The sequence below is a fragment of the Ensifer sp. 22460 genome (assembly GCF_052044935.1).
GTDB lineage: Bacteria > Pseudomonadota > Alphaproteobacteria > Rhizobiales > Rhizobiaceae > Ensifer.
This window is the reverse complement of sequence record NZ_JBQENZ010000004.1, coordinates 113,333-167,043: the sequence shown is the minus strand read 5'-3', so window position 1 is coordinate 167,043 and position 53,711 is coordinate 113,333. Positions and strand designations below refer to the sequence as shown.

At 61.1% G+C, this 53,711-nt stretch carries 63 protein-coding genes and 1 tRNA gene (2 of these 64 running past the window's edge); 31 read left to right on the top strand and 33 right to left on the bottom strand.

What is annotated here, in order from left to right; genetic code table 11:
* The 6 genes from ldtR to ACTJKM_RS06690 all read left to right on the top strand — a co-directional run.
* On the top strand, positions 1–495 hold the 3' portion of the coding sequence (gene ldtR, locus ACTJKM_RS06715; protein ID WP_058320190.1) for a transcriptional regulator LdtR. It extends 18 nt beyond the left edge of the window; only the last 495 of its 513 coding nucleotides appear in the window; its start codon lies off the left edge, out of view; the stop codon is at positions 493–495.
* 577 nt (positions 496–1,072) lie between these two features.
* Positions 1,073–2,398 carry a L,D-transpeptidase family protein gene (locus ACTJKM_RS06710; protein WP_058320189.1) on the top strand — a complete coding sequence of 442 codons (1,326 nt, stop codon included), beginning with the start codon at positions 1,073–1,075 and terminating at the stop codon, positions 2,396–2,398.
* A 183-nt stretch (positions 2,399–2,581) separates the two neighbouring features.
* Positions 2,582–3,877 carry a serine hydroxymethyltransferase gene (gene glyA, locus ACTJKM_RS06705; RefSeq protein WP_440660073.1) on the top strand — a complete coding sequence of 432 codons (1,296 nt, stop codon included), beginning with the start codon at positions 2,582–2,584 and terminating at the stop codon, positions 3,875–3,877.
* 10 nt (positions 3,878–3,887) lie between these two features.
* Complete coding sequence (gene nrdR, locus ACTJKM_RS06700) at positions 3,888–4,361, top strand: transcriptional regulator NrdR (protein WP_034803756.1); 474 nt, start codon at positions 3,888–3,890, stop codon at positions 4,359–4,361.
* 19 nt (positions 4,362–4,380) lie between these two features.
* Positions 4,381–5,490 carry a bifunctional diaminohydroxyphosphoribosylaminopyrimidine deaminase/5-amino-6-(5-phosphoribosylamino)uracil reductase RibD gene (ribD, locus tag ACTJKM_RS06695; protein WP_058329387.1) on the top strand — a complete coding sequence of 370 codons (1,110 nt, stop codon included), beginning with the start codon at positions 4,381–4,383 and terminating at the stop codon, positions 5,488–5,490.
* Positions 5,490–6,110, top strand: coding sequence for a riboflavin synthase (locus tag ACTJKM_RS06690; RefSeq protein ID WP_058320186.1), 621 nt, complete (start codon positions 5,490–5,492; stop codon positions 6,108–6,110). The genes ribD and ACTJKM_RS06690 overlap by 1 nt, the downstream gene beginning before the upstream one ends.
* A 92-nt stretch (positions 6,111–6,202) precedes the next feature.
* Here the strand turns inward: ACTJKM_RS06690 and ACTJKM_RS06685 are convergent, their stop codons facing one another.
* From ACTJKM_RS06685 to ACTJKM_RS06670, 4 genes are all read right to left on the bottom strand, one after another.
* Entirely contained in the window at positions 6,203–6,553 is a 351-nt protein-coding gene (locus ACTJKM_RS06685) for a hypothetical protein (RefSeq protein WP_058320185.1), read from the bottom strand.
* A gap of 285 nt (positions 6,554–6,838) precedes the next feature.
* Complete coding sequence (locus tag ACTJKM_RS06680; RefSeq protein ID WP_058329467.1) at positions 6,839–7,405, bottom strand: GNAT family N-acetyltransferase; 567 nt, start codon at positions 7,403–7,405, stop codon at positions 6,839–6,841.
* A 25-nt stretch (positions 7,406–7,430) separates the two neighbouring features.
* On the bottom strand, positions 7,431–7,931 hold the full coding sequence (locus tag ACTJKM_RS06675) for a cupin domain-containing protein (protein ID WP_058329386.1): 501 nt from the start codon (positions 7,929–7,931) through the stop codon (positions 7,431–7,433).
* Positions 7,932–8,107: 176 nt separating this feature from the next.
* Complete coding sequence (locus ACTJKM_RS06670) at positions 8,108–8,308, bottom strand: hypothetical protein (RefSeq protein ID WP_058329385.1); 201 nt, start codon at positions 8,306–8,308, stop codon at positions 8,108–8,110.
* 248 nt (positions 8,309–8,556) lie between these two features.
* Between ACTJKM_RS06670 and ribH the strand changes: the two genes are divergently transcribed.
* The 4 genes from ribH (at position 8,557) to ACTJKM_RS06650 (ending at position 13,063) form a co-directional block, all read left to right on the top strand.
* On the top strand, positions 8,557–9,018 hold the full coding sequence (gene ribH, locus ACTJKM_RS06665; protein WP_034803742.1) for a 6,7-dimethyl-8-ribityllumazine synthase: 462 nt from the start codon (positions 8,557–8,559) through the stop codon (positions 9,016–9,018).
* Positions 9,015–9,497, top strand: a complete 483-nt coding sequence (gene nusB, locus ACTJKM_RS06660) for a transcription antitermination factor NusB (protein WP_058329384.1) — start codon at positions 9,015–9,017, stop codon at positions 9,495–9,497. The genes ribH and nusB overlap by 4 nt, the downstream gene beginning before the upstream one ends.
* A gap of 5 nt (positions 9,498–9,502) precedes the next feature.
* Positions 9,503–10,732 (top strand): MFS transporter, encoded by a 1,230-nt coding sequence (locus ACTJKM_RS06655; protein ID WP_058329383.1) that lies wholly within the window; start codon positions 9,503–9,505, stop codon positions 10,730–10,732.
* A gap of 195 nt (positions 10,733–10,927) precedes the next feature.
* Complete coding sequence (locus tag ACTJKM_RS06650) at positions 10,928–13,063, top strand: sodium-translocating pyrophosphatase (protein ID WP_058329382.1); 2,136 nt, start codon at positions 10,928–10,930, stop codon at positions 13,061–13,063.
* 69 nt (positions 13,064–13,132) lie between these two features.
* Here the strand turns inward: ACTJKM_RS06650 and ACTJKM_RS06645 are convergent, their stop codons facing one another.
* Complete coding sequence (locus tag ACTJKM_RS06645) at positions 13,133–13,642, bottom strand: outer membrane protein assembly factor BamE (RefSeq protein ID WP_057252891.1); 510 nt, start codon at positions 13,640–13,642, stop codon at positions 13,133–13,135.
* 138 nt (positions 13,643–13,780) lie between these two features.
* Between ACTJKM_RS06645 and ACTJKM_RS06640 the strand changes: the two genes are divergently transcribed.
* The 6 genes from ACTJKM_RS06640 to ACTJKM_RS06615 all read left to right on the top strand — a co-directional run bounded on the left by ACTJKM_RS06640 (position 13,781) and on the right by ACTJKM_RS06615 (position 18,319).
* Positions 13,781–14,320: a ubiquinol-cytochrome C chaperone family protein gene (locus ACTJKM_RS06640; protein WP_058329381.1), complete on the top strand. Its 540-nt coding sequence runs from the start codon at positions 13,781–13,783 to the stop codon at positions 14,318–14,320.
* Between the two features lie 104 nt (positions 14,321–14,424).
* The gene (locus ACTJKM_RS06635; protein ID WP_057252561.1) at positions 14,425–14,976 is read left to right on the top strand and encodes a YceD family protein; all 552 of its coding nucleotides are present in this window, start codon (positions 14,425–14,427) and stop codon (positions 14,974–14,976) included.
* 201 nt (positions 14,977–15,177) lie between these two features.
* The gene (gene plsX / locus ACTJKM_RS06630; RefSeq protein ID WP_058320505.1) at positions 15,178–16,236 is read left to right on the top strand and encodes a phosphate acyltransferase PlsX; all 1,059 of its coding nucleotides are present in this window, start codon (positions 15,178–15,180) and stop codon (positions 16,234–16,236) included.
* Between the two features lie 4 nt (positions 16,237–16,240).
* A complete protein-coding gene (locus tag ACTJKM_RS06625) occupies positions 16,241–17,212 on the top strand; it encodes a beta-ketoacyl-ACP synthase III (RefSeq protein WP_057252559.1) in 972 nt (323 codons plus the stop codon).
* A gap of 92 nt (positions 17,213–17,304) precedes the next feature.
* The gene (locus ACTJKM_RS06620; RefSeq protein WP_057252557.1) at positions 17,305–17,643 is read left to right on the top strand and encodes an integration host factor subunit alpha; all 339 of its coding nucleotides are present in this window, start codon (positions 17,305–17,307) and stop codon (positions 17,641–17,643) included.
* Positions 17,644–17,782: 139 nt separating this feature from the next.
* The gene (locus ACTJKM_RS06615) at positions 17,783–18,319 is read left to right on the top strand and encodes a MerR family transcriptional regulator (RefSeq protein WP_057252555.1); all 537 of its coding nucleotides are present in this window, start codon (positions 17,783–17,785) and stop codon (positions 18,317–18,319) included.
* 302 nt (positions 18,320–18,621) lie between these two features.
* Here ACTJKM_RS06615 and ACTJKM_RS06610 read toward each other — a convergent pair whose 3' ends face one another.
* Complete coding sequence (locus ACTJKM_RS06610; protein WP_093232207.1) at positions 18,622–18,786, bottom strand: hypothetical protein; 165 nt, start codon at positions 18,784–18,786, stop codon at positions 18,622–18,624.
* A 308-nt stretch (positions 18,787–19,094) separates the two neighbouring features.
* On the opposite strand from ACTJKM_RS06610, the gene ACTJKM_RS06605 reads away from it, so the two are divergent.
* From ACTJKM_RS06605 to ACTJKM_RS06590, 4 genes are all read left to right on the top strand, one after another.
* Positions 19,095–19,171 (top strand) — tRNA-Pro (locus ACTJKM_RS06605).
* A 106-nt stretch (positions 19,172–19,277) separates the two neighbouring features.
* A complete protein-coding gene (locus ACTJKM_RS06600; RefSeq protein ID WP_440660069.1) occupies positions 19,278–19,814 on the top strand; it encodes a DUF6456 domain-containing protein in 537 nt (178 codons plus the stop codon).
* 297 nt (positions 19,815–20,111) lie between these two features.
* The gene (locus ACTJKM_RS06595) at positions 20,112–20,690 is read left to right on the top strand and encodes a DUF6932 family protein (RefSeq protein ID WP_440660068.1); all 579 of its coding nucleotides are present in this window, start codon (positions 20,112–20,114) and stop codon (positions 20,688–20,690) included.
* Positions 20,690–21,655, top strand: coding sequence for a hypothetical protein (locus tag ACTJKM_RS06590; protein ID WP_440660067.1), 966 nt, complete (start codon positions 20,690–20,692; stop codon positions 21,653–21,655). Before ACTJKM_RS06595 ends, ACTJKM_RS06590 begins: the two co-directional genes overlap by 1 nt.
* 68 nt (positions 21,656–21,723) lie before the next feature.
* On the opposite strand, the gene ACTJKM_RS06585 is transcribed toward ACTJKM_RS06590, so the two are convergent.
* Both ACTJKM_RS06585 and ACTJKM_RS06580 read right to left on the bottom strand, forming a co-directional pair.
* Positions 21,724–22,248 carry a hypothetical protein gene (locus tag ACTJKM_RS06585; protein WP_440660065.1) on the bottom strand — a complete coding sequence of 175 codons (525 nt, stop codon included), beginning with the start codon at positions 22,246–22,248 and terminating at the stop codon, positions 21,724–21,726.
* 332 nt (positions 22,249–22,580) lie between these two features.
* A complete protein-coding gene (locus ACTJKM_RS06580) occupies positions 22,581–22,829 on the bottom strand; it encodes a hypothetical protein (RefSeq protein WP_440660064.1) in 249 nt (82 codons plus the stop codon).
* Between the two features lie 361 nt (positions 22,830–23,190).
* Between ACTJKM_RS06580 and ACTJKM_RS06575 the strand changes: the two genes are divergently transcribed.
* Both ACTJKM_RS06575 and ACTJKM_RS06570 read left to right on the top strand, forming a co-directional pair.
* Complete coding sequence (locus ACTJKM_RS06575; RefSeq protein WP_440660063.1) at positions 23,191–23,619, top strand: hypothetical protein; 429 nt, start codon at positions 23,191–23,193, stop codon at positions 23,617–23,619.
* Between the two features lie 30 nt (positions 23,620–23,649).
* Complete coding sequence (locus ACTJKM_RS06570; RefSeq protein WP_440660061.1) at positions 23,650–24,012, top strand: hypothetical protein; 363 nt, start codon at positions 23,650–23,652, stop codon at positions 24,010–24,012.
* 38 nt (positions 24,013–24,050) lie between these two features.
* Here the strand turns inward: ACTJKM_RS06570 and ACTJKM_RS06565 are convergent, their stop codons facing one another.
* The 14 genes from ACTJKM_RS06565 to ACTJKM_RS06500 form a co-directional block, all read right to left on the bottom strand.
* A complete protein-coding gene (locus tag ACTJKM_RS06565) occupies positions 24,051–24,257 on the bottom strand; it encodes a hypothetical protein (RefSeq protein WP_440660059.1) in 207 nt (68 codons plus the stop codon).
* Complete coding sequence (locus tag ACTJKM_RS06560) at positions 24,254–24,457, bottom strand: hypothetical protein (RefSeq protein ID WP_440660058.1); 204 nt, start codon at positions 24,455–24,457, stop codon at positions 24,254–24,256. Before ACTJKM_RS06560 ends, ACTJKM_RS06565 begins: the two co-directional genes overlap by 4 nt.
* 17 nt (positions 24,458–24,474) lie before the next feature.
* Complete coding sequence (locus ACTJKM_RS06555; RefSeq protein ID WP_440660056.1) at positions 24,475–25,500, bottom strand: phage major capsid family protein; 1,026 nt, start codon at positions 25,498–25,500, stop codon at positions 24,475–24,477.
* An 89-nt stretch (positions 25,501–25,589) separates the two neighbouring features.
* A complete protein-coding gene (locus ACTJKM_RS06550; protein ID WP_440660055.1) occupies positions 25,590–25,946 on the bottom strand; it encodes a hypothetical protein in 357 nt (118 codons plus the stop codon).
* Positions 25,943–26,500, bottom strand: a complete 558-nt coding sequence (locus tag ACTJKM_RS06545) for a DUF3102 domain-containing protein (protein WP_440660053.1) — start codon at positions 26,498–26,500, stop codon at positions 25,943–25,945. The genes ACTJKM_RS06550 and ACTJKM_RS06545 overlap by 4 nt, the downstream gene beginning before the upstream one ends.
* 64 nt (positions 26,501–26,564) lie before the next feature.
* The gene (locus ACTJKM_RS06540) at positions 26,565–27,827 is read right to left on the bottom strand and encodes a DUF3631 domain-containing protein (protein ID WP_440660051.1); all 1,263 of its coding nucleotides are present in this window, start codon (positions 27,825–27,827) and stop codon (positions 26,565–26,567) included.
* Complete coding sequence (locus tag ACTJKM_RS06535) at positions 27,824–28,294, bottom strand: hypothetical protein (RefSeq protein WP_440660050.1); 471 nt, start codon at positions 28,292–28,294, stop codon at positions 27,824–27,826. Before ACTJKM_RS06535 ends, ACTJKM_RS06540 begins: the two co-directional genes overlap by 4 nt.
* 170 nt (positions 28,295–28,464) lie before the next feature.
* Positions 28,465–28,782: a helix-turn-helix transcriptional regulator gene (locus ACTJKM_RS06530; protein WP_440660049.1), complete on the bottom strand. Its 318-nt coding sequence runs from the start codon at positions 28,780–28,782 to the stop codon at positions 28,465–28,467.
* A 246-nt stretch (positions 28,783–29,028) separates the two neighbouring features.
* Complete coding sequence (locus ACTJKM_RS06525) at positions 29,029–30,534, bottom strand: tyrosine-type recombinase/integrase (RefSeq protein WP_440660047.1); 1,506 nt, start codon at positions 30,532–30,534, stop codon at positions 29,029–29,031.
* A gap of 130 nt (positions 30,535–30,664) precedes the next feature.
* Complete coding sequence (locus ACTJKM_RS06520) at positions 30,665–31,858, bottom strand: glycosyltransferase family 4 protein (RefSeq protein WP_058321521.1); 1,194 nt, start codon at positions 31,856–31,858, stop codon at positions 30,665–30,667.
* A 2-nt stretch (positions 31,859–31,860) separates the two neighbouring features.
* Entirely contained in the window at positions 31,861–33,105 is a 1,245-nt protein-coding gene (locus ACTJKM_RS06515; protein WP_058329380.1) for an O-antigen ligase family protein, read from the bottom strand.
* The gene (locus ACTJKM_RS06510; protein WP_440660099.1) at positions 33,102–34,475 is read right to left on the bottom strand and encodes an undecaprenyl-phosphate glucose phosphotransferase; all 1,374 of its coding nucleotides are present in this window, start codon (positions 34,473–34,475) and stop codon (positions 33,102–33,104) included. Before ACTJKM_RS06510 ends, ACTJKM_RS06515 begins: the two co-directional genes overlap by 4 nt.
* A 248-nt stretch (positions 34,476–34,723) precedes the next feature.
* The gene (locus tag ACTJKM_RS06505) at positions 34,724–35,896 is read right to left on the bottom strand and encodes a glycosyltransferase family 4 protein (protein WP_057252401.1); all 1,173 of its coding nucleotides are present in this window, start codon (positions 35,894–35,896) and stop codon (positions 34,724–34,726) included.
* A gap of 5 nt (positions 35,897–35,901) precedes the next feature.
* Positions 35,902–36,477, bottom strand: a complete 576-nt coding sequence (locus tag ACTJKM_RS06500; protein WP_057252881.1) for a polysaccharide biosynthesis/export family protein — start codon at positions 36,475–36,477, stop codon at positions 35,902–35,904.
* 204 nt (positions 36,478–36,681) lie between these two features.
* Here ACTJKM_RS06500 and ACTJKM_RS06495 point away from each other — a divergent pair, with 204 nt between their 5' ends.
* On the top strand, positions 36,682–38,871 hold the full coding sequence (locus ACTJKM_RS06495; protein ID WP_058329378.1) for a GumC family protein: 2,190 nt from the start codon (positions 36,682–36,684) through the stop codon (positions 38,869–38,871).
* A 55-nt stretch (positions 38,872–38,926) separates the two neighbouring features.
* Here ACTJKM_RS06495 and ACTJKM_RS06490 read toward each other — a convergent pair whose 3' ends face one another.
* From ACTJKM_RS06490 to ACTJKM_RS06480, 3 genes are all read right to left on the bottom strand, one after another.
* A complete protein-coding gene (locus ACTJKM_RS06490; protein WP_058329466.1) occupies positions 38,927–40,171 on the bottom strand; it encodes a GNAT family N-acetyltransferase in 1,245 nt (414 codons plus the stop codon).
* Between the two features lie 153 nt (positions 40,172–40,324).
* Positions 40,325–41,065: a metallophosphoesterase family protein gene (locus ACTJKM_RS06485; RefSeq protein WP_058329377.1), complete on the bottom strand. Its 741-nt coding sequence runs from the start codon at positions 41,063–41,065 to the stop codon at positions 40,325–40,327.
* A gap of 33 nt (positions 41,066–41,098) precedes the next feature.
* Complete coding sequence (locus tag ACTJKM_RS06480; protein WP_057252395.1) at positions 41,099–41,311, bottom strand: DUF2842 domain-containing protein; 213 nt, start codon at positions 41,309–41,311, stop codon at positions 41,099–41,101.
* Between the two features lie 174 nt (positions 41,312–41,485).
* On the opposite strand from ACTJKM_RS06480, the gene ACTJKM_RS06475 reads away from it, so the two are divergent.
* On the top strand, positions 41,486–42,589 hold the full coding sequence (locus tag ACTJKM_RS06475; RefSeq protein ID WP_058329376.1) for a COX15/CtaA family protein: 1,104 nt from the start codon (positions 41,486–41,488) through the stop codon (positions 42,587–42,589).
* A gap of 77 nt (positions 42,590–42,666) precedes the next feature.
* Here ACTJKM_RS06475 and argC read toward each other — a convergent pair whose 3' ends face one another.
* From argC to ACTJKM_RS06460, 3 genes are all read right to left on the bottom strand, one after another.
* The gene (gene argC / locus ACTJKM_RS06470) at positions 42,667–43,599 is read right to left on the bottom strand and encodes an N-acetyl-gamma-glutamyl-phosphate reductase (protein ID WP_058329375.1); all 933 of its coding nucleotides are present in this window, start codon (positions 43,597–43,599) and stop codon (positions 42,667–42,669) included.
* A 151-nt stretch (positions 43,600–43,750) separates the two neighbouring features.
* Positions 43,751–44,713 (bottom strand): agmatinase, encoded by a 963-nt coding sequence (gene speB, locus ACTJKM_RS06465; RefSeq protein ID WP_057252389.1) that lies wholly within the window; start codon positions 44,711–44,713, stop codon positions 43,751–43,753.
* Between the two features lie 127 nt (positions 44,714–44,840).
* Complete coding sequence (locus ACTJKM_RS06460) at positions 44,841–45,632, bottom strand: phenylalanine 4-monooxygenase (RefSeq protein ID WP_058329374.1); 792 nt, start codon at positions 45,630–45,632, stop codon at positions 44,841–44,843.
* Positions 45,633–45,747: 115 nt separating this feature from the next.
* On the opposite strand from ACTJKM_RS06460, the gene ACTJKM_RS06455 reads away from it, so the two are divergent.
* Complete coding sequence (locus ACTJKM_RS06455; protein ID WP_057252385.1) at positions 45,748–46,221, top strand: Lrp/AsnC family transcriptional regulator; 474 nt, start codon at positions 45,748–45,750, stop codon at positions 46,219–46,221.
* A gap of 30 nt (positions 46,222–46,251) precedes the next feature.
* On the opposite strand, the gene ACTJKM_RS06450 is transcribed toward ACTJKM_RS06455, so the two are convergent.
* The 4 genes from ACTJKM_RS06450 to ACTJKM_RS06435 all read right to left on the bottom strand — a co-directional run bounded on the left by ACTJKM_RS06450 (position 46,252) and on the right by ACTJKM_RS06435 (position 48,287).
* Positions 46,252–46,590 (bottom strand): antibiotic biosynthesis monooxygenase family protein, encoded by a 339-nt coding sequence (locus ACTJKM_RS06450; RefSeq protein ID WP_058329465.1) that lies wholly within the window; start codon positions 46,588–46,590, stop codon positions 46,252–46,254.
* A gap of 105 nt (positions 46,591–46,695) precedes the next feature.
* Positions 46,696–47,163 carry a 30S ribosomal protein S9 gene (gene rpsI / locus ACTJKM_RS06445; RefSeq protein ID WP_057252381.1) on the bottom strand — a complete coding sequence of 156 codons (468 nt, stop codon included), beginning with the start codon at positions 47,161–47,163 and terminating at the stop codon, positions 46,696–46,698.
* A 2-nt stretch (positions 47,164–47,165) separates the two neighbouring features.
* Positions 47,166–47,630, bottom strand: a complete 465-nt coding sequence (rplM, locus tag ACTJKM_RS06440; RefSeq protein WP_058329373.1) for a 50S ribosomal protein L13 — start codon at positions 47,628–47,630, stop codon at positions 47,166–47,168.
* A 225-nt stretch (positions 47,631–47,855) separates the two neighbouring features.
* The gene (locus ACTJKM_RS06435; protein ID WP_058321511.1) at positions 47,856–48,287 is read right to left on the bottom strand and encodes a PaaI family thioesterase; all 432 of its coding nucleotides are present in this window, start codon (positions 48,285–48,287) and stop codon (positions 47,856–47,858) included.
* Between the two features lie 168 nt (positions 48,288–48,455).
* Between ACTJKM_RS06435 and ACTJKM_RS06430 the strand changes: the two genes are divergently transcribed.
* Positions 48,456–49,277 (top strand): enoyl-CoA hydratase, encoded by an 822-nt coding sequence (locus ACTJKM_RS06430; RefSeq protein ID WP_057252375.1) that lies wholly within the window; start codon positions 48,456–48,458, stop codon positions 49,275–49,277.
* Positions 49,278–49,289: 12 nt separating this feature from the next.
* On the opposite strand, the gene ACTJKM_RS06425 is transcribed toward ACTJKM_RS06430, so the two are convergent.
* Positions 49,290–50,126, bottom strand: a complete 837-nt coding sequence (locus ACTJKM_RS06425) for a DMT family transporter (protein WP_057252374.1) — start codon at positions 50,124–50,126, stop codon at positions 49,290–49,292.
* Positions 50,127–50,305: 179 nt separating this feature from the next.
* Here ACTJKM_RS06425 and ACTJKM_RS06420 point away from each other — a divergent pair, with 179 nt between their 5' ends.
* The 5 genes from ACTJKM_RS06420 to ACTJKM_RS06400 all read left to right on the top strand — a co-directional run.
* Positions 50,306–50,734: a CoA-binding protein gene (locus ACTJKM_RS06420; RefSeq protein ID WP_058329372.1), complete on the top strand. Its 429-nt coding sequence runs from the start codon at positions 50,306–50,308 to the stop codon at positions 50,732–50,734.
* Positions 50,735–50,930: 196 nt separating this feature from the next.
* Positions 50,931–52,214, top strand: a complete 1,284-nt coding sequence (locus ACTJKM_RS06415; protein ID WP_058329371.1) for an O-acetylhomoserine aminocarboxypropyltransferase — start codon at positions 50,931–50,933, stop codon at positions 52,212–52,214.
* A 38-nt stretch (positions 52,215–52,252) separates the two neighbouring features.
* Positions 52,253–52,648: a hypothetical protein gene (locus tag ACTJKM_RS06410; protein ID WP_058321537.1), complete on the top strand. Its 396-nt coding sequence runs from the start codon at positions 52,253–52,255 to the stop codon at positions 52,646–52,648.
* 110 nt (positions 52,649–52,758) lie between these two features.
* Positions 52,759–53,163 (top strand): FixH family protein, encoded by a 405-nt coding sequence (locus ACTJKM_RS06405; RefSeq protein WP_058329370.1) that lies wholly within the window; start codon positions 52,759–52,761, stop codon positions 53,161–53,163.
* Positions 53,160–53,711, top strand: the beginning of a protein-coding gene (locus tag ACTJKM_RS06400; protein WP_058329369.1) for an efflux RND transporter periplasmic adaptor subunit. 879 nt of this gene lie beyond the right edge of the window; 552 of the gene's 1,431 nt are visible here — the first part of the coding sequence; its start codon is at positions 53,160–53,162; its stop codon lies off the right edge, out of view. Before ACTJKM_RS06405 ends, ACTJKM_RS06400 begins: the two co-directional genes overlap by 4 nt.

The following is a 53,711-nucleotide window of genomic DNA, read 5'->3' as shown; positions in this document are numbered from 1 at the left end:
CCGCAGGCGGCTCAGCCCCGAGACCCTCAGGAAGAAACCATCCGCGGTCTCTACATGGAATCCCTCCACCTCGTCGAGCGTCTGCATCGCCGTCTGCTCGACGTCATCAAGGACGAGTTCGACCGCGATGGCCGCAGCGACGTCAACGCCGTCCAGGCCCTGTTGCTGTTCAACATCGGCAACTCGGAACTGACCGCCGGCGAACTTCGCTCCCGCGGTTACTACCTGGGCTCGAATGTCTCCTACAACGTCAAGAAGCTCGTCGACCTCGGCCTGATCAACCATCAGCGCTCCCGCGTCGATCGTCGCTCGGTTCGTATCAGCCTGACGGAAGACGGCCAGGAAATCGCCGAAACCGTCGCCAAGCTCTACGAGCGCCACATCGGCTCGATCCAGAAGGTCGGCGGTATCGGTTCGGACGAGTTCACCCAGATGAACAAGCTCCTGCAGCGCCTCGATCGCTTCTGGAACGACTCGATCATGTACCGCCTGTAATCCAGGCCCTGCATAACTTTGTCCTTAGATCGAAGCGATCTAAGGACAAAGTTATGCAGAAACTCAATGTGGTNAGACGCGCGGCGCTGTAGAACCTCCAGTTCAAGGGTCGGGCGCAATCCCTGCGTGTCCGACCTTTGCCATTTGCCGGCTCCTCATCCTGTTGCGGAAAAGCCGCACCACTTCTGCGCGCCATTCCTGCGTTCGGACGGCTTTCCAAACGGAAAATATTAGAAAATCAAAATGTTGCCGTCTGCAGCTCGTCCGCCGGCTTGTCCGCTACGGCGAAAAGCAAAAGGCGTGCCATGTCGCCGTTCAACCTGTCCGAGACACGAATTGGCCATATTGCTGTGACAGCGACGACGACATGCGGTAGGTGCGGCCACGTGTTTTCTTGAGCGTGGATTCGTTTCGCGTTTCGCCTGCCGGATGAGGGTCCTCACTCGCGGTGTCGTGAAATCTTGTGAGGGCAGGGTGGCTCGTTGGTTGACCTTTGTTAACCACGATCGTGTTAGGGCTCCGGCAACGTGCGTGTCAGCGCATAGGGCGCGTGCCAACGCATTGGGATGGTAGGAATATGTCGAAAAAGAATGGAATTGATGCATTCTCGCGCCGCGCCTTTCTGCGCTCGGTAGCAACCTTCGGCGCCGTGGCAGTCGCCGGCGCGGCAAGCGCACAGGACGCCCTGAACGAGATCATCAATTCGCCACGCCGCGGCTCCTGGGACGACCAGTACGACGCCAAGGCATCGCGCACCGCGACGACGGTCGTTTCGAACACGCCGGTCTTCGGCCCGGAAACGATCGCCCACGTGCAGCAGGCAATCTTCGACTACCAGAACATCGTTTCGCAAGGCGGCTGGCCGATGGTCCAGACCAGCGTCAAGCTCGAGCTCGGCGTCACGGATCCGTCGGTGCAGCAGCTTCGCCAGCGCCTGATGGTCTCCGGTGACCTGCCGCAGTCGGCAGGCGTCTCCTCGTCCTTCGATTCCTACGTCGAAGGCGCGGTCAAGCGCTTCCAGGCTCGCCATGGCCTCCCGGCTGATGGCGTCATCGGCGAATACACGCTGAAGGCGATCAACGTCGACGCCAACACCCGCCTCGGCCAGCTCCAGACCAACCTCGTTCGCCTGCAGTCGATGTCCGGCGATCTTGGCCGCCGCTACGTGATGGTCAACATTCCGGCCGCCTATATCGAAGCGGTCGAGAACGGCCGCGTGGCGCTGCGCCATACGGCGATCGTCGGCAAGATCGACCGCCAGTCGCCGATCCTCAACTCGAAGATCTACGAGGTCATCCTCAACCCCTATTGGACCGCGCCGCGCTCGATCATCCAGAAGGATATCATGCCGCTGATGCGCAAGGACCCGACCTATCTCGCACGCAACTCGATCCGTCTGTTCGACGGCAGTGGCGGCGAAGTGTCGCCGGAAACGGTCGATTGGAACGCCGAGAAGGCGCCGAACCTGATGTTCCGCCAGGACCCGGGCAAGATCAACGCGATGTCGTCGACGAAGATCAACTTCCACAACGAGCATCAGGTCTACATGCACGATACCCCGCAGCAGGGTCTGTTCAACAAGCTGATGCGTTTCGAGTCTTCCGGCTGCGTTCGCGTGCAGAACGTGCGCGATCTTTCGACCTGGTTGCTGAAGGATACGCCCGGCTGGTCGCGCCAGCAGATCGAGGCGACCATCAAGACCGGCGTCAACACGCCGATCACGCTCGCCGAGGAAGTGCCCGTGTTCTTCACCTACATCACGGCCTGGTCCGCAAAGGATGGCGTGGTGCAGTTCCGCGATGATATCTACCAGCGCGACGGTGCCACCGAGCTGGCGCTGCAGTCGCCCTATGGCGTCGAGCAGTCGCCCGGCTCGGTCGATCAGGACGCGCTGCCGCAATAAGCGAATTTGCGACACGAGATCGACAAGCCGCGCTTCCCCTGGAAGCGCGGCTTTTTCATGCGCCAGCGCTCGCGATATTTCGGCGCGGCAGATGGGGGAAATGGCGCAATCCGCACAGCAGATATTGCTCTTGCCGTGCGAGGAAGCTAAAGAACTGCCACCCTTGAGAGGAGCCTCGCGCCGATGCTTGAACAATCCAATGACGCCTTCTTCACCCGCTCTCTGGCCGACAGCGATCCGGACATCTTCGGTGCGATCGAGAAGGAGCTGGGTCGTCAGCGCCACGAGATCGAGCTGATCGCCTCCGAGAACATCGTTTCCCGCGCCGTGCTCGAAGCCCAGGGCTCGATCATGACCAACAAATATGCCGAGGGTTACCCGGGCAAGCGCTACTATGGCGGCTGCCAGTTCGTCGATATCGCCGAAGAACTGGCGATCGAACGCGCCAAGAAGCTCTTCGGCGTCAACTTCGCCAACGTTCAGCCGAACTCCGGTTCGCAGATGAACCAGGCCGTGTTCCTGGCGCTCTTGCAGCCGGGCGACACCTTCATGGGCCTCGACCTCAACTCGGGCGGTCACCTGACGCACGGTTCGCCGGTCAACATGTCCGGCAAGTGGTTCAACGTCGTCTCCTACGGCGTACGTGAAGACGATCACCTGCTCGACATGGACAACGTTGCCGAGCAGGCGCGCAAGCACAAGCCGAAACTGATCATTGCTGGTGGCACTGCCTATTCGCGCATCTGGGACTGGAAGCGCTTCCGCGAAATCGCCGACGAAGTCGGCGCCTGGCTGATGGTTGACATGGCGCACATCGCCGGTCTCGTTGCCGGTGGCCAGCATCCGTCGCCGTTCCCGCATTGCCACGTCGCCACCACGACGACGCACAAGTCGCTGCGCGGCCCGCGCGGCGGCATGGTTCTGACCAACGACGAAGATGTCGCCAAGAAGATCAACTCGGCCGTCTTCCCGGGTCTCCAGGGCGGCCCGCTGATGCACGTCATCGCCGCCAAGTCTGTTGCTCTCGGCGAAGCGCTGCATCCGTCGTTCAAGGACTATGCGGCCCAGATCGTCAAGAACGCCCGCACGCTCGCAGAAACGCTGAAGGCCAACGGCCTCGACATCGTCTCCGGCGGCACGGACAACCACCTGATGCTCGTCGACCTGCGCAAGAAGAACGCAACCGGCAAGCGCGCGGAAGCCGCCCTCGGCCGTGCGTTCATCACCTGCAACAAGAACGGCATCCCGTTCGACCCTGAAAAGCCGTTCGTCACCTCGGGCGTCCGTCTCGGCACGCCGGCCGGTACCACCCGCGGCTTCAAGGAAGCCGAGTTCAAGGAAATCGGCGAGTTGATCGTCGAGGTCCTCGACGGCCTGAAGGTCGCCAACTCCGACGAAGGCAATGCCGCCGTCGAAGCCGGCGTTCGCGAAAAGGTCCTCAAGCTGACCGACCGCTTCCCGATGTACGGCTACATGTGATCGGTCGCTCATGCGCTGCCCCTATTGCGGTTCTGAAGACAGTCAGGTGAAGGATTCCCGTCCTGCAGAGGACGGGAACGCCATTCGCCGCCGCCGGATTTGTCCGGATTGCGGAGGTCGTTTCACCACCTTCGAACGGGTGCAGTTGCGTGAACTGATGATCATCAAGAAGACCGGTCGGAAGGTTCCTTTCGACCGGGATAAACTTTTGCGGTCGTTCGAGATCGCGCTCAGGAAGCGCCCGGTCGATCGCGACCGCATCGAGCGGGCGGTCTCCGGCATCGTTCGGCGCCTCGAAAGCTCCGGCGAGACCGAGATCCCCTCGGAGGAAATCGGCCTGCAGGTGCTCGAGGCCCTGAAGAGCCTCGATGACGTTGCCTTCGTGCGCTACGCTTCGGTCTATCGCGATTTCTCGCATGCCGAGGATTTCGAGAAGGTCATCACCGAGATCAGCGCCAAGATCGCGCGCGATCCGGGCGAATAGGCGAAAGCTGGATAGAGCCATGGCAGGACCCACCCGTGAAGACGAGAGGTTCATGGCCGCGGCGCTGAGGCTGGCCCGCCATCATCTCGGACAGACTTCCACCAATCCCTCCGTCGCCTGCCTGATAGTCAAGGAAGGCGTCATCGTCGGCCGCGCCGTGACGGCGCGAAGCGGTCGTCCGCATGCGGAAACCCAGGCGCTGGCAGAGGCCGGAGAGACGGCGAGGGGCGCGACCGCCTATGTGACGCTGGAGCCCTGCTCGCATCACGGCAAGACGCCGCCTTGCGCCGACGCCCTTGTCGCATCCGGCGTTGCCCGCGTGGTGATCTCGATCCTCGATCCGGATGAGCGTGTCGCCGGGCGCGGCGTCGTGCGCCTGCGCGATGCCGGCATCATCGTCGATATCGGCGTTCTCGCTGAAGAGGGGCAGCACGCACTCGAAGCCTATCTCATGCGCCAGGTAAGCCGGCGGCCCTATGTGATTCTCAAGCTTGCTGTTTCCGCCGACGGCATGATCGGCCGTAAGGGGGCAGGGCAGGTCCGCATCACCGGTCCCATCTCCCGGGGGCAGGTGCAAATGCTGAGAGCCGAGACGGACGCGATCCTCGTCGGGATCGGCACGGCGACGGCCGACGACCCGGAATTGACCGTGCGGCTACCCGGGCTCGAAAATCGCTCGCCGCTGCGCATCGTCCTCGACCGCCGGCTCGACCTGCCGCTTTCCTCGAAACTGGTGCGAACGGCGCGGGATGTTCCGGTGATCGTGGTCTCCAGTGACGGATCCGGCGGTCCGGACGCGGATGTCGATGACGGCCGGGCCGCACGCAAGGCGGGCCTGGAGGCCGCCGGCGTTGAGGTGCTCGAAGCCGGTTCGATTGCGGACCTTCTGACGGCCCTCGCCTCGCGCGGTATCTCCTCGCTGATGGTCGAAGGTGGAGCGGTCGCGGCGCGCGCCTTTCTCGATGCGGACCTCGTCGACCGTATCCAGCTTTACACCGGGCCGGGGACGATTGGCGAAAACGGCATTGCATCCCCATTTGACCGTAAGTCCGTGCCGACCGGCTTCACGCGTGTCGCCGAAGCGCGCTACGGAGAGGATCTGTTCGAGGAATACGAAAGAGAAAACTGATGTTCACAGGCATTGTTACCGACATCGGCACCGTCGATGCCGTCACCCCGCTCAAGGAAGGCATCAAGCTGCGTGTTGCCACGAGCTATGATCCGAAGACCATCGACATGGGCGCCTCCATCGCCCATTCCGGTGTGTGTCTGACGGTGACCGCCTTGCCTGAAGCCGGCAGCAACGAGCGCTGGTTCGAGGTCGAGGCCTGGGAAGAAGCGCTGCGGCTGACGACGATTGCGGGCTGGACAAAGGGCACGCGGATCAACCTCGAGCGGTCGCTGAAGATTGGCGACGAGCTCGGCGGCCACTTGGTCTCCGGTCATATCGATGACAAGGCGGAAATCCTCTCGGTGGAGTCGGAGGGCGACGCGGTGCGCTTTCGCCTTCGGGCACCGGAACATCTGGCGCGGTTTGTCGCACCGAAGGGCTCCGTCGCGCTCGACGGTACGTCGTTGACGGTCAACAAGGTCGATGGCGCCGAATTCGACGTGCTGCTCATCCGCCATTCGCTGGAGGTCACCACCTGGGGCGACCGCAAGGCTGGTGATTTCGTCAACTTTGAAGTCGACACCATGGCCCGTTACGCGGCGCGCCTGGCCGAGTTCCCGGCGCCGAAGCCGGCATGAGCGAAGTCTGAGATTCTTTGCCGAATATATCTCAAAAAAAGCAAACCGCCCCCGATTGGGGGCGGTGGCGTTTTGAGAGGGCGATTGGCGGCTCAGCGTAGATAGAAGGTCAGGCTGCCATCGGCCGCCTGTTCAGCGCCCGCGATGTTGTTCATCTCGACGTTCTGGCCCTTCAGCTTGGCTGCAAGCGGCTTGTTGGCGTTGACCGCTGCGTGGAGGGACGAGAGTTGTTGCGGCGTGGCTTCGTCGATCCACAGGCGCGTCTGGCTCGATTCCTTGAGCGTGTTGACGTCAACGACGGTGAACTGGTCGCCCTTGAATTCGCGAACCGTGTGGTCGATCTCGGCCGGCCAGTTCATCGCGGCGCCTGCCGCGTAGGAAACGCCGCCGAAGGACAGGGCGGAGAGGGCAGCGATGACGGAAAGCTTGGCTATGCGGTTCATGGTCATGCTCCTTTGTTTGCTTGCGACATCGCGACTGCCGGGCTCCTACCCGAACGGGTGACCCTTATGGGCCTCGGAGACCGGTCACCATCTCGTGCCGCAGCGGCCAGCAAACGTCGATTGCGGGTGGCGTCACCCGCATTGAGACGTGCTGGACGGCTTCGACTGATTGGGGCGGCGTTTCCTCGGCTTGGGGCGGGGGCGCGTCGTGCCAACGCCTAGAAAGCTGGCCCGGAATCTGGCCGTTTCCGTGGCGTAAAGGTCTGGAAAACAATTAAAAATTGTTCATGTTTCGGCGTGCGCACGCAACTTGTGCGTCGTCGTTGCCTTCTGGTGGCGCTCGAACATGATCACGTGGTTGCCATGGTAGGTCGTCCGCCAGAATTCCTTGAAGCCATGCTTCTCCGCAACCCGGATTGAGGCACGGTTGCCGACATCGATGATGCAGGTTTTGCGGAGCGTGGGAAACTGGTGATCGGCCCATTTCAGCGCCGCACTGACCGCTTCTGTCGCAAGCCCCTGGCCATGGGCCTTTGGTGAAAGCGCCCATCCGGTCTCCATCGTGCCTTCAAGCGAGGGCGTGATGGCGCGGTGTACATCGTGAAACCCGGCCTCGCCGAGAAAGGCACCTGTTTCCCGATCCTGAATGGCAAAGAAGCCAAAGCCGAAATAGTGCCACATGCCGACCTGGCGCAGGAAACGGGTCCAGGATTGTTCGCGCGTAAACGGCACCCCGCCGACATAGCGGATCACCTCGGCATCGCCGAACAGCCCTGCGTAGGAGGGGAAGTCGTCACGGCGATAGGGGCGCAGGATGAGGCGGTCTGTCTCGATGATAGGCACGCTATGCATGTTCGATCCTATGTTGTGGGTAAACTCAGGCGCCGGGCTCACCGTCCCAATAGTCGACAGTGTCTTCCAGTCTGCCAATGAAGCGGAATCGCCTCTGGCCATCAGCACTGCGCGTCTTGGCGAGGAACTTGCCCGAGTCCGGGTACTCGCAGATCTCGGTGGCCGCCATGGTCGAAATGGACAAGTATTTGAGCGCCACGCTGCCAGTGTTCATCAGGTGATGCGCCGTTTCCGGCCCGCCTGCAGGCGCGCCAAGAATGTCGCCCGGTCCAACCGCATAGCGCTCGTTGCCGAAGCGATACGTGCCTTCGCCTTCGAGGATGATGAAAAGCTCCTCCTCGACGTGGTGATTGTGGAACGGGCAGCCGGACTTGCCCGGCGGCACTTCACCGTAGCCAATACCGAGATCCTTAAGGCCCAGCAACGCGCCGAAGGAAGCGTCGCTCGATTCGAACCCTTCGCCTTTCGTCCAATGGTCGAGATTGAGGGTCTTCGGATTGACGATCGGTTTTCGCGTTTCCGTCATGTCTATCTCCCTGACGCCGTGCATTTCGCAATAAGCATCCACGGTCCGTTCCTATCCGTGTCGCGCGATCGAGGGAACGTCAACCGACAAGCGTCGAAATTGATAAACGTTACGTTGCTTATGCCTCGATTTTGCAATCCTATGACGGTAGCCGCGGCGGCGGAGCGCGCTGTGCCTCAGCACGGACCGCGTCGCGTCGCCCGGGAGGCCGATCGTGTCGAGTAGAGCGAGGCGGGCATCTCGTAGCCGAAATCCGGTGCGGTCCGCATCATGGCGTCGCGGGCAAGCGCCTCGGTGTCGAAAAGCAGCCCGTTCATATCGAAGAGGACCGCTTGAGGGGCGCGGGGGAGGCGGATCGTTGACGGGGTCGCAAGCATGCGGATGCCTCGTTCAATTCCTGTCTGGTACCTGAACTTGCTGTTCCGCGTGGCAAACCGCAAGCAACCATGCGATTGTGTTCGAAGCCCGAACGGCAAGGATAGCCCTTCGGGCTTGGTCTTCTGGCGCCGTCCGGCGCGGCAAAAGGCCATTTGCGGCGGAATTTGCTTGCCATTCGGCGCCGGGCATGGTTTGACCGCCGCCTGCCGGTCGCAACCGGCGACGAACTCTCAAAGACAGGTGATCCATGGCAGAGACCACGGCAGCCCACATTCTGATTGTGGAAGCGCGTTTCTATGACGATATGGCCGATGCATTGCTCGACGGCGCCAAACATGCGCTGGACGCAGCCGGGGCCACCTATGATATCGTGACGGTTCCGGGCGCGCTCGAAATCCCGCCGGCGATCGCCATGGCACTCGACGGTGCCGACGAAGGCGGTACGGAATATGACGGCTTCGTCGCGCTCGGCATGGTCATTCGCGGCGAGACCTATCATTTCGATATCGTCGCGAACGAATCTTCGCGGGCCATCATGGATCTCGCCGTGAGCGAAAGCCTCGCCATCGGCAACGGCATCCTGACGGTCGAGAATGACGATCAGGCCTGGGCACGCGCCCGCCGTTCGGAAGGTGACAAGGGTGGCTTTGCTGCGCGTGCGGCGCTCACCATGATTGAATTGAAGAAGAAACTGGGCACGGAAAAGTGACGAAGACACCCTCGGATCAGCCACTGAAGCAGGTCAACCAGCGCGGCGCAGCGCGCCTTGCCGCGGTGCAGGCGCTCTATCAGATGGACATTGGCGGCACCGGCGTGCTCGAAGTGGTTGCCGAGTACGAAGCCCATCGCCTCGGCCAGGACGTCGACGGCGACACCTATCTGAAGGCTGACGCCTCCTGGTTCCGCTCGATCGTCGCCGGCGTCGTGCGCGACCAGCGCAAGCTCGATCCGTTGATCGGTTCGGCGCTTCAGGACGACTGGGCACTGTCGCGGCTCGATTCTACCGTGCGCGCCATCCTGCGTGCCGGCACCTTCGAAATGCTGGAACGCAAGGACGTGCCGGTTCCGGTGATCGTCACCGAGTATGTCGAGATCGCCAAGGCCTTCTTCGAGGATGACGAGCCGAAGCTGGTCAATGCCGTTCTCGATCGTATTGCCAAGCAGGTTCGTAGCGAGTCCAGGAAGTAGAGTTTATGGTTGCGGTTGCTGCGGATGACATGGGGGCCACCCTTCGCGAAGCGCGCCGCAACGTTTTCCATCTGACTGCCGCGCAGGCCATTCTCGGCGTCGTCGGACCGATCTGCTTCTCCATCGGCGGTGTCGCCGGCTACCAGTTGCTGGCGGAAGACAAGTCGCTGGCAACAGCACCTCTCACCGCCTTCAACGTCGGCATGGCGCTTGGCGTCGTGCTGGTCGCGATGCTCTCGCGCCTGATCGGCCGCCGGTTTGCCTTCATGACCGGGACCGGTATCGCTGCCGCAGGCGCGGCGCTCGCCGCCGTCGCGCTCTTCCGGGAAAGCTTCTGGCTCTTCGCCTTTGCTCTCGCGATGCTCGGCTCGTCGAACGGTTTCACCCAAAAGCTGCGTTTCGCCGCCGCCGATGCTTCCCCGTCGTTCTACAAACCCAAGGCGATCTCGCTGATCCTTGGCGGCGGTATCGTTTCGGCCGTGCTCGGTCCCCAGATCGTCATCTTTGCCGGCGACCTGTTCGCGCCCGTCGCCTTTGCCGGCGCCTTCGTCGTGCTGCTGCCGATCTGTCTGCTTGCTGCGTTCTTTTTCGCACCCCTGCGGCTGCCCGAACCGGGTGCGATGGTCAAAGATCACCACCATGAGGCCGCGCGTCCTCTCGGCGCGATCGTACGCAGCCAGCGCTTCGCCACCGGCATGGTCTGCGGCATCTCCAGCTATGCGCTGATGACCTTCATGATGACCGGTGCTCCCGTCGAGATGGTGGTGGGCTGCGGGTTTTCGACCGAGCTCGCGACGCTCGGCATCCAGTGGCATGTGCTGGCGATGTTCGCCCCGAGCTTCTTCACCGGCTGGCTGATCAGCCGCTTCGGCGCCGAGCGTATCGTCGGCTGCGGCCTGCTTCTCCTGATGGCCTGTGCGACTGTGGCGCATATGGGTATCGAACTCTGGAACTTCTGGGGTGCGCTGGTGCTGCTCGGCCTCGGCTGGAATTTCGGCTTCATCGGCTCGACGGCGATCGTCGCCAGCAGCTACCGTCCGCAGGAAGCCGACAAGGTCCAGGCTTTCCACGACATCATCCTCTTCACCACCGTGGCGCTTTCGTCCTTTGCCTCGGGCAAAGTGCTGTCTGCCTATGGATGGGACATGCTGAACGCGGTCGTGTGGCCAGTCACCATCGTCTGCCTGGTACTTCTGCTGCTCCTGAAGCGCACACCGCGGAAGGCCGCCGCCTAACTCCATTCTCCCGACATTCAAAGTCGCCGGAGCGCCTTCTCACTGGCGTTTTCCGGGGCTTGACGATCTCCCGTTGCAACCGCACTCTGGCCGCGCCGTGGGGGGTGCTGCTTGAGGAGGTGGCGCGTGATTCGCGGTTTTGAGGGGCCCGTGGCCGGGAGTGAGTCCGCGGGTTGTAACGGAGGGTAATGCGAAATGACCATTTTATTGGGCGTTATCGCATGCGGGTTGCTCGCGGTGGTTTATGCCATCTGGGCAACACAGTCGGTGATGGCCGCCGACCAGGGGAACGCCCGCATGCAAGAAATCGCAGGCTACATTCGTGAAGGGGCGCAGGCCTATCTCACGCGTCAGTACAAGACCATTGCCATCGTCGGTGTTGTCGTTTTCATCGCCGCTTGGGTTCTTCTTTCTTCCGCCGCCGCTTTCGGCTTTCTGGTCGGTGCGATCCTTTCGGGCGCTGCGGGCTTCATCGGCATGCATGTTTCTGTTCGGGCAAACGTCCGCACTGCCCAGGCGGCTTCCGTCAGCCTTGCCTCCGGCCTCGACATCGCTTTCAAGTCAGGCGCGATTACCGGCCTTCTCGTAGCGGGCCTGGCGCTTCTCGGCGTCTCCGTCTACTACGTCGTCCTCACGGCCGGCCTCGGGCATGAGCCCGCCTCGCGCGAAGTCATCGACGCGCTGGTCGCGCTCGGTTTCGGCGCTTCTCTGATTTCCATCTTCGCCCGTCTCGGCGGCGGCATCTTCACCAAGGGTGCCGACGTTGGCGGCGATCTCGTCGGCAAGGTGGAGGCCGGCATTCCGGAAGACGATCCGCGCAATCCGGCAACGATTGCCGATAACGTCGGCGACAATGTCGGCGATTGCGCCGGCATGGCGGCCGACCTGTTCGAGACCTACGCCGTCTCGGTCGTCGCGACCATGGTGCTGGCGGCGATCTTCTTCGCCGGCACGCCGCTGCTCGCGACGGTCATGGTCTATCCGCTGGCCATCTGCGCAGCCTGCATCATCACTTCGATCATCGGCACCTTCTTCGTCAAGCTCGGTACCAACAATTCGATCATGGGCGCTCTCTACAGGGGTCTGATCGTCACCGGCGTGTTGTCGATCCTCGGTCTCGGCGCAGCCACGTCCTTTACGATCGGATGGGGCACCATTGGTACGGTTGACGGCAAGGACATCACCGGCTGGAATCTGTTTTTCTGTGGCATTCTCGGCCTGGTCGTGACGGCCCTGATCGTGGTGATCACGGAATATTATACCGGCACCAACAAACGGCCGGTGAACTCGATCGCCCAGGCTTCGGTCACCGGCCATGGCACCAACGTGATCCAGGGGCTTGCCGTCTCGCTGGAATCGACGGCCCTGCCGGCGATCGTCATCGTTGGCGGCATCATCTTCACCTACCAACTCGCCGGCCTCTTCGGGACCGGCATCGCCGTCACCGCCATGCTCGGCCTTGCCGGTATGATTGTGGCACTCGATGCCTTCGGTCCGGTGACGGATAATGCCGGCGGCATCGCGGAAATGTCGCATCTGCCGCCGGAAGTGCGCAAATCCACCGATGCGCTCGATGCTGTCGGCAACACGACCAAGGCCGTCACCAAGGGTTACGCGATCGGTTCGGCCGGTCTCGGCGCGCTGGTGCTCTTCGCGGCCTATTCGAACGACCTCCGCTACTTTGCGGCGAATGGTGACAAGTACCCGTACTTTGCCGATGTGGGCCAGATCTCCTTCGATCTCTCCAACCCCTACGTTGTGGCAGGCCTGATCTTCGGCGGTCTCATCCCCTACCTCTTCGGCGGTATCGCGATGACGGCGGTCGGCCGTGCGGCCGGATCCATCGTTGAGGAGGTTCGTCGACAGTTCCGCGAAAAACCCGGCATCATGGAAGGCACGGAGCGGCCGGACTATGGTCGCGCCGTCGACCTTCTGACGAAGGCGGCGATCCGTGAAATGGTCGTTCCCTCGCTGCTGCCGGTGCTCGCACCTATCGTCGTCTACTTTGGCGTGCTGCTTCTGTCGGGCTCGAAGGCCTCGGCCTTCGCAGCACTCGGCGCATCGCTTCTCGGTGTCATCGTCAACGGCCTCTTCGTGGCGATCTCGATGACGTCGGGCGGCGGCGCCTGGGACAATGCCAAGAAGAGCTTCGAGGATGGCTTCGTCGACAAGAATGGCGAGCGTCATCTCAAGGGCTCGGAGGCGCACAAGGCATCCGTCACCGGCGACACGGTGGGCGATCCCTACAAGGATACGGCCGGTCCGGCGGTGAACCCGGCGATCAAGATCACCAACATCGTGGCGCTGCTGCTTCTGGCCGTCCTCGCCTGATCGCATCGCTGAAACGAAAAAGGCCCGCGGAAGAGACTTCCGCGGGCCTTTTGCTTTGTGACGGGTGAACTACTTGCTGCCGAAGTCCTTGAACAGGCTCTTTGCGGCAGCCTGTCCGGCACCTGGTCCGCTCAACAGCTGGCCGAGGAAGCTCGTTTCCTTGCCGCCGGTCGGCGTCGTGCGCGACAGCATGTCGAAGACCTTGCCATCCTTCAGCGTGTAATGGGCGAGCTGGCTGACAGTACCTTCCTTGTCGAAGTAAACGGCGAGGATCGACTGGTCGACCAGCTGAGGCTTCATGAAGGCGACGGGACGCTTGCGGGTCTGCGAAATGTAGTAGAACACTTCGTTGTCGAAGGTCGCGGTCGTCGACGGGGTGCCGAGCGACAGGAGCACCTGCTCGCGGCTGGAGCCGACCGGAACGAGGTTTAGCGTTTCCTGGTCAACCACATAACCCTGATGAAGGACTTCACCGACATTGGCGGACTGGCAGGCTGAAAGGGTGAGACCGGCGATGGTAGCTACGGCCGCCACGCGGCCTAGGGTTTTAAAATTTTTTCTCAAATACCGCTTCGTCAACGACAGCTCCCCTTGGAGAAACGATGGCAGATCCGCCATTGCAATTCGTGCCTGCTTCGGTAAACCAGCTTCGGCTGTCATGCAACAACGGGATGGGCGCTTGCGCGCATTTCGAGAAAGCCAAGCCCGAGCTTTGTGATGATTTTTGGACTGTTCAAAAGAAAAAGCGGCAATGCCGCGATTGTCGAGCGTCAGTATGCACTGCTGACGTCGGCCGCGCGCCAACCTTATCTCTACACCGACCTCGATGTGCCGGACACGGTCATGGGGCGGTTCGAGATGCTGTCGGCTGTGCTGATCCTCTACTTCCGCCGCACCCGTGCTTCGGCAAGGCCCGGCCAGGAAATCGCGCAGGAGATCATCGACGCTTTCTTCGAGGACGTCGATCACTCGATCCGCGAACTCGGCGTGGGCGATGCCGGCGTTCCGAAGAAGATGAAGAAGCTGGCCGGCATGTATTACGGTCGCCTCGAGTCCTACGCGGCAGCGCTGGAAGCGAAGGATACGGCCGCCTTGGCAGCGGCACTCAAGCGTAACTTTCATCCGGAAGGCGGCGATGCAGCACCCTCGATGGAGGCGCTTGCAGCCTATCTGCTGACTGTCGAGGCGCACCTCGCCGACATTGCCGAAGAGGTTGTCGAGGCCGGTCAGTTGCAGATTCCATCCGCTGGCGTTTAATAGAGCGGTTATTAAGAGATATCAGCGCCGCGAGCCGGAACCCGGGCGGCAGCTGCATTCGCGACTGGGCGGCATCAATCGCCCTGGCGAGGAAGGATCCGATCATGAAAGACGATAGCCAGCCGGCCTTCTCCTATCCGGTGAAGGTGGGGCATATCTCGGCGAACGCTGTCAGCGTGCAGCTTTCAGCAAACGAGCGGGAAAGGGCGGCATTGGCGAAGCTCTGGGGCGTCAGGGACGTGCTGTCGCTCAGCGCAGAGTTGCAGATCGCGCGCTGGAAGAAGGATGGCGTCAAGATCAAGGGCGATGTCACGGCCCGCATCGTGCAAAGCTGCGTGGTGACGCTCGAGCCCGTCGAGGCCGACATCCATGAACCGGTCGAAGCGATCCTGGTTCCCGAAGGATCGCGGCTCGCCCGCCAGGCGAGCAACGACGGCGGCGAGATGATTCTCGACCCGGATGGTCCCGACATCCCCGACACGTTCACGGGCGACACGATCGATGCCGGCGTCGTCGTCAGCGAGCAGGTGGCGCTTGCCATCGACCCCTATCCGCGCAAGCCGGGTGCGGCTTTCGGCGAGCGAATCGAGAGCACCTCAGCGGACGACAAGAAGCCGAACCCGTTTGCTGTCCTGAAGGACTGGAAAAAGGACTGAGGCCGCGAAAGCCTCTTCTATAATTCGGTTGTCACGCAAAGGAAAAGCAGTATTTTGGCCCCAAACCGGCCAAAAGAGCCGTGAAGCGATCTGCCGCGTGCTTGGCTCAAGCGTCAGAAGCAATATGTTTCGTCATTGCGTCCCAGGTGAGTGCGCCACGACGGCACGTGTTGTGTGGCAGAAATGAAGGATAAGACACGCGTGGTCAGAATTTCACTTGACGTGATGGGTGGCGACTATGGTCCCGAAGTCGTCATCCCGGGTGCCGCAAGAGCGCTCGAGCGTCATCCGGACATCAAGTTCGTGTTGTTCGGTATCGAAGCGCAATGCGCGGAACTCTTGGGAAAATATCCGAAGCTCAAGGCCAGCAGCACCTTTTACGATTGTGAAATCGCCGTGGCGATGGACGAGAAGCCGAGCCAGGCGCTTCGCCGCGGCCGCGGCAAATCGAGCATGTGGAAGGCGATCGACGCGATCAATGCCGGCGAGGCCGATGTCGTCGTTTCGGCCGGCAATACCGGCGCGCTCATGGCCATGTCGGTCTTCTGTCTGCGCACGATGCAGGGGATCCAGCGCCCGGCGATCGCTGCCATCTGGCCGACGCTGAAGGGCGAGAGCATCGTGCTCGACGTCGGCGCGACGATCGGTGCGGATGCGCAGCAACTCATGGACTTCGCGCTGATGGGCGGCGCCATGGCGCGGGCCCTCTTCGAGATCGAACGACCGATGGTTGGGCTTCTCAACGTCGGTGTCGAGGAAATCAAGGGACAGGAAGAGGTCAAGGAAGCTGGCCGCCTGATCCGTGAAGCCAATATCGATGGCTTTGACTATTACGGTTTCGTCGAAGGCGACGACATCGGCCGTGGGACGGTCGACGTCGTTGTGACCGAAGGCTTTTCCGGCAATATCGCGCTGAAGGCAGCCGAAGGCACCGCGCGCCAGATTGCCGAATATCTGCGCGCTGCAATGTCGCGCACCCTGCTTGCCAAGATCGGCTACATCCTGGCCAAGGGTGCGTTCGATCGCCTGCGCGAGAAGATGGATCCCAGGAAGGTCAACGGTGGTGTATTCCTTGGCCTCAATGGCGTCGTGATCAAGAGCCATGGTGGTGCGGATGCCGAAGGTTTCGCAGCCGCGATCGATGTCGGCTACGACATGGTGAAGAATGGCCTGAAGTCGAAGATCGAGCTCGATCTGGCGAAGTACCATGGTGCAGAACCGCCGCAGGCCCTTTCCGCCGGCATGAATGATGAGGTTTGAATAGATGATCCGTTCCGTCGTCCGCGGCTTCGGCGCAGCTTTGCCGAAGCGCGTTGTTACCAATCAGGAGCTGGAATCCAAGGTCGATACGTCCGATGAGTGGATTGTGCAGCGCACCGGCATCCGGCAGCGCCACATCGCCGGCGAGGGCGAAACGACCGCGTCGCTCGGCGAAGGCGCCGCGCGCGCCGCACTCGCCAATGCCGGGCTTACGCCAGATGACATCGACCTCATCATCCTGGCGACCTCGACTCCGGACAACACGTTTCCGGCAACCGCCGTCAATATCCAGGATCGCCTTGGCATGCGCCATGGCGCAGCCTTCGATATGCAGGCCGTTTGTTCCGGCTTCGTCTATGCGGTGACGACGGCCGACGCCTACATCCGCGGCGGTCTTGCCAAGCGCGTGCTGGTGATCGGCTCGGAGACGTTCTCGCGCATCCTCGACTGGAGCGACCGGACGACCTGCGTGCTCTTCGGCGACGGCGCCGGTGCCATCATCCTGGAAGCCCAGGAAGGCGAGGGTACGAATGCCGACCGTGGCGTGCTGACGGCGAAGCTTCGCTCGGACGGCGCCCATCGCGACAAGCTCTATGTCGATGGTGGTCCTTCGACCACGGGAACGGTGGGCCATCTCAAGATGGAAGGCCGCGAAGTCTTCAAGCACGCGGTCGGCATGATCACCGACGTTATCGAGGCAGCCTTCGAGGCGACCGGCACGACGGCCGAGGACATCGATTGGCTTGTGCCGCACCAGGCCAACCGTCGCATCATCGATGGCTCGGCCAAGAAGCTCTGCATCCCGCTCGATAAGGTTGTGGTGACAGTCGATCTCCATGGCAACACCTCCGCGGCGTCCATTCCGCTGGCCCTGAACACCGCGGCGGCCGATGGCCGGATCAAAAAGGGCGATCTCGTTCTGCTCGAAGCCATGGGTGGTGGCTTCACTTGGGGCTCCGTTCTGATACGCTGGTAAAAAATGCTGAGGCAACGCAGGCGCTTGACCACAATAGGCAAGGGCAATAGTCTTCGGTCGCTGATCGGCGTGCCAGACGTTGGTGGGGGAAGATGAGCGGAAAAACAGTAACACGAGCAGACTTGGCTGAGTCGGTTTTTCGCAAGGTAGGTCTGTCACGGACAGAGTCTGCCGAGTTGGTGGAAACCGTCATTGACGAAATATGCAACGCAATCGTGCGTGGCGAGAGCGTGAAGCTGTCTTCTTTCGCGACCTTCCAGGTCCGCGACAAGAACGAACGCATCGGGCGAAACCCGAAGACCGGCGAGGAAGTGCCGATCTCGCCGCGCCGTGTGATGACCTTCAAGGCGTCCAACGTGCTCAAGCAGCGCGTGCTGAAGGCCCATCTCAGCCGTAGGGCGAAGCAGAAGCCGGCATCTCCCGCGGCGTGAAGTCATGGTGTCAGCCACAAATGTGGTTGAAAACCCATCCATAAGCCGTTGAAATGGACCCGATTCGTGCCATCATCGGTATGATATCGGTTCATTGCGGCCCGCGAGCGTGAGTCGCGTGACATGGATTGGGAACCACATGGAAAAGAGCCCGGACGCTTTCCGCACCATCAGCGAGGTCGCCGACGACCTCGATCTGCCGCAGCATGTTCTGCGCTTCTGGGAAACCCGTTTCCAGCAGATCAAGCCGATGAAGCGCGGCGGCGGTCGTCGCTATTATCGGCCGGAGGATGTCGATCTCCTGAAGGGTATCCGGCATCTGCTCTATGATCACGGCTACACCATCAAGGGCGTGCAGAAGCTGTTGAAAACCAACGGCAACAAGTTCGTTGCCGCCATTGCCAGCGGCGATCTCGCAACCGTCGAAGCGCTTGCGGCGTCGAGCAACGAGGAGCCGGCACCGCCCAAGGCCGGCGTTTCGGAAGAAGATCAGATCGTCGGCCGCGCCAAGGCACCGGCGAGCCGCCGCTTCTTCTCGTTCGGCGGCGGCAGCGACGACGTGCCGGAAATCTCGCTCGGCAAATCGTCGTCCGTCGGCAAGGAAGACCGGGCGCTGCTGCAGGAGGCGCTCTACGATCTCCTGGAATGCAAACGCCTGCTCGATCAGGTGCGCTGAGAGTACCGCGGTCGCCTACCAAGCGCGTGCTCGTCCGACGAGGCGCCCCGCCTTCAAGACCATAGGAAAATTGACCGACGACGCAGGCGTGACGCTTGCGCGGTCGTGGGTCGCATAACAGTCAGCCGACGGTTCCGGCCGAGCAATCGGGAATACTCGTTCGATCGTCAGTTTGTGAGATTGGCGGCTCGCATTCAAATGCTGCAGGCCCAAGGGAAGGGGCAAACCGCATGCATTGACGTGAGCGACTGAGGGATGCCCACAGGGCCCGTGTTCTGTCGCTCACACTAAAGTTGCCGCGTTTAGTAGGACATACGGAAACCACCGGGGCTGGATGCGGAAACATCAGGCTGCGGATAGGGGCCGTTCCACTGCGCGTAGGTTGTGTTGGTCGAACCGGACGTCGCGCATCCGGACAGCGTCAGGACGACAAGTGCGGTTACGGCCATCAGAGATTTAAGAGGCATGGTCTACTCCTGAAAGGGAGGCTCCAGGCCTCAAGGGCCAGTACCAAACTGTCCCTCAAATCGGTTGTGATGGCAAGCTCACGTTACGTCAGGGCAGCGTTTCCAACGATGTGATTTCAGGTTTGGTGAAGGTTCCATTGCGATCGAGGATCGCCGATCCATGGGCGATCTTCCGACAAAATGGACTTTTCTTCTGATCGACCCGCCGAGTGCCCGCAGCTTTTCCACGCCGGAGATTTCTTTTTCACGCCGAGTTCGAAATTCCCGCTTGCGCTCTAAGCGCTGGTTATATAGGGGTTTCCTCGGTTCGGAGCGTAGCGCAGCCCGGTAGCGCACTTGACTGGGGGTCAAGGGGTCGTGGGTTCGAATCCCGCCGCTCCGACCATTTAAACCCTTGCAAACAAAGGGTTTTCTAAGGACCGGGAAAACCTCGAAAGAGGCAAAATAGAAAAATTGGGTCCATTTTGGGTCCAAAAATGGCAATGCGGAGGGTGACGATTCGCCCCCGCCATGGCATTCTTTGCGGCATGTCCACCCCGTCGAAAATCAAACTTCGCCCCGTAACCGTCGCGAATCCGTACTATTCGCGCGCCCATCCCGAAGGCGTGACGAACCCTTCGACCATCTCCGCCGTCATCAACGTCCGCGAATCGGCCGTCACCACGCTTGCGACGCGCGGCGTCCTCGACGCGGCTCAGGTAGCCGCTGCTGATCGGTTCCGGCGCCTCTTCGAGGCGATGGGCGGCAAGGGAGCCGGCGCTATCGATTACGGCCGGGAACCGGTGGACGGTGGGACGACACGGGAGCCGATCACTGAGCGGCAGGTCAGCGCGGGCAAGGAACTGGCGCGATGTCGGGAGCTTCTCGGCGCCCGCCTCTACTGGCTAGTCTCAGCGGTCTGTGGCGAAGGACGCGCACTTCATGAAGTAGTAGGTGACGGCAAGCGGGACCGGCTTACAGCAGCCGACATGCTGCGGATGGCCCTCGATGATCTTTGCGGGATGTGGAGACTAGTAACGCGGCGCTGATGCCTTGCCTTGCCGCCCAGGGACGCCGACAGCGCGGTTCCGGGCCTCGGCCGGAGGAAGATGCCGCCGTGCGGAATGGCCGCATAGGGCCACCTTCATTGGCGAGGTTCCTGTTGATCCCGGCCTCGGCGAGCATGGCCCGAACTTTTAGCCTTTTGAGACATCGCGACCCGCGCACGGTGAGCGCAAATCGGGTCAAGGCTCACGCTGGCAATGGGTTCCTAGCCAAACTGTTGGTTAACCGTTTTCGCCGTATGATTGCTCGATCGCGCTAATATACACCTGAGGCTGCCTGCCGTGCCAATTCCTGACTTCGACGCCCGAGGGCTAATTCCACCGGTTGATATGCAGAACCCAGCCGGACCGGAGCGGTCACCCTACTTCGCAACCATGGGCGAATTGGTCCACCGCTTCGGCACCACTCCTCATCGTCGGGGCCTATTACGCAACCTTATCGCTTACCGGCGGTTACTTGCCCAAGACGGTTACGAGACGGGCGTACAGTTTATCGACGGCAGCTTCGTGGAAAACGTTGAGTTGGTTGGAAATCGCGATCCGGGTGATATCGACGTGTTTAGTCTGGTGAAGGTTCCCGAAAAATACCTTGCCGAGTTCGAGCTTTGGGAGAATCATGGTTCCTCGTATTGGATGAACGAAATCATCAACAGAGCGTTAAACAAAGCTCGGTTTTCTTTGGATACGTTCGCGATCATCGTTGATGACCAGGTGCCTATATTCGATGCGATGAACGATATAATGTACTGGTACGGGCTCTTTTCCCATCAGCGAGACACGCTCCACTGGAAGGGCTTTGTCGCCTTGGACGTAAATGCGGCTGACGATGCCGCTGCACTCGAACTACTGGAGGGGTTGTGATGCCAGATCTACTATCGCTCGAATCCCTCGAAAACGATCGGAAATTTGTCGAGCACCAGCGCGAGAAGGCATCGAAAGATCGTTGGGGCACCACAAAAATGATGTGGGATCAGCGCCTTTCAGAAATCAACGAGCGGATCGAGCAGATCAAAACTAAACCGGCAAGCCGCGCGAGTGTCGCTCTGATTTTCGACGGTCTTCCTGTAATCGGGCAAGGTGATATCAGACTCGACTTTTCTACCGAAGCGCTTGCCTCATATCAGCGGATCGTTTCTGCGGCGATGGCTAGCCAAAATGCGGAAGCAGTGGCGGCGAAAGGCAAGCTCAAGGGTGAACAGAAGTCAAAGCTGTATATTCGTGACATCGTACGCGGCTCAATGGGCTTCATTCTCGAAGAGTTAACGGCCCCTCAAACCGATATGTTCAACACACCCCTGAAAATTGCAGTTGAACAATCCACGCAGCTCATTTCAAACCTTAGTGTGGCTTCGAATGATCAGTTCTCAGCGACGCTCGAAGCCACGTCCCCAAGGCTCGTCGGCGCGCTCCAGAAGTTTACAAAGGTCCTGCGTGACGCGGGTGCTACCACGAAAATCGTGGGTGACGAACATCGCGTTGCGCTGGGGATTGAGGATATCAGCCGTTTGTCCGAACGTTTCAGTGATGTGGAGGTGACGGAAGAGGAGGTCTTTATTGACGGTGTTCTTCTCGGCATTCTACCGGACTCACATGAATTTGAGCTTCAGCTTCCAGACAATCAGGGAACTATAAAAGGAGCCGTGACGGATGATTTGACGTCCAAATATGTCACGGATCAACAGTTCAAAGAGCGGTTACTGCTTAAGCCGGTGAAAGCAATGATCAAATACACTCGTACTTTCCGCAAGGAAACTCTGATCAAGCAGCAACTGTCGCTTGAAAACCTCGAACCGCTGGTAGAGAATCCGCTTCTTGGCCGGTTCTGATAGCGATAAGTGGCCCTCTCACTATCAAAGGCCAGAAATCAAATGCGCGTAGTGCTCTCCCTCTCGGTTCAAGCAATTGGAGGCTGCGGCATCTGAAGGTATGGTCTGAACATGTCGGCGATCTTCTCCTCCGTAAGTTCATTGATCAACCACATGCCGAGGTGATAGGTCTCATCAATTCCCTCGCTCAGGAGCTTCTCTTCGTCCGGAGTCCTGTTTTCCCTCTTGTGTAATCGGTCATACTGGAGATCGAGGAACTGAAGCCTGCGTGCCTTCACCAACAGTTCCTTAATCTCCGCATGTAGCGCGGAACCGAAGAGGTATTCGGCTGCATCGAGGGCGTCCCAAATCAGCTTTCGCCCCTCGCTTTCCTGCCCTGTGAGCAGCAGGCCGCGCGCTTTTTCAACGTTCTGCTTCACCTCAAAACGCTTCTCGAACAGCGCAAGCTTAAACTCGTTCGCCTGTGTTTGTTCGTACTGCCGGTTTGCCACCTGCAGGCTGTTCTGTTGGAGCCGCACAGTTGTGACCAACCATATGAATGCCAGGGGAGAAAACGCCCCAGCGACAAAGTCACCAATTTCGTTGGGTTCCATACTGCGTAAGTGGTGGAGCCTGTTGAGAGCTGCCTGTAGTGACAGGTTGGCTCCCAACCACCATAAGAGAAGAATCCATCCAACGCTGGCGATTACAGCCCATCCTGTAGGTCCCAATCTTGGCCGTCTGAACGAGCGCGTTCTTGCCACCATCTATCTAGCTCCAGAAGATGATCCTCGCGCATTCGTATCTTTCCCTTTGGAGATTGAATAGGTGAGTTGCGCGCCTCGTTGTGTAGAACCACTAGTTCGCGGATTGATTTTCCCCTGAATACCGTCAGATTCTCCAGGGTATCGGCTTTGGGGCGGCAACCTACGAGGGATTGATCTCCTCAGCCGCGCGGCGGGGCGTATCGCGACCATCCGAAGCGGGATTGCAGCAAAAAGGTGATTGCCCGGAGCGCGACGGCGCCCCTGCCGTTGGAAAGCCGAAGAAGATGCAGGGCGAGCTTCGCCTCCAGCTTCGACGCGCCCACGTCCAACTCGTGCCGGTAGTGTCGACGCAGCGTCGTTTCGTTGATTTCGATTAGCGAGCAGATAACCGCTTGCGGCACCGCCTCAGCGGCTAGTAGCTCGACCACACGGCGGGTTGTCCCGGTGGGTTCATGCCGGGGTCGGCCGGGGGTGCCCTTCGGGTGTTTCATAGGTAGGCGGGAAAAACCGTCCTCGATATTTCGTCAGCGCCAAAAAAAATCCGTCCGTGGAAGGCTCGCGGGTCCGGTGGTGCGCGGCCTCGGTAAGTCTACACCGCCCCCCCCTGGCACGCGCGTTATTGACACATTAGTTCGTTGCAACCTATCGTCGCAAACACGAATCTCGCCAATGCCCGCCCATATGGCCGCAGCACTCTTTTTTGATGCCCGTTGGCGTTAAGCCGTGAGGGTGCCGTTTCATGCCGACCAAACTTAACAACACCTACTTAGGAAACTTGGAGGAAGTGAGATGAAGGCAGCGCACTTCCTGACGTTTTGCATGTTACTCGGCTACGGCGGTGAGGCATCCGCACAAGTCTTCAAGGGCCGGCCAAATTGCCCCGAGAACAATGGCTTCAAGACGAGCTGGCTTGATTGGGTGACGGCTCAAGAAAAGGACAATAACAACGCGTTCAAAATCGTCCTCAACAAACAATCGCCGATGATCGGCATACTCAAGCCTGGAGAATGTCACTTCGCATTCGGAAATAAGAATGGAATTCGCCTTTGCCAAATAACCGGCAAAGGCTGTCGCCTGGTGCATCTTGGTAAGATCGACGCAGAAACAAAGTCGTTCACCTATGACGAGCACACGCTTTCATTCAACGAGGCCGGCGACTTGTTCCTCCTCAACTACGGGCTCGTTGGCTCGTTCAAATGCCAACTGCGCCCCTGCTAGAGAGGGGTAGCTCGTCGAAGGAACTCGTACTTGAACGAATTTATAAGGTCCCCTTGGGCGCCGCTCGTGGCCATCGCCCTCCTGCACGTGATCATGACCGTCGTGCTTTCCTACCGGGGACAGGGCAAGCCATTTCGATTTTGGCATGGAACTATCATGGCGAGCGGTCTCACGATCAGCCTCGTTATTGGCACTTTTGTTCAGCCGTATGTCGGTTTGGCAGTGCTTGGTGCCCTGATAGCATGGGGAGGAAAGGTCGAATTCTTTGGTCCTCCGGCGCATATTGAAGGCACAGAGTACGATCCAAATGTGCTCGTGAAAATCGGACTGGCCACGATGGGATTTTTCCTAGTTCTGGCAGCGGGGAGCGTTATTTGGGAGGCTTTGGCGTAGCGAGGTCGGCGCCCTGGGTGTGTCCAATTTTTGCAAACTCACGCCTCCCTCATGAGCAGCTCCCAGCCTAATTGGCGCCATTCCACCAGCAAGTCCTCGAAGGCGTCTTCCGAGACCTGCATCGGCAAGCCGACGGAGAAGAAGAACACCTCGTCGTCGTCGTCCCAACAATAGAAGCCGATGTTCCGGCCGTCCTCGCCAAGCACGGGATCGATCTGCACGACATTATCGATGATCGTCCTCATCGTTCGGCAATCCTTGTCGGCGCCGCGAGGCGGACTACCGGCTTTGCCTTCTCCTTGGCGGGGACCTGAGCTTCCAGAAGCCGCAATCTGGCCTCCAGCGCGTCGATCCGAGCGGCGACGGGCGAGAGGTTCCGTTCGAGATAGGACTTCACGATTTCGACAACTTCGGCGCCGAATGCCCGTCCGTCAAAACCGGCCATTTGCGTGACCCTCCAGATTAGCTGACGACCGGCGCGTAGTCGGCGCCAGTGATCATCGAGACTGCGCCAGCACGCTGAAGCTCCCAGTTCATTTCCCGCTCGGAGAGGATGCCGAGCGCGTTGCACTGCCAGAGAGAAACCATCGAAGTGCCGGTGCCGGTCGTGGCGTCCTGGACAAGATCGGCGTCGAGCATTTCAATCGTGCCGTTGCGGCTCGTTCGGACCTCAGCGGCCCCTTCGCCGAGAGCGAGGGCCGACGTGTCGACAAGGATGATCGAGTCAGCAGGTGCCGAACGAGACGCGACGGCAGGAGCACCAAGCAGCTCGCCGCCACGAAGGCCTATGCCAGGGCGGTCGGCGGAAGCCAGCGAAGCCGCCACGCTCGGCGTCGTGATGAAGATCGCGCTCTCCAGATCGCCCGTGAAGTTCTCGATCAGAAGCCGGAGATCAGCGGCTGGATCGCCGCCAGCGGAGATCGGCACAACGCCGTTTGTGATCGATGCAGGCGACGCGGCAGAACCGGCATTTGCCGGGTCGAGGAGAGTCACGTCGATAGTTTCGGCCATTGACCTGAGCATGTCCCGGCGGATGACGCCCTCCGCTGCCGGATCAGAGGACGTTGCAAGCTCCTCGGTGATGACCGCAAGCGAGGCGACCTTGAGCGAGGCGAGCGAGCCGGACGTGAACGCCATCTTGCTCACCGGCTTCGGTTTGCCCTCTTGAACCCAGTAGCTGGAAGCGCCCGACGTGGCGGTCAGCATGCGTGTCCGCAGCGGAACGCGCCGAGTGCCGGCTAAGCGGCCGAGGACAGACAGTTGCTCGACCAGGCTAAAAAATTCAACTGCCGCCGCTCGGAACTCGTTCCCCATGTCGGCAAAAGTGCCGGCGCCGACTGCTCGAAGGATTCGGGCCGGTGCACTCGAAGCGCCCCATCGCGCCTCCGCAATGCCGGCGGCGTTGAGATCATCACCGTCACCGAGCGCCTTGGCGAGCGCCATGCGGGTGAAGTTCAAGCCCTTAGGGAGAATTTCGACGGAAACCATCTTGGCGATCCTGCACTTGACTGATTTGCCCAAGGATCGGCGCTTTGGAGAGAGCGCGAAAGTTCGTGACGTACCGATTTTCAGGTACGTCACGAACCGGTTCTAAGATGCTCGGCGAGCGCTTCGAGCTTGTATCGGACGCTGCGGCCAACGCGCTCAAACGGAATGGGCTGATCGGTCAGGCGACGGTTTCGCAACGTCAAGGCACTTCGGCCGAGAAGCCTTGCCGCGTCACGCTCGGCGACGGTGTCCTCGTACACCGGAATACCCAGGTCTCGCGCGTGCTGGCGGAGTTCGTCGGCGGGGTTGCCGGCTTGCGCAGCGGGCTCAGCATCCATGGTCATCAACGCCCGCTGTTCGAGAAGATCGGCGAGGCGTCTGGCCGTAGCGGCAATTTCGAGATCAAGCCGTTGCTCGATCCGGGTAAGCTGATCATCAACGGTCATGTTGCTCTCGGTGAAGTTTCTCCGATAACATTCAGCAGGAATTTCAAGCGAGCTTTATCGCCAGCGGCATTCCAGGCGCCGAACAAGGATTTAAGCTGCACCGCCTTTTGCGTGTTTTCGATTGTCACCGACGTGCACTTTTCCGTCTTCCGCTCGGCGACACATTCAGCTTTCATGACCTTGATATCGTCGAGGGTCACCGTTTCGCCGGCTGCCGCTCGCTCGATTGCCTGCTCTCGAACTTCGGGAGGCGTTGAAGCGGCTGAGAGGACGTAGAGAACGCTTGGTCGCAAATCGGCAACTTTTGCCGATTCGCCAAACTTATGGAAAACGCTCATGAAATTGCGGGCCGTCCGTTCGGACATGTTGAATTCGACCGCAATCCAATTCAGAAAATGACCATGGCCGAGTTTTTCTTTCTGCTCGGCGAGATCGCGACCAACTGCGATAATATCCTTCGATGCGTTGCGCAGGCGGGTGTTGATGCGGTCAGCCGCCTTGCGGGCTGCATCCCCGGTCTCAACCGGCACGAGCGAGTAGTCGAACGTCGTCATCGGTATCTCCTATCGTGCTCTGCATTGATGCTTGCCGCCAATACCGGGAGCCGGTTGCTCTCGCTCATCGTTCGTCCTCTGTTTCGAGTGTGACGGGTGTGACGGGCTCCATGGAAGAGAGGGGAGAGAGGTATCTCTTCCATGCATCATGGAAGTCCTCCTTGGCGTATCCCTTTGCTGTGGCTTCGCCGATACGGATGCTCCTGGAGGAAATCCCGTATTCCTTAAGCATGTTGGAAAGCTTTAAGTCACTGATAGGTCTACCTTTTAGGTCTGACCATGGGGCCTCGGAGAGTTCAACAAGAGAGGTGATGAGGGACTTGGTAAATATCCTCTCCACCGGACTCTTTCCCTCGAATCCCTTCTCCTTTTCATTCCAGATTTCCCGGATATCTGAGAGCAGGCGGACACCGAGACTTCCCCTGTCCCGCTTAGAAGCCGTCACAAGCGTCACAGCCGCAACGCGCGCCCTTTCCGGCCAGCCGCCGCCAGCCAGTTCGGCGACCGCCAACAACGGCTCCCACACGTCGGCGTCGCGATCCACAACCCCTTGCGGCATTTCAGGAATAAGGCTGCCGGCGGCCGCCGCCACCGACGCCGCCCAGCGCGCCAGACGCTCGCCAAGCTCGTGACCTTCCGGCGCATGCACCCGGCGGCGATAGGGCTCGATGCGTTCGTTCGGCGCACGCTTGCGCATGCGCACGATGACCGAGCGGCTGAGGATCGTGTCGGGAAGCTTGCCGAGGCCCGCCATGGCGACGGCGCAATAGGCGGGCAATTCCTCGGTCTCGATCCGTTTTCCCCTCACGACGCAGCGTCCGGCGACAGCTCCACGGCGGTGTCCGGCATTGAGCAGGCCGCGCAGCTCCTCGTTCTCCTTGGCGCGCGGCCCAAAAATCGTGTCGATCTCGTCATAGAGAACTGTCGGCAGCCCGGCGTCTGTGTCGCCGATCTTGCGGAAGAGATAGGCGGGTGTGACGTTGATGGCTTCAAGCGGATTGGGAACGACGAGTTCTGTCAGCTCCAGGCAGCGTGTCTTGCCGCTTCCCGGTTCCGGCGACAGGAAGCTGATGCGCGGCGTCGATTCCCAGGCGTCCATGAGATGGGTGTGGGCGATCCACAGGACGTGCGCAGTTAGGGCCTCGGAACTCGGATAGGCAATGAAACGTGCAAAGAAGCTGGCGGTCTCGTCGAGCAGCGCGGCTCCCGTCAAGACGCTAGTCTGGCCGTGCTCGACGCGGCTGGCTTCCGGCGGCGGGTCCGCCATCCTGTGCGTCTGTAGATATTCCTCAAGCTTGATCGCTTCAAAGGGCGGTTTGTCGGTCATGCCACCGCCCCCTCACGCTCGCGCAACACGTACAGCTCCGGCATCCGCGCTGGCCGCATGTGCTTCCGGTAAAGCGGCAGGAGGGATTCTTGGACGGCGATGCGCGGAACATCTCTCAGCCTGTCGAATGCGCGCCGCCAATCAATAATGACGCAACCATCGCGACCGCCTTTGAGCCAGCGAAGCGGGTTGTTGTAGATGGTCAAGTAGCCGCCGAGCGAGCAGGTTCCGGCGCTGTCGATTGCCTGTTCGCCCAACGCGAAACACCTACCGTTCCACGTCGCCAACTCGCCGCTTTCCGGCCGCCAGAAGACTGAATCATGATGCTCGACGAAATGCAGCCAAGCTGGGCCGGCCGGCTCGGGGTCGAACCTGCCGTCATCCGCTCGAACACCATGGGCGAGGCGGATCGGCTCGGGCTTAATCAGCGCGCTCGGCGGCACGCCGGCTCGGACTAGCCAGCCCAAGTATGTCGCGCTAGTAGGCCGGAGGTCGTTAGATGGACTAAACTTCGTCATCAGCGGGTCCCTTACGCGGAACCGCCGCTAAATTTGACGCAGGCCAAAACTCAGATTACTGTCTCACTTCCCCCACCACCATGAGCGAGCTTGGCGCGCGGCAAATTCTTGCGGCAGGCTCACTCAACTTGCTCAACGGTACGCGGCGGACGACCACGGCTCGGCGGCATTTCCGATTTTGTAAGTGCGGCTTCAGCACGTGCTTCGGCCTTCTTTCTCTCTCGGGCCTTCCATTCACGAATCTGGCCCATGGTGTGGAAGCGCCCTAAGATCAGCGGCGGAAACTCGCCTTTCTTGCGCTTCCGCCAGCGCGTCGTTTGCGAAAGTTTTGTGATCTCCTTGACTTCCGGCTCGTCCAGAAGACGGTCGTCTTCGTAAGCAATCGGGCGGTCAGACTCGTCATCATCAACCGCCGGTGGATCACGTTTATCGATCATTCTTCACATCCTTCGAATACCGCCCCCGCTAGTGATTTCGAAAGGATGAACGCCCCCGCAATGGAATGCAAGCTTACCAACTTGGCGGCAAGCCTTTGCTTTAATTGATAATTTCACGCAAAAATTGCGGGAAACTTCCCATAGTGTTCCGTAACGTTTTGAACAGCATTGAACCGATTCTAAAATCTACTTATGCGTGCGCCAATTTTTTTTGAGAAAGGACGGAATCCTTCCGAATGGGCCGCATTATACGCGTGCCCGGATCGGGATCACCGCGCCGGTCTCTTTCTCGCCCGACAGCAGCGCCTCGCAATGGCGCGCCCACGCCTCAAGCGCGATGCGCTTCTCACGAAGCCGATCATAGGCGTCGTAATGCTCGCCGAGCACATCGGCCTCGCGATGCGCCAACACCGCCTTGCGATCCTCACGCGGGATGCCGAGCCGCGCCAGGCCGCTGGCGCAAGTGCGTCGAAAGGCGTGCGGCGTCGGAGGATCGGCTTGCAGGCGCCGCACGATCTCGCCGTCCTCGCCGGTTGGATCGAGTGCGGGGATGATCCGCCGCAAGGCTTGCGAAAGTGAATGCCGCGCGACCCGCTCGCGATTGAGGAACCGGCTGGTAAAGATATGTTCGCCCATGGCGCGGTTCTCAGCCTTGGCCTCCGCCTGCTGGCGTGCGATCTCCCCTTTGATGACGGCAATCACTGATGATGCCAACGGCACAACATGCCGGCGGCGTCCTTTCATGCGCTCCTTCGGGATTTCGGCAAGCGCTTGACTCGGATCGTCGAGGTGCCGCAATTCCGATAGCGCCAGGCCGGCGATTTCGTTGGGTCGCTGGCCGGTCAGCGCCAGCACGTGCAGGGCCGCGCGGAGACCCGGCGCAAGCATAGCCGTCTCAATAGCGCGCCATAGTACGACGAATTCGGCATCGCTCAGAACTCGGTCAACACCTTCCTTCCGTTCCTTTGTCGGCTTCTTGGTGCCGGCCATCGGATTGACATCGAGCAGGCGCTCTTCAACGGCCCATCCGAACAGCTTCATCGCTGCCGAGCGCACTCGATTGGCCGCAACTGGCGCACGCTCAGCAATTTCAAGCAGGAGCGTCGCGCAATCAGCCGTCGTGATCGAGGCGGCGAGGCGCTTGCTCCAGGCCGAGCGGCAATCGCGATTGAGATAGCCCTTATCCTGTTCCCATGAGGATTTCAGATCGGGCAGCTTTGCAATGTAGAGATCACAAAGCCGATCAAAATCGAGCGGCGGGGTTTTCTCGTCCTGCCGACGCTTTTCGCGGATCGCCTCACGCTCGGCGGCGGGATCGGTGCCGCTACGGAACTTGCCGCGCACCGTCTCGGCCTTTCGGCGCATCTCAGCCATGGTGATGTTTGGATATTCGCCGAGCGGGAAACGTTTCTTCTTGGTTGAACCGAGCGGGCGGGCGCGGAGCGTTCCGACGATCCTGTCCGCGTAGACGCGGACCACGTAGCTGCCGATCTTGTCGTCAGAATATTCGACATGGCCCTTTTCGGGCCGCGCGACGCGTTTGGCAAAATTATCATCGAGGTGGACTACGGGCATTTTTTGCGCAGCCTTTCGGGTAACAAGGGGTCTAGGGTCCAATTTCGATTTGGGTCCACTTTGGGTCCAGTTTTTTGAAAGCCCTTGGACCCAATTGAAAAACCCTGAAAGAAATACTATCCCTAACTCCTTGCATTGCAAGGCTTTTTGAAAGTGCGCGCATTTGTCTGCAATCACTTGAAAAAGGCTTTTGCAGTTCTGGGGGTCAAGGGGTCGTGGGTTCGAATCCCGCCGCTCCGACCATTTTTCTCAATCCTCAATCCCCCATAGAGCGATTGATCTGTTTTTCATTTCCCTCTTTGCAGCGCTACTCCGCCGGCTGAAGGATTGCCGGTACGCGGCGTTTGGCGGCCGCCTTCTGATAGAGCGTTTCCGTTTGATCGAGCATCACGTCGAGGGTGAAGCGGTCTTTCAGTCTTTGCGCGATGGCGGACAGTTTTCCGAACGTTTCCGGTGTGGCGGCTTTAACCATCGTCTTGGCGAGCAGGGACGTGTCGTCACTGTTCGGCAGGATGAAGCCGTTCTGGCCATCTTCGATGACCGTGCGGGCGCCACCGATATCGGTGGCGATAATAGGCTTGCCTGCGGCCGCCCCTTCCAGCATCACGTAGGACATTGCTTCGTAGCGGCTCGGCATGACCAGAAGATCGAATGCCGGTGCGGCCTGCGGTCCGGTGAAGGCCGAGGTCAGGTGCATGCGGTTCTGCAATCCACTCTCGGCGATTGCCTTGCGCAGGCTCCTTTCGAGTTCGCCCGCGCCGACCATCACCAGATGGCTTTTTTTCACGGATGCGGCGACGCTCTGGAAAGCAGCGATCAGCCGCTCCGGCGCCTTTTGCGCCGAGAGGCGGCCAATGAAGCCGAAGACAAAGGCATCCGGCGCGATCCCGAAGCTGGCGCGAATCGTTTGCGCCATCTCGCATGAGGGCGGGGCAACGCCGTTGACGATCACCGACATCCGCTTTTCCGGCATGTTCAGCGACAGGGCGTGACGATACTCATCCTCCGAAACACAGATCAGATGGTCGGTGAGGAAGCTGGCGAGGCCCCATTCGATCGTGCCGTAGATCAGGCGACCGGCGCGGCCGAGTGTCGGGTCGAGGGTCCGGAAGGCGTGCGGGGTATAGACACGCGGAACATGGGGGCCGGGCAGCCGCAGCCGCGTCAGCGCGCCGGCCTTCGAACTGTGGCCGTGGATCATGTCGAAGTTGCCGCGGCGAATGAGGCGGTGCAATTCAAGAAAGCGGCCGATATCAGAAGGTCCCGGCGCGCGCTTCATATCGACGGCGTGGACGGCCGGCAGGCCGATTGCCTTCAATTCGCGCACGAAACCTTCCTCGGCGCGCACTGGCGAATAAACTGCCTCCACATGGTGCCCGCGCTCGTGCATGCCGCGGCAGAGGTCGAGGAAGTGTCGGCCCGAGCCGCCGCCGCTCGGCTCCAGCACTTGGAGCAGGCGCAGGGGAAGGGCCGTGCGCCGGCCCGCAACGATGTGTTCCATGATCAGGAGCTCCAGCCGGCGCGTGCCTGCCGGCGATGGCGGTATTCGAGAGCGGCACATCCCCAGATGATGCCGAGGAGCAGGTAGAAATGGCGCCAGTGGTCGGTATCGATGACATTGCCGACGCCGACATGGCCGAGAACGGCGACCCAGGCGATCATCAGGTAGGTTTGCCAGGGGCGGTTGAGCAGCAGGAAGCGGAAGCCGATCGAAAGCGTCCAGATGATCAGCGTGACATAGCTGATGAAGCCGAGCCAGCCGTAGGAGGTCAGCGACTTCAGCCAGACATTGTGCTCGTCTTCCGGGAAGATTGTGCTGAAGACCATCGGCCCGATCCCGAGCGGCTTCTCCATCGACATCAGGAAGCCCAGGCGATGGCGGTCGAAACGGCCGAGATGCCCGCCGTCATAATCCTGCACGAGTTGCGACCGGCTGGAAAAGAGGGTTGCGACTTGCTCGGATTGAAGGGCGACGAGAAGAGCGCCGACGACCATAAGCCCGCCGACGAGCGCCAGCACGAGGATCCTGAGGCGGAAGAGGCCGCTGCGTTCCTTGAGCAGCATGACGAAGACGAAGGCGACGACGCAGAAGAGGTTGAGCGCCCAGGCCGCACGCGAAAACGACAGGAAGACACCGAGCGCGAGGATCATCAATGCGGCGATCTTCGGTGGTGCCTTCTGGATCGGCTGCGTCAGGATGCCATGGATCAGATACATGGCCGGCACCGAGAGAAACGGTCCGAATACGTTGGGGTCCTGAAAGGCGCCCTTGGCGCGGCCATAGAGTGTGAAGTTCTCCGCGCCCGGAACTGCGCCGAAATAGCCGAGAATGCCGAGCAACGCGGTAATGATGGCCGCTGCCACCCAGGCATTGAAGATCAGCCGCAGGCGCTCGTGGCGGTCTTCGATGATCGCGGCGTAGAACACCGACGATAGGGCAAGAAAGCCGGAGACCGCCATGTACATCGGGCCCTTGGTCAAGTCGACCATGACCGTCAAGGACAGGATGCCGCCCACCATGAACAGCGTCAGGAGCGCGAGCAGGGGAGCGACACTGCGGGAAATCTTGAGACCGAAGAGCGCCCACAGGCCAATGAGCGCGACCAGGAACAATTCATAGGGCGCGGGCTCGAAGATGACGAAGCCGGAGAGAAATACGGCGAACGCCACGAGCCCGGAGCCAAGCAGCGAGAGCGCCGCAAGCTGGGGACGAGCGATCGGGAACCGGCCTGTCTCGACGGTGCTCAATAGGCGTTCTCGGTGTTGAGAAGCCGGAAAGGTGTCAGGAACAGGATCTTGAGATCGAAGAGCAGCGACCAGTTTTCGATGTAGTGGAGATCGAACGCCGTGCGCAGGCGGATCTTCTCATCATTGTCGATCTCGCCGCGCCAGCCATTGATCTGCGCCCAGCCGGTAACGCCTGGCTTGACGCGATGGCGAGCGAAATAGCCTTCGACGACGTCGGAATAGGTCCGGTTCTGGGTCTGCGCCGCGACGGCGTGCGGACGCGGCCCAACGAGCGACAGTTCGCCTTTCAGCACGTTGAAAATCTGCGGCAGTTCATCGATCGACGACTTGCGGATGAAGCGGCCGACCGGCGTGACGCGAGGGTCGCCCTTGGTCACGGCGTTGCGTGCCGAAGGGTCGCTCATATGCGTATACATCGAGCGGAACTTGTAGACCTCGATCGTCTCGTTGTTGAAGCCGTGCCGCTTCTGCTTGAAGATGATCGGGCCGGGAGAGGTGGCTTTGACCGCGATGGCGGCGCCCAGCATGATCGGCCATAGGAGCACCAGGGCAACCAGGCTGAAGAAGATGTCGAAGCCGCGCTTGGCGACCGAGTCCCAATCGGCGATCGGCTTGTCGAAGATGTCGAGCATGGGCACATCGCCGACATGGGAATAGCTGCGCGGACGGAAACGCAGATTGTTGGCGTGGGCCGCGAGCCGGATGTCGACCGGCAGGATCCAGAGCTTCTTGAGGAGCTCGAGAATGCGTTTTTCCGCCGTCAGTGGCAACGAGATGATCAGCATGTCGATGCGCGCCAGGCGCGCGAACTCCACGAGCTCGTTGACCGTTCCAAGTTTCGGATAGCCGGCGATGACGTTCGGCGAGCGGCGCTCGTCGCGGTCGTCAAATATGCCGCAGATACGGATGTCGTTGTCGGGCTGATCCTCAAGCGTGCGGATCAGGTCCTTCGCCGGCTGGCCGCCGCCGACGACGACGGCGCGGCGTTCCATCGTGCCGTTGCGGGCCCAGTGGCGAATGGAATAGGCGATGAAGGCACGTTCGGCAACGAGAAAGAGCGCGCCACCGACGAACCAGCCGCCGAACCAGACGCGGGAATATTGGTGGCCGGATTTCAGGAAGAAGAGGGCGATGGCAATCCCACCGAAGGCGACCGCCCAGGCCGCGAGAATGCGCGGCATCACGCGCAGACAGGCGCGCAATGCAGGGATCTGGTAGGTATCGGCGATCTGCATCGCGGCAACCGCCAGCGCCGAGCCTCCCATCAGTATCGCCAGATAGAGCGGCAATTGCTCGAAGCCCGGTTGAACGTAGAGCGCGTTGATCGCGTAGCCGATGGCGAAGAGCGCGCTGAACTCGAAGAGCCGCATCAGCCCCATGATCATGGCCGGCGAATAGGTGTCGGCCCGGAACTGTTCGGCGATTTGCCGCGCCAGCGGATTGAGTTCTGCAGACGGCTCGCCGCTCGGCATCTCGCCCGGCGCACGGGAGCGGATTTCCGAAATCTTCTTGCGAAGCGCTTCGGGATCGAATGAATCCGGGCGGTCAAACTTGTTCATGGCTGTCTTCCGGCGCTGAAGTCCCTCAGTCCGGATAGCAGAAAGCCACTAAGAAACGCTTACGTTGTAGACGACACGCTATCCGTGGACGGCTGGTAACGGCACAATTCCCGGTAGAGCTCTAGCATATCGGACGACATTACCGAAGCGGCGAATCGCGATTTGAATGTGTTCGGCTCAGGCATGACCCGCACCGCCCAGTCCTTCTCGCTGATCGAGCGCGCCATGATGGCGGCCAGTGACTGAACGTCGGCCGGTTCGGCGAGCGCGGCGCTGGCGGCCCCCAGTATTTCCGGGATGCCGCCGACACGGCTGGCAATGACCGGCTTTCTCGCCGCAAGCGCCTCGAGGACGATGTAGGGCATGGACTCGGCCCGCGAGGGAACGACGACGTTGCGCGCCAGCGTAAACGCCTCACGGGTCTTCATCGCCGGTTGCATCCTGATACGGCGGCTCAGACCTTGCTGCAGCATCAGTTCGCTATATTCCTGCTGCTGTGGGCCGTCGCCAATCATCAACGCCGAAAGCGGTCGCCCGACGAGGCGCTCGGTCCGCGCGAACGCCTCCACAAACAAATCGGGACCCTTCAGGTCCCGCATCATGCCAATATAGAGAAAATCGACAGCATCCGGCCGAGGGGCGATCACCTCGAACTCCCCGTCGTCGATCCCATTGTAGATCAGTTCGTGCCGTACACGTGGCGCACCGACCTTGGTGAAATAGGTCTGGCGCTCGAAGTCGCAGACAAAAACGAGCGCATCCGCGAGCCGCTCCTGAACCCGTTCCAGCGGGAAGACAAGCCGCCCGATCAGGGAGCGGCGGCGATAGTGGAGGCTCCCCCCGTGCGGGGAATAGAGGCGGGCTACGCGATACCTGTTGACCCGCAAGGCTGAACCGATGAGGCGGGCAATGGCGCCACCCTTGGCGCCGTGCCCATGCAACACATCCGGTCGCAAACTTCTGATTTCCTTGTAGCCGCGCCATAGCGCGGCAAGATCCGACGGCCCGACTGAGCGGTGAATCGGCATGCGAACGAGGCCGAGCGCCAGATAGGGCCGGATCTCGTCGAACAGTGAATCCTCGTGACTACCCCCGGTGGTGCTGTCGCAGAGAATGCCGACCTCATGGCCGGCGCGGGCGTGCGCCTCGGCAAGATCGCGCACATGGCGGAAAATTCCGCCGACGGGCGATCTGAAACAATGGATGATGCGCAGGGGACGCTGTTGCTGCATCGAGATCAGAACAGGCGTTCGCGGACGTAGATCGTATCGCCGGCGAGAACCGCGTCGGTGATCGGAACGCGGCCGGTGATGATGCGGCCGTTGATCTTGCGGGTAATGTCGGCGTTGGATTGGTTGGCGCGCGGCGAGAAACCGCCGGCGACGGCAATCGCATTCTGCACCGTCATCCCGGGCACGTAGGCATATTGTCCGGCCTGGCCGACTTCACCCATGATGAAGACCGAGCGGTAGCGATCGACCTCGATCGTCACGTCGGGGTCGCGCAGATAGCCCTGGCGCAACTTGGCGGCGATCATGCCTTCGAGCTCCGGCAGGGTCTTGCCGCGCGAGGCGACCGTGCCGATCAGCGGAAACGCGACGTAACCGGCCTGGTCGACCGTATAGGTGCCGCTGAGGCCAGCCTGTTCGAAGACGTTGATGCGCAGGCGATCGCCGCTGTCGAGGCGGTAGGGCTGGATGGTGGCTTCGCTAAAAGCCTTCGGCGCCGGCTGGTAGCTTGTGCAACCGCTGAGCAACATCGACAGCACTGCCGCCGTGATCGCGAGACCTGTCTTGATAGCTGCGGTTGACATGCGGTTCATAGGCTCCGGAAACGACCCACCTTTTCAGACGTTATCGATCCGTTAGGGTTAATAGCCGGTAAACTCGCGGTAGAATTTTTGCGCCGTATCGCTGCAACGGGGAGGGGTTTATCACCCGGAGGTTGATCGTATTAACCCTTGCGTTACCATGTTCGTTTACCCTCCGGCAAAATTTGAGGGTTCGGAGCCAATAGCATGTCGGGAAGCGGCAGCGGTCAACAGGATGTGGATATCGACCTCGGCGGCCTGTTTCGCGCTGTCTGGGATCGGCGCGTCAAGGTGTTGCTCGCAACAGCCTGTGTGACAGCACTCGCCTTCGGTGCGGCAAAGATGATTGCGCCGGACTATCAGAGCGAAACCCGCGTGCTGATCGAATCGCGCGAGCCGGAGTTCAGCGGCCCCAATCAGTCTTCGCAGGCCGGCGCCGATCGTGTCTTCGACGAATCCGGGATCTTGAGCCAGGTGCAGGTGCTGCGTTCGGCGGACCTCATCAAGCAGGTCGCGCGCAATATGAAGCTCTATGAGCTGAAGGAGTTCGATCCATCGGCAGCACCCTCGGCGCTTTCGGATCTTCTCGTCATGCTCGGCCTCAAGAAGAACCCCTTGGAGATGCCGCCAGAGGAGAGGGTGCTCAAGGAATTCAACGACAAGCTCCAAGTCTATCAGGTCGAGAAGTCCCGCGTGATCGCGATCGCCTTCACCTCGAAGGACCGCCAGCTCGCGGCCGCCATTCCGAACGAAATGGCGAAGGTCTTCCTTACGTTGCAAAGCGGCGCCAAGCTCGACACCAATTCCGAGGCGACCCGCTGGCTGGAACCGGAGATCGCCAATCTGCGCGAGAAGGTGCGGGATGCGGAAGCGAAGGTTGCCGCCTACCGCTCTTCGTCCGATCTGTTGCCGACCGGCGAGACCGAGAATTTCGCGACGCGGCAATTGACCGATATTTCGACCGAGCTGACCCGGGTGCGCGGCGAGCGCGCCAATGCGGAGGCACGCGCTGCCGGCGTGCGCTCGGCCCTTGCAAGCGGCCGGGCGGCGGACACGATCACCGACGTCGTCGGCTCGCAGATGATCCAGCGGCTGAAGGAGACCGAAGCGAATCTGCAGGGGCAGGTTGCCGACCTTTCGACGACATTGCTGGATGGCCACCCACGCCTGAAGGCACTGAAATCGCAACTCGAAGGCATACGCGGACAGATTCGCAGCGAGACCCGCAAGATCCTGGCGAGCCTGGAAAACGAGGCCAAGGTCGGCGAACTGCGCGAGCGGCAGCTCGTCCAGCAGCTGAACGCGCTGAAGGCTCAGTCCGCACAGGCCGGCGAGGAAGAGGTGGGACTGCGTGCGCTGGAGCGCGAAGCGACCGCGCAACGTCAGTTGCTCGAGACCTATCTCGCACGCTACCGCGAGGCGACGTCGCGCACGGTGGAAAATGCGACACCCGCCGATGCACGTGTGATTTCAAGCGCGGTGGTTCCCACGAGCGCGAACTTCCCGAAAGTGCTGCCGATCACGATCGTTGCCGCCCTCGCGACGTTCCTGTTGAGCTGCGTCGTGATCATGCTTGGCGAACTGTTCAGCGGCCGGGCGCTGCGTCCGGTTTCGGCAACCGGCGAGCGGCTGGCACCGGTTCTTCCGCGGCCGGCCTTGGCTGCAAGCGCCACCGATATCCCGATCATGGCAGCGGATAGGCAGCCTGAAGTGGCGCCTGTCACCGAGGATAATGATGCAGTCGAACTGGTGCCGGCGGCGCAAATTCCGGCTGCAGATACGGACACCGTGGAGGCTGCCGCCGAACCGGACTTCTCGATCGAGGCGGTGGCGGAACATCTTCGCGCCACCGGCGCGCGTGTTGCGATTTCGGTGTCGCCGGGCGGAGACGAAGGATCGACCGCAACCGTGATGCTGGCGCGCTTGCTGGCTGAGGACGATATCAAGGTGGTGCTGATCGACCTGACCGGTTCGGCCTGCCCGACGCGCCTGATGGCGCGCTCGCCGCAGCTTCCCGGAATAACCAACCTGCTGGCGGCTGAGGTGCCCTTCACGGATACGATCCACGCCGACCGCTTCTCCGATGCTCACGTCATTCCCCAGGGCGATGCGGATCCGCGGCAGGCGATGCGGGGCATCGAACGGCTGAAGATGATCATCGACGCCCTGACCAACGCCTACGATCTCGTTCTAGTCGAGTGCGGCCCGGCGGACGAAATGGCTGTCGAGAAGATTGCCGGCCGCGATGGCGCAGAGATCATCCTCTCGGCGCCGTCGGTCAGTGATGAGCGGATCGTCGAGGTTCTGACCGGTTTCGGTGCGGCCGGTTATCGCGACATCGTTCTCATGACCGGGCAGGCAGCCGATCCGGAGTATCCTGACCGGGATGCCGCCTAACCGACGACGGCGTGTCGAAAGCGAGAAGTCAACGCGGGCTGCTGCTGTTCGGCCTTCAGTCCCCGGTGCTTTGTGCACCGATTTTGCCTTGCCTGAACCGCCTCGCTCGCTGCAGGCGGGCGTAAACGGCCTTGTTCGACTTCGCCGCTGCCTTTGCGCGTACGACAAGGTGATGGCGCAGGGCGGCAAGGCGCCCCGGGAGGGTCACCGGTAATGTAATGTCACGCAACGGCGTCTCGATCGTGCACCAGGATCGCTTGTAGGGTTGGTCGCCGACACCGAAATCGAACAGGCGCACGCCTTGCGTCGAGAGGCGTTCGATCATCCGATAGAACAGCAATTCACCCGGACTTGCTTCGCCTGCCAGCGTCTCGTCGATCGAGCCGAATTGGCAGATGACATGGTCGCCCTTGAGCGAAATCCCGGCGACGGCAACGACCTGCCCGTCACGTTCTCCTCTAAGCCGGATGGCGTTGAGCTGCATGAGCTGTGGGTTGCCGTGCTGATGGGAGGCAAGCGCATGGAAGAAGGCCTGTGTCTCGGCGTCCTGAAAGACGTCGGGAAGGCCGAGTGTTGCGAAGCGCGTCGCCTTCTGCCGGAAGAAGGTATCGAGCAACGCCTGCGCCTCGCCGGGGGTGCGGGCGATCACGTAGTCGTAGCCGCCCATCTCCGTCAGTCGTCGTTCGGAGATGCGCATCTTCTTGCGGCGGCGCTTGGCGTTGATCTGCGCCAGTGTGAGTTGAATGCTGCCGAGGAGGGGCAGCTGGAATGACGAATTGGGGTTTGCGACGCCTGGAAGTGCGGCAAAGGGGCTGACGCCGCCACGCCACTCGCTCGGCATCCGGTCGAGCATGACGACATCCGCAAGGCCGCGGAGCGCCGTTCGAATATCCCGGGCCAAGGCGTGGGCCAGTGCCGGAGTCATGACTGCGGAGGCGCCGTCGACAAAGAGCCCCGTGTTGAGGTTGCTGTGTTCCGTTCCGATCAGGCGGGCTGTTCGAAACAGGCGCCCGTGCCTGAGTTCCAGCGGCAGAATGAGGAAAAGCTCGCCATCGAACGCAACGCGCAGCAGCAAGAGATCGCTTCCGTGCGTCTCTGCCCAGGCACGGCACCAGTCGTAGGCATGATGCAGCGAGTTGCCGGCAAGACCGTCGAGCGAACGCCATTCGGCCTCCAGCGGCTCCATGGCGCGGTGGATCGAAATATCGAAGCGGCGCGTGACATCGGACGGACCCACACGCATGGACGCGCGCGGGCGACGGTCGCCGGAGCCTTCCATGGTCAGATCGGAGTTCGTCATCGAAGGTGCCATCCGGTCCCTGTTGCCGAGCGATTGAACCTCAAGCCGGCTACGATCCGTTTAATGCGATAGCTCTTATGAACGGCATTTGAGAATAACCCGGGAACGCAGTTAGCAAAGCGTGAAGCGTTGCCGGGCCAGCGGCGCGGCCGTTCAGTCGAGAAAGCCCGTGGCCAGTGCCTTTGCCCATTCCAGCCGGTTGCGACTGGCTGCGAGCCGGGACATCGTCATCCAATCATAGGGAACGTTGCGGAACGTGACGCCCCATCCTGACGGCGTCTGCTCGACGACGGCGTAGCGTGCGTCCGGCGAACCCGCCTCGACCTTGTGCGGCACAGGTTGGTCGTCGTCATAACCTGGGCAGCCGACGCTGCCGGGATTGACGACGAGGCGGCCGTCTGAAAGGCGGACGGCGCGCTGGATATGCGTGTGCCCGCAAAGGATGACCGGATAATTGATGCCGGCGGCTTCAGCCTCGATTGCCGAACGCGGCGCCATGTGGACGGTGCCGTCGGTCGTCAAAGCCTCTAGCCAGTAGGTTTCATCGTTCGTCGGCGTCGCATGGCACAGGAAGAACGTTTCCCTGTGGACGTGCGCGACGGGCAGGGTGGCCAGCCATTCGCGGTGCTCCGGCTGCAATTCATCGTAGGCAGAGCGATCCGATAACCCCAGGTCCCGGGGGTCGACTGTCAACAGATAGCGATCGTGATTGCCTCGGATCGAGGGGATCGCGCGCTTCATGAGGATGTCGGCAGTGCGCGCTGCATTGAGCGGGCCGCTCACGTGATCGCCGAGGTTGACGATGTCGGTGATACCGAGCGCATCGATGTCGGCGAGAACGGCCTCGAGCGCGAGATCGTTGCCATGGACATCGGCGATGACTGCAAGTCTCACGGGCGTCTCCTCGAATGGCCGCTGCGCTTTGGCTCAGCGATCGCGAGCCGGCTTTTCCATCCATTTGATAATCAGCATGGCTGGCAATATCCAGAGCAGGCCGGTGAAGAAGAAGTAGGCCAGATGCACCCACCAGGGTGCGGCGCCGAGCAGCAGCGAGGCAAAGGTGACGGCAGCCAGTGCGTAAACGACGACGAGGATGATGATCAGGATCGTGCCGATCAGCTTTCTGAGGCGTACGGGCATTTCACTTCTTTCAGATGGCTTGCATGGGCGCGGACCGACCGCGACGGCATGCCGCAAAGGTTTCGGTCTTGTTTTGCATGCCGCTCTGGTGCAAATCAACGGCTTTCCGAAAGGTGCGACCGTTGATCCGTCCGGTCGCGCCGCCAACAACCCTGCGATACCAGAGGCAAAATAATGGCCGGCGTCGAAATGGCGACAGAACAGATGCTTCGAAACGAGATCGGCAAGACCGAGCGCAACCGCCGGCAGATCCGCGGCTGGCTCGCCGTCGTTATTTTCACGCTCTTTGCGCTCGTGCTTGTCGGTGGTGCAACACGCCTCACGGAATCGGGGTTGTCGATCACCGAATGGAAGCCGATCCACGGTGTGATCCCTCCGCTTTCGGCCGCCGAGTGGGAAGAAGAGTTCCAGCTCTATCAGCGCATTCCGCAGTACCAGCAGATGAACAACGGCATGACGGTTGACGAGTTCAAGACGATCTTCTGGTGGGAATGGGCGCATCGCCTGCTGGCCCGCACCATCGGGATCATCTTCGCTCTGCCGCTCGCGTTCTTCTGGCTGACCGGCCGGGTCGAGCGCAAGCTCCGGATGCCGCTTCTCGGCATCCTCGCCCTTGGCGGCTTTCAGGGTTTCATCGGCTGGTGGATGGTTTCTTCCGGCCTCGTCGAGCGCACAGAGGTCAGCCAGTATCGGCTGGCGACGCACCTCGTCATTGCCTGTCTGATCTTCGCCTCTTGTATGTGGATCTTCCGTGGGCTCAGTCCGCATTCCAACGACACGGCGCCCACGGATCGTTCGCGCAAGATGGCAATGATCATCGCCATCTTCAGCCTGTTCCAGATCTATCTCGGCGCGCTCGTCGCCGGCCTCGACGCCGGCTTCAGCTACAACACCTGGCCGCTGATGGATGGAGCGATCGTTCCGCAGGACCTGTTCCTGCAGCAGCCCTGGTGGATCAATCTGTTCGAGAATCCGAAGACGGTGCAGTTCGTTCACCGGATAGGCGCCTATGTGCTGTTTGCCTTCGCGCTGATGCACATGATTGCCTCTCTGAGGGCTGCTCCTGAGACGACCCATGCGCGGCGCTCTGTGCTTCTGTTTCTGCTCGTCTCAGCCCAGGCGGTCATCGGCATCACCACGCTGGTGCTGCAGGTGCCGATCGGCTGGGGCGTGCTACACCAGGGCGGTGCCCTTGTCGTGCTCGGTTTCGCCATCGCCCACTGGCGTGGTTTCTACGGCGAATATCCGCGGCCGACGGCGATCGAGCTGCGCGACTGACGCTTCAACATATGTGATAAAAAAAGACCCCGACGAGCGGCTCGCCGGGGTCTTTTGTTTTTCCAGGCTGCCGCCGATCAGGCCGACAGCATCAGGTCCATGTTCTGGACGGCCGCGCCCGAAGCGCCCTTGCCGAGATTGTCGAGCAGGGCGACGAGGTTCACGTGATTGCCGCCGGCGGTGCCGAAGACGAAGAGCTTCATCGTGTCCTTGCCGGCAAGCTCGGTCGCGTCGATGCGCGCGAGCTTCTCGCTTTCCGCAAGCGGCACGACCTCGACGATCGACTGCCCGGCATAGTGCTCGACCAGCGCCGAGTGGATCGTCTCCAGCGTTGCGCCGGCGGCAAGATCCTCAAGATAGAGCGGGACTTGGACGATCATGCCCTGCGCGAATTTGCCGACCGAGGGAGCGAAAATCGGCGCACGGTCGAGCAGGCCGTGCATCTTCATTTCGGGCACGTGCTTGTGCTTGAGCGGCAAGCCATAGAGGAAGTGCGGCGCGCTGATGTGGTCCGCATTGGTTTCGTCTTCCATCTGCGCGATCATCTGCTTGCCGCCGCCGGTGTAGCCGGAAACAGCGTTGACCGTGACCGGGTAGCCGTCGGGCACGATGCCGGCCTGGCGTAGCGGCCGGATCACGCCGATCGCGCCGGTCGGATAGCAGCCGGGATTGGCGACGTGGCGTGCATCGCGGATCTTCTCCGACTGCGCCTTGTCCATTTCGGCAAAGCCATAGGCCCAGTCCGGGGCGATGCGGTGTGCCGTCGACGTGTCGATGATGCGCACCTTGTTGTTGCCGGAAACCATTGAAACCGCTTCGCGCGACGCATCGTCCGGCAGGCACAGAATGGCGATGTCGGCGTCGTTCAGGAGATCTTCGCGCATCGTGGCGTTGCGTCGTTCCGCTTCCGGGATGGAAAGCAGTTCGAGGTCGCTGCGGCCGGCCATGCGCGTGCGGATCTGCAGGCCCGTGGTGCCGTGTTCGCCATCGATGAAGATCTTCGGTTTCATGATTTTCCCGTTCTGTCAGTGATTTACGGATAGTTCCGGAATCATTCTGGCATAGAATTGAATCAATTTCTCAACAGGCCGGCGGACCGCCGCCAGCCCTGTCAGTTCCTATACAAGCAGCCGCCCCTGGTCGCAACGGCGATACGGTTCTTCAGCGCAGCGGTGCGCGTTCCGCAAGTTTCTCCGCATGCAGTCCCAGCATGAACATGGCGACAGTGGCGCCCGCGATTGCGGTGACTTCGGCATGGTCGTAGGCGGGTGCCACTTCGACGACATCGCTGCCGACAATCGTCAGGGCGCCGAGCTTGCGCAGCACCGAGAGGATCTTGGCGCTCGACGGGCCGCCGGCAACCGGCGTGCCGGTGCCGGGCGCGTAGGCCGGGTCGAGGCAATCGATGTCGAAGGTGAGATAGGCCTTGCGTTCGCCGACCTGCCGGATGATCGTTTCGGCAATCTCGGCAGCACTCATTTCCTCGACGTCATAGCCATAGAGAATGCGAATACCGCAGTCTTCGGGTGCGTGGGTGCGGATGCCGATCTGGATGGACGCGTCGGTATCGATCAGGCCCTCGCGTGCGGCACGTCCGACGAAGGAGCCATGATCGATCCGCCCCCGTTCGTCCGGCCAGGTATCCTGGTGTGCGTCGAACTGCACGAGGGCGAGGGGGCCGTGGATGGCCGCCTGCGCCTTCAGGATCGGATAGGTAATGAAGTGGTCGCCGCCGAGCGTCTGCAGATAAGCGCCGCTTCTGATGATTTTCACCGCTTCGCGCTCGATCGTCGCCGGCGTCTTCGAATGGTTGCCATAGTCGAGCAGGCAGTCGCCGTAGTCGATCGTCGCCATCGCGGCAAAGAGGTCGCGCTCGAAGGGGTACTGCGGATCGTTGTCGAAGATGGCGGAGGCGCGACGGATCGCCTGTGGCCCGAAGCGGGCGCCAGGACGGTTGGACGTGGCGGCATCGAAGGGAATGCCCCAGACGACGGCGTCGATACCCTTCAACTGCTTCGAATATTTGCGGCGCATGAAGGAGAGAATGCCGGCATGCGTCGGATCGGATGCCGCCGATGTGAGTGAGCGCGCCGTCAGCGCATGATCGATTGTCCTGTTGGCCATGTCCCGTCTCTGCTTCAGGGCGGGATGAAGAGAGCCGTGTGCTCGTATCCCGCTCTAACTTGTGGTGGCGAGACGTTGGACAATCGTCGCCGGCAAGGCAAGGCCCTGCCGGCCGATTCTTCCGCGATTACGAAGCCTTGGCTTCGTAGGTCGGGGCGAAGTCGCCAAGCGCCTTCGCTTCAGTGATGCGCGCGGCGATATCTTCCTCGATGATCGTTTCGAGCTGGGCGAAGCTGTCGATCACGTAATAGATAGGCTGCACGATATCGATGCGATAGGGCGTGCGCAGCACGGTCATCAGGTCGAACGGCCGGAACTCGACACCTGGTGTCTCCATGGCGTTGCGCGTCTCGTTCGGCGAAGAGACGATGCCTGCGCCGTAGCAGCGGCGGCCCTTCGGCGTGTTGATCAGGCCGAACTCGACGGTGAACCAGAAGATCCGGAACAGATGCCAGGAGTAACCTTTGCCGAGCGAAGCGGCCTTCTCGCCGAAGCGACGGACGAAGTGGGCGTAGCTCTGGTTGGTGAGCAGCGGGCAGTGCCCGAAGACTTCGTGAAAGATGTCGGGCTCTTCGATGTAGTCGATATGCTCACGCCGGCGGATGAAGGTCGCCAGCGGAAACTTGCCCTGGGACAGAAGCTCGTAGAAACGGGACGGCGGAATGAGCGCCGGCACGCCTTCGACGCCGAAGCCGGTGGTTTCCGCAAGACGGCGGTTCACGTCCTTCAGCTGCGGCACATGATACGGCCCCAGGTCGAGCGTCTTTGCTCCTTCCAGATATTCGTCGCAGGCCTTGTCAGCGAGAAGCTTCATCTGCCGCTGATAGAGCTCGCCCCAGATCGCATCTTCTTCCGGGGTGTAAAGATATGTGCCGTCAGGCTCCGGTAGCTTGGCGGTGTATGTGCTTTCCTTGGTCATGACGTCTCCTCATGTCGTCAGAACAACTCTTTCTGTTGCAATTGTATCGCTGATGGAGCGAGTATTTGTTTCAGAGTTGTCAGGTCGTCGCTTGTTGGCGAGAGGAAATTTCGCTATGCCGCCCGATGTGAAGGAAAATTTCCAGCCGTTGCGCAAATTGTTGCGGCTGATTCAAGCCGATAGCGGTCAGTCGCTGTCGGAGCTGGCGGAAAAGGCGGGCATGTCGCAGAGCTCGGCTTGGCGGCGGCTGCAGGAACTGGAGACGGACGGGGTCATCCGTAAGCGTGTGGCGCTTCTCGACCCGGCAAAGCTGGATCTGAAACTCTGCATCATCGCTCACGTGACGCTGGAGGATCATCATGACGAGGCGATCGCAGCCTTCTCGGCGTTGGTGCGCGATCGGCCGGAGATCATGGAATGCTACGCTTTATCCGGCACCTTCGATTACATGCTGAAGATCCGGGCCACCGACGTCGAAAGCTACGATGCCTTCATGACGCGCTACCTGATGCGCAACCCGCATGTGCGCACGGTCGTGTCGAGCTTCGTGTTGCGTGAACTCAAGTCGACGACGGAACTGCCGATCTGAAGCGGTTCGGTCATGGCGACTGCCGGGACCCTATGAGCGCTCGAACCCGTATTGCCGCTCGATCTTGCCGACGCGCACCTGGTAGTCCTCGTACCAGCGCTCGCGGCCGAGCCGCTGGGCGGTCAGATGCCGGACGTCACTTTTCCACGCCACGATGCTCTCCTCGTCCGCCCAATAGGAATTGGTGATGCCGAAGCCATCAGCACCGCGCACGCTTTCGAGCCCGAGAAAACCTGGCTGTTCGCGCGCCAGCCTCTCCATCTCCGTGCCCATATTGTCGTAGCCGTGATCGCCGGCCGTCCGTCGCGAGGAGAATGTCACGATGTAGTAGGGCGGCTCTGGGGTCTTGGCGACGGGGGAACTTGCCATGCTGTGCCTCGGAGGATCGATGCTGCGGGATACGGTGGGGGCGATGATAACAAAAAAAAGGCGGAGCAAAGCCCCGCCTTTCCAAGTGTCGCAGTTTGGAAGCGATTAACGCTTCGAGAACTGGAACGAACGACGTGCCTTCGCACGGCCGTACTTCTTACGCTCGACCACGCGGCTGTCGCGGGTGAGGAAGCCACCGCGCTTCAGAACGGAGCGCAGGCCCGGTTCGAAGTAGGTGAGGGCCTTGGAGATGCCGTGACGAACGGCACCGGCCTGGCCGGAGAGACCGCCACCGGCGACCGTCGCGTCGATGTCGAACTGGCCGTCACGGGCAGCTGCGACGATCGGCTGCTGCAGGATCATCTGCAGAACCGGACGAGCGAAGTAGTCGAGGTACGGCTTGCCGTTGATGGTGATCTTGCCCGAGCCGGGCTTGACCCATACGCGGGCAACAGCGTTCTTACGCTTGCCGGTCGCGTAGGAGCGACCCTGGGCGTCGACCTTCTTGACGTGAACCGGAGCAGCCGGTTCCGCGGTCGTGGCGATGTCCTTGAGAGCGGAAAGGTCGGCCATTATTAGGCGCTCCTTGTGTTCTTGCTGTTCAGCTTGGCGACGTCGAGGACGGCCGGCTGCTGTGCTTCATGCGGGTGGTTGGCGCCTGCGTAAACGCGCAGGTTCTTCATCTGGCGACGGCCGAGCGGACCACGCGGAACCATGCGCTCGACGGCCTTCTCGATGACGCGCTCCGGGAAGCGGCCTTCGATGATCTGGCGCGCGGTGCGCTCCTTGATGCCGCCGGGGTAGCCGGTGTGCCAGTAGTACTTCTTGTCGGTGTACTTCTTGCCCGTCAGAACTGCCTTCTCGGCGTTGATGACGATGACGTTGTCGCCGTCGTCAACATGCGGGGTGAAGGTAGCTTTGTGCTTGCCGCGCAGGCGGTTTGCGATGACGGAAGCGAGGCGACCAACAACGAGGCCTTCGGCGTCGATGATGATCCACTTCTTCTCCACCTCTGCAGGCTTCTGAACGAAGGTTGCCATATCTAAACTCTTTCTTTGGACCCGGGCGGCGAACCGCCGGGCGTTTCTTGTTGCTTGGTTTTGCCCGGTTTCCCGGACAAAAGAAGAAAGCGGCCCCTGAGGACCGCGATCTGCGGCAGCTTATACGCAAGTGTGAAACAAGCGTCAAGAACGTGAAATCTGCGCGATGGAAATAAACTCTAGTAAAAACAACGAGTTACGTATGTGGTATTTCGATACCATACTTTAACGTGGTGGAATCGAATAGGTCGCCGTTGCATGGGCCACGAGATCGTCGTCACCGACCTTGACGATCGATGCGTCGAGAACGGCGAGCCGCTTGCCGAGTTTGAGGATCCGGCAGGTACATTCGAGCGGTTCCGGGTCCGGCTTGCGCAGGAAGTTGATGTTGAGATTGGTGGTAACCGCAAGCGCGACCGGACCGATATGGGCGATCAGCGCGATATAGGCGGAAACGTCCGCAAGCGCGAAGAGGGTGGGGCCTGAGACGGTGCCGCCCGGACGGATGTGCCTTTCGTTCGGATCGAGCCGCATGGTGGCAAAGCCTGGGCCTGCCGCCGTGACGTGAAAGACCTTGCCATCAGTGTGGACCTGCGGAAAATCCGTGTCGAGAAATCGGTTGAGTTCGTCGACGGTCATGATCGGCTCGATGGTCATGCATTGCATCCTTCAACATATTGGCCCGCCACCTGAAACCGGCCGACGGCCGGACGCAAGGCAGAAAAAGGTCGTAGACGGAACGCGCCGTCTGGTTTTGCGCTCAGCTTGCACCGCGCGCGTGTCCGGCGTACCACCAAGCCCGAGTAGAAGTTTCAGGAGAAAGAGATGGCCGAAGTGGTATCGTTCAAGAAGGAAGAGCCGAACGGCCTGCTGCTGCGCGAACGCTCCGGGCCGGTGTTGCGGCTGACGCTGAACAACCCGCCGGCCAATGTATTGTCTATCGCCATGATGGAGGCGCTGCACGCCGAGTTCGATGCGGTCGCCGCCTCCAAGGAAATCAGGGTTGTCGTGCTTGCGGCGTCGGGCAAGCTGTTTTCGGCGGGGCACGACCTCAAGGAAATGACCGCGCATCGCGAAGACGACGACCGGGGCCGGGCCTTCTTTGAACAAACGATCCGCCTTTGCGCAGACTTAATGCTGAAGATCACCCGGTTGCCGCAAGCCGTCATCGCTGAGATCGACGGGCTCGCAACGGCCGCCGGCTGCCAGCTTGTCGCAAGCTGCGACCTGGCGATCTGCACCGACAGTTCCACCTTCTGCACGCCGGGCGTCAATATCGGGCTCTTCTGCTCGACGCCGATGGTCGCGCTTACGCGTGCGGCGCACCGCAAGCAGGCAATGGAGATGTTGCTCACCGGTGAGACCATCGACGCCTCGACCGCCAAGGATTTCGGCCTCGTCAACCGCATCGTGCCGCAGCAGTACCTGCGCCAGGTGGTCGACAAATATGCGGCTGTGATCGCCTCGAAGTCGCCGCAGGCGCTGAAGATCGGCAAGGAAGCCTTTTACCGCCAGGCGGAGATGGACCTGCCGCAGGCCTATGACTACGCCGTCGGCGTGATGGTCGAGAATATGCTGGCTCGCGATGCCGAGGATGGCATCGGCGCGTTCCTCGGCAAGCGCATGCCGGAGTGGAAGGAAGACTGATCTGCGGCGTCGTCAGGCCAGCTTCAGCAGCAGCGCGCCGAGCGCGATGACGCAGGCAGCGGCAATGCGCCAGACGCTGACCGGTTCCTTGAGGAACACGACGGAGATCACCACCGCAAACAGGATCGACGTCTCGCGAAGGGCGGCGACGGTGGCGACCGGTGCCTTGGTCATCGCCCAGAGCGCCAGGCCATAGGCGCCAATCGATCCGGCGCCGCCGATCAGACCCCGCCACCAGTTCTTGTAGACGTGGCGGGCGACCGGCTTGATGCCGCGGCGGGCAAAGGCCCAGGCGAAGAGCAGCACCGGCGGCAAGAGCGCCATCCAGAGCGTGTAGGAAATCGCATTGCCCGATACGCGCGCGCCGATGCCGTCGACAAAGGTGTAGCTGGCGATGACGCAGGCGTTGAGGAGGGCGAGCACGATCGCGTGTTTTCCGCCCTTTCTGGACTCGAAGGCGAGCGTCAGCACGCCGACAGAGATTGTCAGAATGCCGAGCATCGTACCGAAGGTAAGCTGTTCGCCGATCAGCGCGCCGCTGGTGGCCGCGACGATCAAGGGCGCAGTACCGCGCATCAGCGGATAGACAAGACCGATATCGCCAGCGCGATAGGAGGCGGCGACGAGCTGGAAATAGGCGAACTGGAACAGGGCCGAAACCAGGATGTAGGGCCAGGCTTCCGGCTTCGGCAGGGGCAGGAATGGCAGGAAGGGGATGGCCACGGCGGCGGCCCCGAGCGCGATCATTGCTGCGTCGAGCGATTTTTCCGAGCCTGCCTTGACCAGGGCATTCCAGGTCGCGTGCAACAACGCCCCGAACAGGACGAGCGCAATGACTTCAAGCGGCAAGATGGAACCTCGGAAACGATGTGGCGGGCCTGGTGAAGCTTGTGGCGCCGCTCGCACGCAAATGCAACCGTAAAGTCTTGTATTGCGTCAGGGTCTGAGGCGCATTGCTGCACGAAGTTGACTTGGAAGGGAGCGGCCCCATTATACGGCCGTTTAATTAGATGGATCAAAAGCCCCACATGAATCACGACGCCTATCCGGACTACTATCTCGCCGACATCCTGCGCGAGACCAAGACGATCGCTCTCGTCGGTGCATCGCCGAATGCCGAGCGACCGAGCCATCGGGTCATGGCGTTCCTGTTGCGCAAGGGCTATCGGGTGATTCCGATCAACCCCGGCCATGTCGGCAAGGCCATTCAGGGCCAGATCGTCGTCGGCCGGCTAGCGGACGTGAAGGAACCGATCGACATGGTCGATGTCTTCCGTGCTGCCCATGCCTTGCCGGCGCTGGTCGACGAGATCCTGGCGATCGAGAAGCTGCCGAAGGTGATCTGGGGGCAGCTGTCCGTGCGCCACGACGGCGCTGCGGCGAAGGCGGAAGCCGCCGGGATCAAGGTGGTCATGGACCGCTGTCCGGCAATCGAATATCCGCGCCTGATCGGCTGATCTCGGCCCGCTGCGGCTTGCGCAACCGTCAGTTTCGTAAAAATCCTCTTTGACCGCACACGTAGGCTCTGGAATAGTGCCGCCACCTCCGCGCTGGGCCACGGAGGTTCGATAGCGGATCACACGCAGATTCAAGGTGATAGAGCGTCCTCGGCGCGCCGGCTGGCGGCCGCGCTCTGGTCATGGGAGGGACGAAATGACGAAAGACAACCCTGGTTTCAACACGCTCGCAATTCATGCAGGGGCACAGCCCGATCCGACCACGGGCGCGCGGGCGACGCCGATCTACCAGACGACGAGCTTCGTCTTCAACGACACCGACCATGCCGCGGCACTCTTCGGCCTCCAGCAGTTCGGCAACATCTACACCCGCATCATGAACCCGACCCAGGCGGTGCTGGAGGAGCGCATCGCGGCGCTCGAAGGCGGCACGGCTGCGCTGGCCGTTGCCTCCGGTCATGCGGCTCAGCTGCTTGTCTTCCACACGATCATGAACCCCGGCGACAATTTCGTTGCCGCCAACCGGCTCTATGGCGGCTCGGTCAACCAGTTCGGCCACGCCTTCAAGTCCTTCGACTGGCAAGTGCGCTGGGCCGATCCTGCTGACCCCGCCTCGTTCGAGGCGAAGATCGACCGGCGCACCAAGGCGATCTTCATCGAGAGCCTCGCCAATCCCGGCGGCACCTTCGTGGATATCGCCGCCATTGCCGAGGTCGCCCGCAAGCACGACCTGCCGCTGATCGTCGACAACACCATGGCGACGCCCTATCTGCTGCGGCCTTTGGAGCACGGCGCCGATATCGTCGTGCATTCGCTGACCAAGTTCATCGGCGGCCATGGCAATTCGATGGGCGGCGTCATCGTTGACGGCGGTACCTTCGACTGGTCAAAGTCGGGCAAGTATCCGATGCTTTCGGAGCCGCGTCCGGAGTATGCCGGTGTCGTGTTGCACCAAACCTTCGGCAACATCGCTTTCGCCATTGCCGCGCGTGTCCTGGGACTGCGCGATTTCGGTCCGGCAATCTCGCCCTTCAATGCCTTCATGCTCGTGACCGGCGCCGAGACCCTGCCGCTGCGCATGCAGCGCCATTGCGACAACGCGCTTGCGGTCGCCAAATGGCTGAAGACGTACGACAAGATTTCGTGGGTCAACTATGCCGGGCTTGAGGATGACCCCAACCACGCGCTGCAGCAGCGTTATTCGCCGAAGGGTGCCGGTGCCGTCTTCACCTTCGGCCTCAAGGGCGGCTACGAGGCGGGCAAGCGCTTCGTCGAGGGGCTGGAAATGTTCTCGCATCTGGCGAACATTGGCGACACACGCTCGCTCGTCATCCACCCGGCCTCGACCACCCATCGGCAATTGACGCCCGAGCAGCAGGTGGCGGCCGGCGCCGGCCCCGATGTCGTGCGTCTGTCGGTCGGCATCGAGGATGTCTCCGACATCATCGCCGACCTCGAACAGTCGCTGGCAAAGCTCTGATGCGTCGGCCGGTCGCAACTTTCCGTGACCGGCTTCCAATGAACGTCGCGCTATGCAAGCATAGCTGCATGTTCGCTGTCGTCGCGCTCCGGCGCTTTCTCTGTGTGTTGGCGTTGCTCGGGATCGTAATCGTTCCCGTGAGCGTCAGCACGGCTGCGAGCGCCATGGCTCTTTCGTCCGACATGCAGATGGATGCGATGACAGGCATGGACGACATGTCCTGCTGTCCGGAGCGGCAACCTGCTCAGAAGAACGATTGCGGAAAGACATGTCCCCTCGCGCTCGTCTGCTCTTCCATCATCCTTGCGCACGGCAGCAAGGCGAATAGCTGGCGCATCGATCTGTCGGCACGCGAGCTGTCGCATCCGGTCCTCCAGGAAAACGGCCTGCCGTCTGCTCTCGTCGAACCGCCGGCACGGCCTCCCAAAGCCTGATCTCACTTGCTGAATGAAACCGGACGGCCGCTTCCAGACGGAGAGCGTCCTTTCGATCGTATTTACTTCATGGACGCGGCCCGAAGCGCCGGTCCTGAGTGAGATTCAACATGACCACAAGCATCTTTTCTCCAAGCGCGATCCTCGGTTCGGTTGCCATCATTTTGGCTGCAACCACCACGTCTTTCGCCGCCGCAACGGACTACGAGTTCCAGCTCGTCCGGTCTGAAGTCCCACACGGTCCCGAGGCGACCGTCGCGGTGCGCCTGATCGACAAGAGGACCTCAAAACCCGTGTCTGATGCGGTCATCTTCAGCAAGAGGATGGACATGGCACCGGAGGGCATGGAGGCGATGACCACTCCGGTCGAAGCCCTGCCGTCAGCGGAAGCCGGCATCTACTCGTTCAAGACCAACCTCAGCATGGAGGGCGGATGGCGCTTCAAGCTGGCGGCCAAGGTCCAGGGCGAGACCGAGACGGTTCAGGGCGAACTGGTTCTGCAGGCACAGCCGTGACCACGTCCAGATTTCTGCTCTTCGTCAGCTCCCTCGCAATCGCCGGCGGGGGAGGGTACGCGGCTGGCACGCGCGGCCTTGCCACCGACATCAACAAGGTCTTCCCCGAGCAGGCGCTCGGGGAAACCATGCCCCCTGCAGTCAAGCCGACTGGCAAGGTCATCTACTATCGTAGTCCAGACGGTTCGCCGGAATACTCGGCCACACCGAGAGAGACCGCAGACGGTCGCGCTTTCGTTGCCGTGCGCGAGAGCGAGGACATGTCCTTCGACACGGTGAAGAAGGCCGCTCCCCAAAAGGCGGAAGCCACGCCGACGGCGGGCGAGCGAAAAGTCCTCTATTACCGCAACCCCATGGGCCTGCCCGACACCTCCAAGGTGCCGAAGAAGGACTCCATGGGCATGGACTATCTTCCCGTATACGAGGGAGAGGAGGCGGACAGCTCCGTCGTGAAGGTCTCGCTCGGCAAGTTACAGCGGACGGGAGTGAAGACGGCGACGGCAGAGAACGCCGTCGTCAACCGTCAGGTGCGCGTGCCTGGAACGGTC

Excerpts from the sequence above, each read along its gene's own strand:
- ACTJKM_RS06710 (WP_058320189.1), top strand. The coding sequence starts at position 1,073 with ATGTCGAAAAAGAATGGAATTGATGCATTCTCGCGCCGCGCCTTTCTG.
- glyA (WP_440660073.1), top strand. The coding sequence starts at position 2,582 with ATGCTTGAACAATCCAATGACGCCTTCTTCACCCGCTCTCTGGCCGAC.
- nrdR (WP_034803756.1), top strand. The coding sequence starts at position 3,888 with ATGCGCTGCCCCTATTGCGGTTCTGAAGACAGTCAGGTGAAGGATTCC.
- ribD (WP_058329387.1), top strand. The coding sequence starts at position 4,381 with ATGGCAGGACCCACCCGTGAAGACGAGAGGTTCATGGCCGCGGCGCTG.
- ACTJKM_RS06690 (WP_058320186.1), top strand. The coding sequence starts at position 5,490 with ATGTTCACAGGCATTGTTACCGACATCGGCACCGTCGATGCCGTCACC.
- ACTJKM_RS06685 (WP_058320185.1), bottom strand. The coding sequence starts at position 6,553 with ATGAACCGCATAGCCAAGCTTTCCGTCATCGCTGCCCTCTCCGCCCTG.
- ACTJKM_RS06680 (WP_058329467.1), bottom strand. The coding sequence starts at position 7,405 with ATGCATAGCGTGCCTATCATCGAGACAGACCGCCTCATCCTGCGCCCC.
- ACTJKM_RS06675 (WP_058329386.1), bottom strand. The coding sequence starts at position 7,931 with ATGACGGAAACGCGAAAACCGATCGTCAATCCGAAGACCCTCAATCTC.
- ACTJKM_RS06670 (WP_058329385.1), bottom strand. The coding sequence starts at position 8,308 with ATGCTTGCGACCCCGTCAACGATCCGCCTCCCCCGCGCCCCTCAAGCG.
- ribH (WP_034803742.1), top strand. The coding sequence starts at position 8,557 with ATGGCAGAGACCACGGCAGCCCACATTCTGATTGTGGAAGCGCGTTTC.
- ACTJKM_RS06655 (WP_058329383.1), top strand. The coding sequence starts at position 9,503 with ATGGTTGCGGTTGCTGCGGATGACATGGGGGCCACCCTTCGCGAAGCG.
- ACTJKM_RS06650 (WP_058329382.1), top strand. The coding sequence starts at position 10,928 with ATGACCATTTTATTGGGCGTTATCGCATGCGGGTTGCTCGCGGTGGTT.
- ACTJKM_RS06640 (WP_058329381.1), top strand. The coding sequence starts at position 13,781 with ATGATTTTTGGACTGTTCAAAAGAAAAAGCGGCAATGCCGCGATTGTC.
- ACTJKM_RS06635 (WP_057252561.1), top strand. The coding sequence starts at position 14,425 with ATGAAAGACGATAGCCAGCCGGCCTTCTCCTATCCGGTGAAGGTGGGG.
- ACTJKM_RS06625 (WP_057252559.1), top strand. The coding sequence starts at position 16,241 with ATGATCCGTTCCGTCGTCCGCGGCTTCGGCGCAGCTTTGCCGAAGCGC.
- ACTJKM_RS06620 (WP_057252557.1), top strand. The coding sequence starts at position 17,305 with ATGAGCGGAAAAACAGTAACACGAGCAGACTTGGCTGAGTCGGTTTTT.
- ACTJKM_RS06615 (WP_057252555.1), top strand. The coding sequence starts at position 17,783 with ATGGAAAAGAGCCCGGACGCTTTCCGCACCATCAGCGAGGTCGCCGAC.
- ACTJKM_RS06610 (WP_093232207.1), bottom strand. The coding sequence starts at position 18,786 with ATGCCTCTTAAATCTCTGATGGCCGTAACCGCACTTGTCGTCCTGACG.
- ACTJKM_RS06590 (WP_440660067.1), top strand. The coding sequence starts at position 20,690 with ATGCCAGATCTACTATCGCTCGAATCCCTCGAAAACGATCGGAAATTT.
- ACTJKM_RS06585 (WP_440660065.1), bottom strand. The coding sequence starts at position 22,248 with ATGGAACCCAACGAAATTGGTGACTTTGTCGCTGGGGCGTTTTCTCCC.
- ACTJKM_RS06575 (WP_440660063.1), top strand. The coding sequence starts at position 23,191 with ATGAAGGCAGCGCACTTCCTGACGTTTTGCATGTTACTCGGCTACGGC.
- ACTJKM_RS06565 (WP_440660059.1), bottom strand. The coding sequence starts at position 24,257 with ATGAGGACGATCATCGATAATGTCGTGCAGATCGATCCCGTGCTTGGC.
- ACTJKM_RS06560 (WP_440660058.1), bottom strand. The coding sequence starts at position 24,457 with ATGGCCGGTTTTGACGGACGGGCATTCGGCGCCGAAGTTGTCGAAATC.
- ACTJKM_RS06555 (WP_440660056.1), bottom strand. The coding sequence starts at position 25,500 with ATGGTTTCCGTCGAAATTCTCCCTAAGGGCTTGAACTTCACCCGCATG.
- ACTJKM_RS06550 (WP_440660055.1), bottom strand. The coding sequence starts at position 25,946 with ATGACCGTTGATGATCAGCTTACCCGGATCGAGCAACGGCTTGATCTC.
- ACTJKM_RS06545 (WP_440660053.1), bottom strand. The coding sequence starts at position 26,500 with ATGACGACGTTCGACTACTCGCTCGTGCCGGTTGAGACCGGGGATGCA.
- ACTJKM_RS06540 (WP_440660051.1), bottom strand. The coding sequence starts at position 27,827 with ATGACCGACAAACCGCCCTTTGAAGCGATCAAGCTTGAGGAATATCTA.
- ACTJKM_RS06530 (WP_440660049.1), bottom strand. The coding sequence starts at position 28,782 with ATGATCGATAAACGTGATCCACCGGCGGTTGATGATGACGAGTCTGAC.
- ACTJKM_RS06520 (WP_058321521.1), bottom strand. The coding sequence starts at position 31,858 with ATGGAACACATCGTTGCGGGCCGGCGCACGGCCCTTCCCCTGCGCCTG.
- ACTJKM_RS06510 (WP_440660099.1), bottom strand. The coding sequence starts at position 34,475 with ATGCGGCTCTTCGAGTTCAGCGCGCTCTTCGCCATCGGCTACGCGATC.
- ACTJKM_RS06505 (WP_057252401.1), bottom strand. The coding sequence starts at position 35,896 with ATGCAGCAACAGCGTCCCCTGCGCATCATCCATTGTTTCAGATCGCCC.
- ACTJKM_RS06500 (WP_057252881.1), bottom strand. The coding sequence starts at position 36,477 with ATGTCAACCGCAGCTATCAAGACAGGTCTCGCGATCACGGCGGCAGTG.
- ACTJKM_RS06495 (WP_058329378.1), top strand. The coding sequence starts at position 36,682 with ATGTCGGGAAGCGGCAGCGGTCAACAGGATGTGGATATCGACCTCGGC.
- ACTJKM_RS06490 (WP_058329466.1), bottom strand. The coding sequence starts at position 40,171 with ATGACGAACTCCGATCTGACCATGGAAGGCTCCGGCGACCGTCGCCCG.
- ACTJKM_RS06480 (WP_057252395.1), bottom strand. The coding sequence starts at position 41,311 with ATGCCCGTACGCCTCAGAAAGCTGATCGGCACGATCCTGATCATCATC.
- ACTJKM_RS06475 (WP_058329376.1), top strand. The coding sequence starts at position 41,486 with ATGGCCGGCGTCGAAATGGCGACAGAACAGATGCTTCGAAACGAGATC.
- argC (WP_058329375.1), bottom strand. The coding sequence starts at position 43,599 with ATGAAACCGAAGATCTTCATCGATGGCGAACACGGCACCACGGGCCTG.
- speB (WP_057252389.1), bottom strand. The coding sequence starts at position 44,713 with ATGGCCAACAGGACAATCGATCATGCGCTGACGGCGCGCTCACTCACA.
- ACTJKM_RS06460 (WP_058329374.1), bottom strand. The coding sequence starts at position 45,632 with ATGACCAAGGAAAGCACATACACCGCCAAGCTACCGGAGCCTGACGGC.
- ACTJKM_RS06455 (WP_057252385.1), top strand. The coding sequence starts at position 45,748 with ATGCCGCCCGATGTGAAGGAAAATTTCCAGCCGTTGCGCAAATTGTTG.
- ACTJKM_RS06450 (WP_058329465.1), bottom strand. The coding sequence starts at position 46,590 with ATGGCAAGTTCCCCCGTCGCCAAGACCCCAGAGCCGCCCTACTACATC.
- rpsI (WP_057252381.1), bottom strand. The coding sequence starts at position 47,163 with ATGGCCGACCTTTCCGCTCTCAAGGACATCGCCACGACCGCGGAACCG.
- rplM (WP_058329373.1), bottom strand. The coding sequence starts at position 47,630 with ATGGCAACCTTCGTTCAGAAGCCTGCAGAGGTGGAGAAGAAGTGGATC.
- ACTJKM_RS06435 (WP_058321511.1), bottom strand. The coding sequence starts at position 48,287 with ATGACCATCGAGCCGATCATGACCGTCGACGAACTCAACCGATTTCTC.
- ACTJKM_RS06430 (WP_057252375.1), top strand. The coding sequence starts at position 48,456 with ATGGCCGAAGTGGTATCGTTCAAGAAGGAAGAGCCGAACGGCCTGCTG.
- ACTJKM_RS06420 (WP_058329372.1), top strand. The coding sequence starts at position 50,306 with ATGAATCACGACGCCTATCCGGACTACTATCTCGCCGACATCCTGCGC.
- ACTJKM_RS06415 (WP_058329371.1), top strand. The coding sequence starts at position 50,931 with ATGACGAAAGACAACCCTGGTTTCAACACGCTCGCAATTCATGCAGGG.
- ACTJKM_RS06410 (WP_058321537.1), top strand. The coding sequence starts at position 52,253 with ATGAACGTCGCGCTATGCAAGCATAGCTGCATGTTCGCTGTCGTCGCG.
- ACTJKM_RS06405 (WP_058329370.1), top strand. The coding sequence starts at position 52,759 with ATGACCACAAGCATCTTTTCTCCAAGCGCGATCCTCGGTTCGGTTGCC.